At 69.8% G+C, this 55,122-nt stretch carries 50 protein-coding genes and 1 pseudogene (1 of these 51 running past the window's edge); 33 read left to right on the plus strand and 18 right to left on the minus strand.

The window, feature by feature from the left end:
* Positions 1-60 carry the 3' end of a lysophospholipid acyltransferase family protein gene (locus AC1PLR_RS01265; RefSeq protein WP_420010298.1) on the plus strand. It extends 495 nt beyond the left edge of the window, so only the last 60 of its 555 coding nucleotides appear in the window; its start codon lies off the left edge, out of view; its stop codon occupies positions 58-60.
* Positions 61-427: 367 nt separating this feature from the next.
* Here AC1PLR_RS01265 and AC1PLR_RS01270 read toward each other — a convergent pair whose 3' ends face one another.
* The 3 genes from AC1PLR_RS01270 to AC1PLR_RS01280 form a co-directional block, all read right to left on the minus strand.
* Positions 428-3,463 (minus strand): TonB-dependent receptor, encoded by a 3,036-nt coding sequence (locus AC1PLR_RS01270; RefSeq protein WP_481102400.1) that lies wholly within the window; start codon positions 3,461-3,463, stop codon positions 428-430.
* 114 nt (positions 3,464-3,577) lie between these two features.
* Positions 3,578-4,624, minus strand: a complete 1,047-nt coding sequence (locus AC1PLR_RS01275; RefSeq protein WP_481102401.1) for a FecR family protein — start codon at positions 4,622-4,624, stop codon at positions 3,578-3,580.
* Positions 4,605-5,177 carry an RNA polymerase sigma factor gene (locus tag AC1PLR_RS01280; RefSeq protein WP_209030423.1) on the minus strand — a complete coding sequence of 191 codons (573 nt, stop codon included), beginning with the start codon at positions 5,175-5,177 and terminating at the stop codon, positions 4,605-4,607. Before AC1PLR_RS01280 ends, AC1PLR_RS01275 begins: the two co-directional genes overlap by 20 nt.
* Before the next feature lie 351 nt (positions 5,178-5,528).
* Between AC1PLR_RS01280 and AC1PLR_RS01285 the strand changes: the two are divergent.
* The 6 genes and pseudogenes from AC1PLR_RS01285 to lepB all read left to right on the plus strand — a co-directional run.
* Positions 5,529-6,050 (plus strand): annotated as a pseudogene (locus AC1PLR_RS01285) (cyanophycinase); the annotation flags it as partial.
* Between the two features lie 264 nt (positions 6,051-6,314).
* Positions 6,315-7,280, plus strand: coding sequence for an isoaspartyl peptidase/L-asparaginase family protein (locus tag AC1PLR_RS01290; RefSeq protein WP_481103511.1), 966 nt, complete (start codon positions 6,315-6,317; stop codon positions 7,278-7,280).
* A 217-nt stretch (positions 7,281-7,497) separates the two neighbouring features.
* Positions 7,498-9,657: a peptidyl-dipeptidase Dcp gene (dcp, locus tag AC1PLR_RS01295; protein WP_481102402.1), complete on the plus strand. Its 2,160-nt coding sequence runs from the start codon at positions 7,498-7,500 to the stop codon at positions 9,655-9,657.
* A gap of 102 nt (positions 9,658-9,759) precedes the next feature.
* Entirely contained in the window at positions 9,760-10,269 is a 510-nt protein-coding gene (locus tag AC1PLR_RS01300; RefSeq protein ID WP_481102403.1) for a hypothetical protein, read from the plus strand.
* A 154-nt stretch (positions 10,270-10,423) separates the two neighbouring features.
* Positions 10,424-10,816 (plus strand): hypothetical protein, encoded by a 393-nt coding sequence (locus AC1PLR_RS01305; protein WP_481102404.1) that lies wholly within the window; start codon positions 10,424-10,426, stop codon positions 10,814-10,816.
* Positions 10,817-10,950: 134 nt separating this feature from the next.
* Entirely contained in the window at positions 10,951-11,580 is a 630-nt protein-coding gene (lepB, locus tag AC1PLR_RS01310; protein WP_481102405.1) for a signal peptidase I, read from the plus strand.
* A 124-nt stretch (positions 11,581-11,704) separates the two neighbouring features.
* Here the strand turns inward: lepB and AC1PLR_RS01315 are convergent, their stop codons facing one another.
* Both AC1PLR_RS01315 and AC1PLR_RS01320 read right to left on the minus strand, forming a co-directional pair.
* A complete protein-coding gene (locus AC1PLR_RS01315; protein WP_481102406.1) occupies positions 11,705-12,634 on the minus strand; it encodes an oxidoreductase in 930 nt (309 codons plus the stop codon).
* The gene (locus AC1PLR_RS01320) at positions 12,631-13,683 is read right to left on the minus strand and encodes an MBL fold metallo-hydrolase (RefSeq protein WP_481102407.1); all 1,053 of its coding nucleotides are present in this window, start codon (positions 13,681-13,683) and stop codon (positions 12,631-12,633) included. Before AC1PLR_RS01320 ends, AC1PLR_RS01315 begins: the two co-directional genes overlap by 4 nt.
* A gap of 92 nt (positions 13,684-13,775) precedes the next feature.
* On the opposite strand from AC1PLR_RS01320, the gene AC1PLR_RS01325 reads away from it, so the two are divergent.
* Entirely contained in the window at positions 13,776-14,408 is a 633-nt protein-coding gene (locus AC1PLR_RS01325; RefSeq protein WP_481102408.1) for a TetR/AcrR family transcriptional regulator, read from the plus strand.
* Positions 14,409-14,441: 33 nt separating this feature from the next.
* On the opposite strand, the gene AC1PLR_RS01330 is transcribed toward AC1PLR_RS01325, so the two are convergent.
* From AC1PLR_RS01330 to AC1PLR_RS01345, 4 genes are all read right to left on the minus strand, one after another.
* Positions 14,442-14,792 (minus strand): VOC family protein, encoded by a 351-nt coding sequence (locus tag AC1PLR_RS01330; protein WP_481099595.1) that lies wholly within the window; start codon positions 14,790-14,792, stop codon positions 14,442-14,444.
* 70 nt (positions 14,793-14,862) lie between these two features.
* Positions 14,863-15,594 (minus strand): DUF6597 domain-containing transcriptional factor, encoded by a 732-nt coding sequence (locus AC1PLR_RS01335; RefSeq protein ID WP_481102409.1) that lies wholly within the window; start codon positions 15,592-15,594, stop codon positions 14,863-14,865.
* A gap of 128 nt (positions 15,595-15,722) precedes the next feature.
* A complete protein-coding gene (locus AC1PLR_RS01340; RefSeq protein ID WP_481099597.1) occupies positions 15,723-16,985 on the minus strand; it encodes a cation:proton antiporter in 1,263 nt (420 codons plus the stop codon).
* Positions 16,986-17,177: 192 nt separating this feature from the next.
* Positions 17,178-18,146, minus strand: a complete 969-nt coding sequence (locus AC1PLR_RS01345) for a LysR family transcriptional regulator (protein WP_026144209.1) — start codon at positions 18,144-18,146, stop codon at positions 17,178-17,180.
* 108 nt (positions 18,147-18,254) lie between these two features.
* Here AC1PLR_RS01345 and aceB point away from each other — a divergent pair, with 108 nt between their 5' ends.
* The 4 genes from aceB (at position 18,255) to AC1PLR_RS01365 (ending at position 25,272) form a co-directional block, all read left to right on the plus strand.
* A complete protein-coding gene (gene aceB / locus AC1PLR_RS01350; RefSeq protein WP_481102410.1) occupies positions 18,255-19,895 on the plus strand; it encodes a malate synthase A in 1,641 nt (546 codons plus the stop codon).
* A gap of 145 nt (positions 19,896-20,040) precedes the next feature.
* Positions 20,041-21,336, plus strand: a complete 1,296-nt coding sequence (gene aceA / locus AC1PLR_RS01355; RefSeq protein WP_010343745.1) for an isocitrate lyase — start codon at positions 20,041-20,043, stop codon at positions 21,334-21,336.
* Positions 21,337-21,572: 236 nt separating this feature from the next.
* The gene (locus AC1PLR_RS01360; RefSeq protein ID WP_481102411.1) at positions 21,573-22,616 is read left to right on the plus strand and encodes a GGDEF domain-containing protein; all 1,044 of its coding nucleotides are present in this window, start codon (positions 21,573-21,575) and stop codon (positions 22,614-22,616) included.
* Positions 22,617-22,644: 28 nt separating this feature from the next.
* Complete coding sequence (locus AC1PLR_RS01365) at positions 22,645-25,272, plus strand: putative peptide modification system cyclase (RefSeq protein ID WP_481102412.1); 2,628 nt, start codon at positions 22,645-22,647, stop codon at positions 25,270-25,272.
* On the opposite strand, the gene AC1PLR_RS01370 is transcribed toward AC1PLR_RS01365, so the two are convergent.
* Positions 25,224-25,580, minus strand: a complete 357-nt coding sequence (locus AC1PLR_RS01370; RefSeq protein WP_019799789.1) for an NHLP-related RiPP peptide — start codon at positions 25,578-25,580, stop codon at positions 25,224-25,226. The two genes, AC1PLR_RS01365 and AC1PLR_RS01370, sit on opposite strands and share 49 nt — an antisense overlap.
* Before the next feature lie 140 nt (positions 25,581-25,720).
* Here AC1PLR_RS01370 and AC1PLR_RS01375 point away from each other — a divergent pair, with 140 nt between their 5' ends.
* Complete coding sequence (locus AC1PLR_RS01375; RefSeq protein WP_481102413.1) at positions 25,721-26,908, plus strand: putative peptide maturation dehydrogenase; 1,188 nt, start codon at positions 25,721-25,723, stop codon at positions 26,906-26,908.
* An 18-nt stretch (positions 26,909-26,926) separates the two neighbouring features.
* Here AC1PLR_RS01375 and AC1PLR_RS01380 read toward each other — a convergent pair whose 3' ends face one another.
* Positions 26,927-27,433: a cupin gene (locus AC1PLR_RS01380; protein WP_481102414.1), complete on the minus strand. Its 507-nt coding sequence runs from the start codon at positions 27,431-27,433 to the stop codon at positions 26,927-26,929.
* Between the two features lie 163 nt (positions 27,434-27,596).
* On the minus strand, positions 27,597-29,219 hold the full coding sequence (locus AC1PLR_RS01385) for a SulP family inorganic anion transporter (RefSeq protein ID WP_481102415.1): 1,623 nt from the start codon (positions 29,217-29,219) through the stop codon (positions 27,597-27,599).
* A 312-nt stretch (positions 29,220-29,531) separates the two neighbouring features.
* Between AC1PLR_RS01385 and AC1PLR_RS01390 the strand changes: the two genes are divergently transcribed.
* The 4 genes from AC1PLR_RS01390 to AC1PLR_RS01405 all read left to right on the plus strand — a co-directional run bounded on the left by AC1PLR_RS01390 (position 29,532) and on the right by AC1PLR_RS01405 (position 32,457).
* A complete protein-coding gene (locus AC1PLR_RS01390) occupies positions 29,532-29,963 on the plus strand; it encodes a hypothetical protein (protein WP_481102416.1) in 432 nt (143 codons plus the stop codon).
* A 241-nt stretch (positions 29,964-30,204) separates the two neighbouring features.
* Entirely contained in the window at positions 30,205-30,405 is a 201-nt protein-coding gene (locus AC1PLR_RS01395) for a hypothetical protein (RefSeq protein ID WP_481102417.1), read from the plus strand.
* A gap of 37 nt (positions 30,406-30,442) precedes the next feature.
* On the plus strand, positions 30,443-31,558 hold the full coding sequence (locus AC1PLR_RS01400) for a DUF3182 family protein (RefSeq protein ID WP_481102418.1): 1,116 nt from the start codon (positions 30,443-30,445) through the stop codon (positions 31,556-31,558).
* Between the two features lie 2 nt (positions 31,559-31,560).
* Entirely contained in the window at positions 31,561-32,457 is an 897-nt protein-coding gene (locus tag AC1PLR_RS01405) for an alpha/beta hydrolase family protein (protein WP_481102419.1), read from the plus strand.
* A 241-nt stretch (positions 32,458-32,698) separates the two neighbouring features.
* On the opposite strand, the gene AC1PLR_RS01410 is transcribed toward AC1PLR_RS01405, so the two are convergent.
* On the minus strand, positions 32,699-33,016 hold the full coding sequence (locus AC1PLR_RS01410) for a hypothetical protein (RefSeq protein ID WP_481102420.1): 318 nt from the start codon (positions 33,014-33,016) through the stop codon (positions 32,699-32,701).
* A gap of 326 nt (positions 33,017-33,342) precedes the next feature.
* On the opposite strand from AC1PLR_RS01410, the gene AC1PLR_RS01415 reads away from it, so the two are divergent.
* From AC1PLR_RS01415 to AC1PLR_RS01450, 8 genes are all read left to right on the plus strand, one after another.
* Positions 33,343-34,173: a p-hydroxycinnamoyl CoA hydratase/lyase gene (locus AC1PLR_RS01415; RefSeq protein ID WP_209245272.1), complete on the plus strand. Its 831-nt coding sequence runs from the start codon at positions 33,343-33,345 to the stop codon at positions 34,171-34,173.
* An 81-nt stretch (positions 34,174-34,254) separates the two neighbouring features.
* On the plus strand, positions 34,255-36,120 hold the full coding sequence (locus AC1PLR_RS01420; RefSeq protein ID WP_481102421.1) for a feruloyl-CoA synthase: 1,866 nt from the start codon (positions 34,255-34,257) through the stop codon (positions 36,118-36,120).
* 78 nt (positions 36,121-36,198) lie between these two features.
* On the plus strand, positions 36,199-37,605 hold the full coding sequence (locus tag AC1PLR_RS01425; protein ID WP_481102422.1) for an alginate export family protein: 1,407 nt from the start codon (positions 36,199-36,201) through the stop codon (positions 37,603-37,605).
* A 14-nt stretch (positions 37,606-37,619) separates the two neighbouring features.
* Positions 37,620-38,942, plus strand: coding sequence for a spinster family MFS transporter (locus AC1PLR_RS01430; protein WP_481102423.1), 1,323 nt, complete (start codon positions 37,620-37,622; stop codon positions 38,940-38,942).
* 138 nt (positions 38,943-39,080) lie between these two features.
* Positions 39,081-39,557, plus strand: coding sequence for a MarR family winged helix-turn-helix transcriptional regulator (locus AC1PLR_RS01435; RefSeq protein ID WP_150410378.1), 477 nt, complete (start codon positions 39,081-39,083; stop codon positions 39,555-39,557).
* 176 nt (positions 39,558-39,733) lie between these two features.
* Complete coding sequence (locus AC1PLR_RS01440; RefSeq protein WP_420010300.1) at positions 39,734-40,753, plus strand: SphA family protein; 1,020 nt, start codon at positions 39,734-39,736, stop codon at positions 40,751-40,753.
* 27 nt (positions 40,754-40,780) lie between these two features.
* Positions 40,781-41,548 carry a coniferyl-alcohol dehydrogenase gene (locus AC1PLR_RS01445; protein WP_481102424.1) on the plus strand — a complete coding sequence of 256 codons (768 nt, stop codon included), beginning with the start codon at positions 40,781-40,783 and terminating at the stop codon, positions 41,546-41,548.
* 38 nt (positions 41,549-41,586) lie between these two features.
* On the plus strand, positions 41,587-43,056 hold the full coding sequence (locus AC1PLR_RS01450; protein ID WP_420008588.1) for a benzaldehyde dehydrogenase: 1,470 nt from the start codon (positions 41,587-41,589) through the stop codon (positions 43,054-43,056).
* Between the two features lie 283 nt (positions 43,057-43,339).
* Here the strand turns inward: AC1PLR_RS01450 and AC1PLR_RS01455 are convergent, their stop codons facing one another.
* Positions 43,340-44,239: a helix-turn-helix domain-containing protein gene (locus tag AC1PLR_RS01455; protein ID WP_481102425.1), complete on the minus strand. Its 900-nt coding sequence runs from the start codon at positions 44,237-44,239 to the stop codon at positions 43,340-43,342.
* 93 nt (positions 44,240-44,332) lie between these two features.
* On the opposite strand from AC1PLR_RS01455, the gene pobA reads away from it, so the two are divergent.
* The gene (pobA, locus tag AC1PLR_RS01460; RefSeq protein ID WP_481102426.1) at positions 44,333-45,511 is read left to right on the plus strand and encodes a 4-hydroxybenzoate 3-monooxygenase; all 1,179 of its coding nucleotides are present in this window, start codon (positions 44,333-44,335) and stop codon (positions 45,509-45,511) included.
* 226 nt (positions 45,512-45,737) lie between these two features.
* Here the strand turns inward: pobA and AC1PLR_RS01465 are convergent, their stop codons facing one another.
* Positions 45,738-45,929 carry a hypothetical protein gene (locus tag AC1PLR_RS01465; protein WP_481102427.1) on the minus strand — a complete coding sequence of 64 codons (192 nt, stop codon included), beginning with the start codon at positions 45,927-45,929 and terminating at the stop codon, positions 45,738-45,740.
* 30 nt (positions 45,930-45,959) lie between these two features.
* Between AC1PLR_RS01465 and AC1PLR_RS01470 the strand changes: the two genes are divergently transcribed.
* Entirely contained in the window at positions 45,960-46,448 is a 489-nt protein-coding gene (locus AC1PLR_RS01470; RefSeq protein ID WP_420008592.1) for a nuclear transport factor 2 family protein, read from the plus strand.
* 87 nt (positions 46,449-46,535) lie between these two features.
* Here the strand turns inward: AC1PLR_RS01470 and AC1PLR_RS01475 are convergent, their stop codons facing one another.
* Genes AC1PLR_RS01475 through AC1PLR_RS01485 form a run of 3 tightly spaced genes read right to left on the minus strand, consistent with a single transcriptional unit; the run spans position 46,536 to position 49,427 of the window.
* The gene (locus AC1PLR_RS01475) at positions 46,536-47,519 is read right to left on the minus strand and encodes a PDR/VanB family oxidoreductase (protein ID WP_481102428.1); all 984 of its coding nucleotides are present in this window, start codon (positions 47,517-47,519) and stop codon (positions 46,536-46,538) included.
* 52 nt (positions 47,520-47,571) lie between these two features.
* Entirely contained in the window at positions 47,572-48,321 is a 750-nt protein-coding gene (locus tag AC1PLR_RS01480; RefSeq protein WP_420008594.1) for a GntR family transcriptional regulator, read from the minus strand.
* Positions 48,322-48,350: 29 nt separating this feature from the next.
* Positions 48,351-49,427: an aromatic ring-hydroxylating dioxygenase subunit alpha gene (locus AC1PLR_RS01485; RefSeq protein WP_481102429.1), complete on the minus strand. Its 1,077-nt coding sequence runs from the start codon at positions 49,425-49,427 to the stop codon at positions 48,351-48,353.
* 327 nt (positions 49,428-49,754) lie between these two features.
* Between AC1PLR_RS01485 and AC1PLR_RS01490 the strand changes: the two genes are divergently transcribed.
* The 6 genes from AC1PLR_RS01490 (at position 49,755) to AC1PLR_RS01515 (ending at position 55,095) form a co-directional block, all read left to right on the plus strand.
* Positions 49,755-50,444, plus strand: coding sequence for a 3-oxoacid CoA-transferase subunit A (locus AC1PLR_RS01490; RefSeq protein ID WP_481102430.1), 690 nt, complete (start codon positions 49,755-49,757; stop codon positions 50,442-50,444).
* Positions 50,432-51,103 (plus strand): 3-oxoacid CoA-transferase subunit B, encoded by a 672-nt coding sequence (locus AC1PLR_RS01495; RefSeq protein ID WP_481102431.1) that lies wholly within the window; start codon positions 50,432-50,434, stop codon positions 51,101-51,103. Before AC1PLR_RS01490 ends, AC1PLR_RS01495 begins: the two co-directional genes overlap by 13 nt.
* Complete coding sequence (gene pcaF, locus AC1PLR_RS01500) at positions 51,100-52,308, plus strand: 3-oxoadipyl-CoA thiolase (protein WP_481102432.1); 1,209 nt, start codon at positions 51,100-51,102, stop codon at positions 52,306-52,308. Before AC1PLR_RS01495 ends, pcaF begins: the two co-directional genes overlap by 4 nt.
* Before the next feature lie 86 nt (positions 52,309-52,394).
* Positions 52,395-53,114, plus strand: a complete 720-nt coding sequence (gene pcaH / locus AC1PLR_RS01505; RefSeq protein ID WP_017908147.1) for a protocatechuate 3,4-dioxygenase subunit beta — start codon at positions 52,395-52,397, stop codon at positions 53,112-53,114.
* Between the two features lie 4 nt (positions 53,115-53,118).
* Entirely contained in the window at positions 53,119-53,676 is a 558-nt protein-coding gene (gene pcaG, locus AC1PLR_RS01510) for a protocatechuate 3,4-dioxygenase subunit alpha (protein WP_481102433.1), read from the plus strand.
* Between the two features lie 66 nt (positions 53,677-53,742).
* The gene (locus AC1PLR_RS01515; RefSeq protein WP_481102434.1) at positions 53,743-55,095 is read left to right on the plus strand and encodes a 3-carboxy-cis,cis-muconate cycloisomerase; all 1,353 of its coding nucleotides are present in this window, start codon (positions 53,743-53,745) and stop codon (positions 55,093-55,095) included.
* The last annotated feature ends 27 nt before the right edge of the window (positions 55,096-55,122 follow it).

Below are 55,122 nucleotides of genomic sequence, written 5' to 3' on the forward strand. Positions count from 1 at the left end.
ATCGCCGCGATCCGCGAATGGTACCGGCCGTGGCGCGGCAAGCATCGCGATACGTTGTGACGGGCAGCGGCGGCTGACGGCGGCGCGCATCCGCCGTTTTATCCAACGGCACCAACCGATGCCGTAGGAGCGGCTTCAGCCGCGAGCGGGACATCGGGAAAGCGCCGGTCGCGGCTGAAGCCGCTCCTACGGTGCATGGGGCAGGCGCCGTTGTGGGAGGGACTTCAGTCCCGACGCAGGAACGTACCAAGTGGCTTTGAGCTTCATTCGTCGCGGCTGAAGCCGCTCCCACAAATACGGCGCAGCATCGTCGGAGGGCTGCACTGTGGGAGGGACTTCAGTCCCGACGACGGACGGTATCAGCCGACCATTCGCTTTCGCTCATCGCGGCTGAGGCCGCTCCCACCTGCACGCTTCGCTCCCGGCGCTACAACGCGCTGCCGCCGAACTTCTGCGTGTACTGCAGGTACACGCTGCGGCCCACGGTATCGAACCAGGACACGTCGTAGTACGGATACGACGTATAGGTGCGGTCGTGCGGCGGCATCGCGTCGAACAGGTTGGTCACCGTCAGCGACAGTTGCGCGTGGTCGGTGAAGCGGTACTGCAGCGAGGCGTTGTAGCGGTAGGTGGCGCCGATCCACGGGCTGTCGCCGCTCTCCGGGTCGTAGACCTGGTCGTAGGAATCGGAACTCGGCAGCCGCCCCAGGCGCTCGCCGTGCAGCGTCGCGGTCCAGGCGTTGCGCTCCCACGACACGCTGGCGCTGGCCTTGGTGCGCGGGATGTCGTAGCCGCTGTTGACCGCGAACTCGTCCACCATCGCTTCGCCGGCGTACACCTGAATATCGTGGCGGCGCACCCAGGTGTAGTTGCCGCTCAGGCGGAAGGTGCCGATGCCGGTGTCGAGGCGGTACTGCGCGCTCAGGTCGATGCCGTTGGTGCGTTCGCGGGCGATGTTGATCGGGTTGACGTAGACCCCGTACAGGCGCCCGTCGGCGCTGCGGGTGACCCGCGCCAGCGCCTGCTGGCAGGTGGTGGAGGTGGCCTGCAGCACGCCGAGCCGACAGTCGGCCTCGTCGCGCAGCACCTGGTCCACGCGCAGGTCCTGCACCTGGTCGCGCATGTCGATGTCGAAGTAGTCCAGCGACAGGTCCAGGTCCGCCAGCGGCGACCACACCAGGCCGGCGGTCCACGAGGTGCTGTTCTCCGGGTTCAGCGCGCGGTTGCCGCTGCGGCCGCGGATCAGCGCTTCCTCGTTGTAGCTGCAGTCCTGGATCGCCACGCCCGGTTCCTCGCTGGCGCAGCGGTAGTAGTCCACGCCAGTGGTCTCGTCGTTGCCCGGGCCGGCATACACGTAGTGCAGGTCGGGCGCGCGGAACGCGGTGCCGTAGGAACCGCGCACCAGCAGCGACTGCACCGGCCGCCACTCCAGGCCGCCGCTGTAGGTGAACTTGCCCAGCGAGCGCCCGGCGAAGCGGTACTGGTCGTAGCGCCCGGCCAGGCTCAGCGACACCGTCGACAGCACGGGCAGGCGCAGTTCGCTGGCCAGCGCCCAGCGGTTGCGGCTGCCGTGGCCGTCGGAGTCCTTCCAGCTGTAGTAGTAGTACTGCGTGGCCAGCGGATCCGGGCGCAGGTTGTAGCTCTGGTTGCCGAACTCGGCGGTCGCGGACATGCCGGCATCGCCGCCGGGCAGGGAGAACAGTGCGGTGTTGGTGGCGGTGAAGGCGAGGGTGTCGGTGCGCGAGCGCGGCTGGTACACGGTGCGCTGGGCGATGCTGTCGTATTCGGCGCGGCTCAGTGGCGTGTACAGGCGCTGCGGGTCGGCGTCGAAGATCGGCAGCCCCGAGTCGTCGTCCACGCCCAACTGCGGGCCGAGGAACAGCGCGTTGGCGCGCGCGGCGGCGATCTGCGGCCAGCTGATGGTGGCCTGGTATTGCGAGTGGCTGAGGCTGGTCTCGTAGTCCCAGTCCGCGCCGAGGTGGCCCTTGAACCCGGTGGTGACGCTGAAGGTCTTCTGCCGGGTGCGGATGGTGCCGGCATTCAGTCCGCCCATCTCCTCCGGGCTGAACTGGCGGCCCCAGGCTTCCACCTGGCCGGTGGCCTGGTTGTAGAAATAGCCTTCCTCGTTGCCGTCCGGGGCGATGTAGCCCCACTGGGTCACGTCGCGGAACAGCGACAGCTCGTGGTAGCCCATCTGCACGTCGGCGAACCATTCGGTGCCGTTGTCGAAGGCGTAACGCAGCGAAGCGTAGCCGTTGAGGCCGCGGCGCCTGTTGGTGATGGTGCCGTAGCCGATCGAGGCGCTGCTGCCGCAGAACGCGCCGTAGCCCGGGCGCGTGGCATAGGTGGTGCTGCCGCCGTTGAGCGCGGATACCGCCGCGCAGGTGTCCGCGCCCGGGTCGAGATAGTTGTCGTCATAGTCGGTGCGCAGGAAGGTGCGCCGCGGCACCTGCGAACGTGCGGTGGGGCCGTCCAGGGTGCTGTCCTGGCGGCTGCGCTGGTAGGCCCACAGCGGCGTCTGCGACACCAGTTCGGCGCCGAACACCGCATCGAAGTTGCCGCGCGACCAGCCGCTGCTGAGGCTGAGGTTGAAGCTCTCGCCGCCGCCGCGGGTGGTGTCGCCGAAACGGTAGTCCAGCGTGGTGCCGTCGGCGTGCTTCTTGAGGATGAAGTTGACCACGCCGGAGATCGCGTCCGAGCCGTAGATCGCCGAAGCGCTGCCGGTCAGGATCTCGATGCGGTCGATCATGCCCAGCGGGATGTTGGAGATGTCGGTGAAGTTGCTGCGGCCCTTGAACGGCATCGGGAAGTCGGCGATGCGGCGGCCGTTGACCAGCACCAGGGTGTGGTTCGGGCCGAGTCCGCGCAGGTCCACCTGCTGCGCGCCGGGCGAGAAGTCCGCACCGCTGGCCGACTGCGGGCTCTGTGTCTCGCCGCCGTTCTGGGTCATCGCGCGCAGCACGTCCGGCACCGAGGTGAAGCCGTTGGCCTTGATCTGCTCGGCGCTGATCACGCTGATCGGCGCCGGGCCTTCCACCTGCGTGCGCGGGATGCGCGAGCCGGTGACGCGCAGGGTCTCCAGTTGCGCCACCGGGGCGTCGGCCGTCGCGGCCGGCGCTGGCGCGGCGGCGCGGGCCGGCTGCGCGCGCGCCGGTGCCGGTTCCTGGCGCCGCACCAGCCATGCGCCGGAGGGGTCGCGCTGGGCGACGAAGCCGCTGCCGCGCAGCACCTGCTGCAGCGCCTGCGCCGTGTCCAACTGGCCATGCGCGCCGCCGCTGCGGGCCTGGCCAAGCTGGTCGGCGCGATAGATCAGTTGCACGCCCGATTGCCGCGCCAGGGTGTCCAGCGCCGCGCGCAGCGGGCCGGCGGGGATGTCCACCGTGCCGGTGGCGGCCACGGCAGCGGGTTGCGCCTGCGCCGCACAGGCGCTCGCACAGGCCATGCTCAGCAGCAGGGCACGCATCGGATACCGCATCGAGTTTTCTCCCCAAACGGGCGCGGAGCGCGCCTCCGTAGCTCCAGGACGAACGAGACCGGCAAATCCCCCCGCCATCGCGCCTGGCCGGCGCGCGGCGGCTCACCGGCTGTGCAACAGCACCGTGTCGCCGCGGCGTTCGGCGCGGATCGGGAACCCCTGTTCGAGCAGGCGCACGAAGGCGTCGACATTGGACCAGCGCACGTTGCCGCCGACCCGCAACGCCGCGGCGCCGGCATCGGCGACCTGCAGCTTGACCGTGTTGTAGCGGTTGAACTCGGCCACCGCCGCCTGCAGCGGGGTGTCGTCGAAACTCAGATAGCCGCTGCGCCAGTCCAGCACGCGCTCGGCCTCGGCCAGCGCCACCCGCCGCACCAACACCCCGTGCGGGCCGGCCTGGGCGATGCTGCCGGCGTGCAGCAGCAGCGGCGGCGCCTGCGGTGCGCCGGCCGATTCCAGCCGCACCGTGCCTTCGGTGACCACCACGCGCAGCGCATCGGCCTCGCGGCGCACCGCGAAGCGCGTGCCCACCGCCACCACCCGGCGCGCGCCGCTGTCGACCACGAACGGCCGGGCCGGATCCTTGCTCACCGCGAAGAACGCTTCGCCGCGCTGCAGGTCGATGCGCCGCTGCGCGCGCGACAACGCCACCGCGATGCGGCTGTCGCTGCTCAGCGTCGCCTGCGAACCATCGGCCAGGGCCACCGGGCGCAGTTGGCCGGTGACGCTGGCATAGGCGGTGGGGACCGGTTCGACGGCATGGCGCCAGAGCAGGGACAGCACCGCGACTCCCAGCACTGCCGCGGCCAGCGCGACCGGCCAGCGCCGTCGCGGCCGTGCGCGCGGGCGTGGGGCGAAGCGCAGGCCGCGCAGGTCCGGTGCGGTCGAGGTCGCCGGCGCGACCACGCGGCCGCCCAGGCCCTGCCAGCGGCCGCGTTCGGGCACCTGCCCATCGCGTTGGCCTGCACCCAGCGCCTGCAAACGCCCGCTCTCCTGCCAGGCGGCCTGCAGGCGCAGGAATGCGACCCTGTGCGCGGTGGCCGCGGCCAGCCACGCATCCAGGCGCGCCTGCCGTGCGTCGGTCCAGTCGCCGCGGTCGCGCCGCGCCAGCCAGGCCGCCGCACGCGCCTCAATCCACCTGCTGTCCATCGCGTGCCCGCGCCTGCAACGGCCTCGCCGGCGCCGCCGCGCCCTCGTCGCCATGGAAATGATCGGCCAGCAGGCGCATGCCGCGGGCCACCTGCTTCTCCACGCTCTTCTCGCTGATTCCCAGGCGCACGGCCACCTCCTTCTGCGGCAGTTCCTCGACCCGCCGCAGCCAGACCACGCTGCGGCAGCGGTCCGGCAACCGGTCGAAGGCCGCCGCCAGCCGACCCAGCACCTGCCGTCCGCCGCACCAGCGTTCCGGCGACAGCTCGTCTATCAGGACGTGCATCGACTCCAGATCCCCCACCGCCTCGATCGACACCACCCGGTTGCGGCGCAGGCGGTCGGTCATCAGGTGCCGCGCGGTGGCGAACAGGAACGACTTGGGCAGGCTCGGCCGCGCCTTGCCGGCGGCCTCGTAGACGCGCACGTAGATCTCCTGGCGCAGGTCGTGCCATTCCTCGCGGTGCGGCCAGCAGCGCCGCAGGTAGCCGCTGAGCGCCTGCTCGTGGACCAGGATTTCTTGGACGAACCAATCGTCGAGGGAAGCGGACATGGATCCCACATTAGCCGATCGCCGGCAGCTGCGGGCAAGTGCCGCGCGCGCCGACGTGGGAGGGTAAGACGGCGGGGGGAAACCGTGCCGCCGTTCGTCCCCTCTCAGCAACGAGCCGCACGCTCGCCTGCCCGCCCCGTTCCTGAGGAGATCCGCATGACCCGTTCCGTCGGCCTGTTCCGGCCCTGGCTCTCGCTGCTGCTGGGCCTGTGCCTGGCCACGCCCGCCGTCGCGCGCGATTACCGCCAGTATCTGGTCGGCGATCCGGCCGCGCCCACACCCGGCCCGGTGTCGCCCGGCCTGCTGCTGATGGGGGGTGGCGACCGCAACTACGACGCGCTGCGCTGGTTCATGGCCAAGGCCGGGCATGGCCACGTGGTGGTGCTGCGCGCCTCGCAGGCCGGCGAGGTGGGCGAGGAGTTCTACCGCAAGGTCGGCGGCGTGGCCTCGGTGGAGACCTTCGTGTTCAGCGGCCGCGGCGCCTCCAGCGATCCGGCGCTGCTGCGCGCGCTGGCCCGCGCCGACGGCATCTTCATCGCCGGCGGCGACCAGTCGCGCTACGTGCGCTACTGGAAGAACACCCCAGTGGCCGACGCGCTGGACGCGCACGTGCGCGCCGGCAAGCCGCTGGGCGGCACCAGCGCCGGCCTGGCGATGCTGGGCGAGTACCTGTACGGCTCGATGGACGGCGGCAGCATCACCAGCTCGGCGGCGTTGGCCGACCCGCTGGGGCCGGCGGTCACCATCGAGACCGACTTCCTGCATCTGGACCTGCTCAAGCGGGTCATCACCGACACCCATTTCCGCGAGCGCGACCGCCTCGGTCGCCTGTTCGCGTTCCGCGCCAAGGCCGCCACGCTGGCGCCGAAGGGGGAACCGCTGATCGGCCTGGGCGTGGACGAGAGCGCCGCGGTGGCGGTGGAAGGCGACGGCACCGCGCGCGTCTATGCCACCGATCCGCAGGCCGTGGCCACCGTGGTCGCCGGGCCGTTGCAACCGCCCACCCCGGCCGGGCAGCCGCTGCAGGCCGCGCGCATCGAGACCGTCGGCGTCGGCCCCGGCTCCACCCTGCATCTGCCCGACGGCCGCGTCGAGGCGCCGGTGTTCCACCGCTACTACGCGGTGCAGGACGGGCGCATGCGCGAGATTCCCGCCACCACGCTGGTGATTCATGGCGGCGCCGGCGTCGAGCGCGCCAGCAGCAGCGCCGCCGACCTGGCCGAGGCGCGCGCAGCGATGGAAAAGGCGCTGCGCACCGGGCAGGCGCTGCTGGCGCAGGGCAAGCCGGCGGTGGATGCGGTCGCCGCCGCGATCGCCGTGCTGGAGGACTCGCCACAGTTCAACGCCGGCAAGGGCGCGGTGTTCACCCACGACGGCCGCAACGAACTGGACGCGGCGATCATGGACGGGCGCACCGGCAAGGCCGGCGCGGTGGCCGGCGTGCACCGGGTCAAGAACCCGATCGAACTGGCGCGCGCGGTGATGGACCAGTCCGAGCACGTGATGCTGGTCGGCGATGGCGCCGAGGTCTTCGCAAAGCAGCATGGCATCGCCCTGGTCGACCCGTCCTACTTCCGCACCGAGAAGCGCTGGCAGCAACTGCAGCAGGCGCTGAAGGAAGAGGCCAACAAACAGGCGCACGCCGATCTGGAAACCGCCAAGCACTTCGGCACGGTCGGCGCGCTGGCGCTGGACCTGCAGGGCAACCTGGCCGCCGGCACCTCCACCGGCGGCATGACCAACAAGCGCTACGGCCGCGTCGGCGACTCGCCGATCATCGGCGCCGGCACCTTCGCCGACAGCCGTTGCGCGGTGTCCGGCACCGGCTGGGGCGAGTTCTACATCCGCGCGGTGGCCGCCTACGACATCTGTGCGCGGGTGAAGTACGCCGGGCAGAGCCTGACCCAGGCCGCCGACGCGGTGATCGACCAGCAGATCCCCAAGGCCGGCGGCGACGGCGGCGCCATCGCGCTGGGCACCGACGGCAGCGTGGCCTTCCCGTTCAACACCGAGGGCATGTACCGCGGCTGGATCGGCGCCGACGGCGTGCCGCACGTGGCCATCTTCAAGGACGAGGCGCTGCCGCTGCCCGGCGGGCAGTGAGCCTTGCACGCCGGCGTGCCTGCGCGGTGCGCCGGCCGGCCTGGGAATCGCGCTGCGGGCCGCGTGCTGGTGGCGCCGGCGCCATGCCCGCGCCCGGCCGTCTGTACGCCGGCTGGCTGCCGCGCCGGGCCGAGCCAATGGCACATGCCGCTGCCATGCAAACCCGGTAACGTGGGCGGCTGTCTTGACCCCAAGGTCCTCCCAGGAGTTCCACCTCATGTCGCGTAACGTCGTTCTGGCCGCCGCCATCAGCCTGGCGCTGGCCGCCTGTTCCGGTAAGGAGTCCACCCCCGTGCCCGCCGCCCCCGCTGCCCCGGCCGCCGCGCAGCCCGCCGCCGCCACCAACCCGCTGCTGACCCCGAGCACGCTGCCGTTCCAGGCGCCGCCGTTCGACAAGATCAAGGACAGCGACTACCTGCCGGCGTTCGAAGAAGGCATGAAGCAGCACCTGGCCGAGATCCGCAAGATCGCCGACAACCCGGAGCCGGCCACCTTCGCCAACACCCTGGAGGCGATGGAGCGCAGCGGCGAGACCCTGACCCGCGTCTCGCGCATCTTCTTCGGCCTGGTCCAGGCCGACACCAACGATGCCCGCCAGAAGATCCAGGAAGAGATCGCGCCCAAGCTGGCCGCGCACCAGGACGAGATCAGCCTGGACCCGAAGCTGTTCGCGCGCATCAAGAGCCTGTACGACCAGCGCGACACGCTGACCCTGGACCCGGAGCAGAAGCGCCTGGTCGAGTACGAATACCAGGAGTTCGTGCGCGCCGGCGCGCAGCTGTCCGACGCCGACAAGGCCACCCTGCGCAAGCTCAACGTGGAAGAGACCACCCTGGCCACGCAGTTCCACACCAAGCTGGTCGCGGCCACCGCCGCCGGTGCGGTGGTGGTGGACGACAAGGCCAAGCTCGACGGCCTGTCCGACGGCGACATCGCCTCGGCCGCGCAGGACGCCACCGCGCGCAAGCTCGACGGCAAGTACCTGCTGGCCCTGCAGAACACCACCCAGCAGCCGGTGCTGGCCTCGCTGAAGGACCGCGACCTGCGTCAGCAGGTGATGGCCGCCTCGCAGTCGCGCGCCGAGAAGGGCGATGCCAACGACACCCGCCAGACCGTGCAGCGCCTGGCGCAGTTGCGCGCGCAGAAGGCCAAGCTGCTCGGCTTCGACAGCTACGCCGCCTACAGCCTCAGCGACCAGATGGCCAAGACCCCGGCCGCGGCGCTGAAACTGCTCACCGACACCGTGCCTGCCGCCACCGCCAAGGCGCGCAGCGAAGCGGCCGAGATGCAGAAGGTGATCGACGCCCAGAAGGGCGGCTTCAAGCTCACCGCCGCCGACTGGGACTTCTACGCCGAGCAGGTGCGCAAGGCCAAGTACGACCTCGACGAAGCGCAGATCAAGCCGTACTTCGAACTGGACAACGTGCTGCAGAACGGCGTCTTCTACGCCGCCAACCAGCTCTACGGCCTCACCTTCAAGGAACGCACCGACATCCCCACCTACCACGACGGGATGAAGGTCTATGAAGTGTTCGACAAGGACGGCAAGTCGCTGGCGCTGTTCTACACCGACTACTTCAAGCGCGACAGCAAGTCCGGCGGCGCCTGGATGGACGAGTTCGTCGGCCAGAACGGCCTGACCGGTACCAAGCCGGTGGTCTACAACGTCTGCAACTTCACCAAGCCCGCCCCGGGCCAGCCGGCGCTGCTGAGCTTCGACGACGTCACCACCATGTTCCACGAGTTCGGCCATGCGCTGCACGGCATGTTCTCCAACGTGAAGTACCCGACCCTGGCCGGCACCTCCACCTCGCGCGACTTCGTCGAATTCCCCTCCCAGTTCAACGAGCACTGGGCGTCGGATCCGAAGGTGTTCGCGCACTACGCCAAGCACTACCAGACCGGCGAGGCGATGCCGGCCGACCTGGTGGAGAAGATCAAGAAGTCGCGCACCTTCAACCAGGGCTACGCCACCACCGAGTACCTGTCGGCGGCGCTGCTCGACCTGTCCTGGCACACCCTGCCGGCCGACGCGCCGCTGCAGGACGTGGACAAGTACGAGGCCGACTCGCTGAAGAAGTACAAGGTGGACCTGGCCGAAGTGCCGCCGCGCTACCGCACCACCTATTTCGACCACATCTGGGGCGGCGGCTACTCGGCCGGCTACTACGCCTACTTCTGGTCGGAAGTGCTCGACGACGACGCGTTCCAGTGGTTCAAGGAGCACGGCGGCCTGACCCGCGCCAACGGCGACATCTTCCGCGACAAGATCCTCTCGCGCGGCAACACCGTCGACCTGGCCACCCTGTACCGCGACTTCCGCGGCAAGGACCCCAGCGTCGAGCCGCTGCTGGAAAACCGCGGCCTGAAGAACTGATCGGCGCTGCGCCGATCGGGTGTGTGGAGAACGGGATGGTCTTGCGGCCATCCCGTTTTTGTTGGAGTGTCCGGATACTCCATTCACCACAAGGAGATGGTCATGAAGGGAAGCTGGATTGTCGGTATGGCGCTGCTGGGCGCCTGTTTTGCGGCGTCTGCCGCAGGGCGATTGGATATCCAACTGGAACACACGCAAGCAGCCAGTGAGAGCACGGGCACAGCGGTCATTACGATCACTCTGGCCAACGCGGGCGATCAGCCGATCGCGGTGCCGGATGCCTATATCCCCGAGGTGAACCGCGACGGGCAACTGCAAGCGAATGTGTTCCGAGTGCTGCAGGAGGACGGAAGTCCTGTGGCCTACCGTGGCATCTACGTGAGCCAGCTACCGGGTTCGAGGCCCGACGTGATCCTGCGTCCGGGCGAGTCGAAATCCGCGACGGTGGATCTGTCCCGGAACTACCGGATCGTGCCTGGACGCCGCTACTCGGTGGCTGTGCAGCCGTTGTTGCGGTACCGCGAATTGCCGGCGGCGACAGCGGCGAACGCTCCTGATCGCGTCGGCTCACTGAAGGCTGCCACGTCCAACCGCATCGAGGTCACACCATAGGTAGCTGCCGAGGGCGTGACCGCCGTGCTTTTGCTCGCACGCTGGCGCGCGCTGTGGTCTGGGAAAGTACGCTCGAACCGCCCAGGTGGCGTGTCTCGACAGATACGGCATCATTGCGGTTGATTCATCCACCCGATGCATGGGGGTTCGAAACATGATGGTGGGTCTGGCGCTTCTGATGAGCGTGGCAGCGGGTTCGGCGCATTTCCACGAATCGCGACCGGAGAGCTTTTCCAATGTCTGCTGGTCCGAGGCTGGCGGGGATTTGCTGGGGACGACGATCTGGATCCTGCCCGCCGTCGATGGCACTCGGCTGTTGATCCAGCGCTACGAGGGCGGTCCGTTGACCCCGTCCTTGTTCTCGACGCATGCCGAAGACGAAACGCTCGTGGTGTACTCGGACCGGAACGAACCGCTCTACGCGGTGCGTCGCGACGGGAAAGGCGCGCGGATCACCTATCTCGATGGCGAACAAGGGAGGGATGGCGGACACGAGGAACGTCTGCCTCCGGTCGTCAAAGTGGGTGAGTTTCCGGACTGCAAGTAGTTGCCGTCTGCATGGTGTCGGCATGCGTCTGTGCCGGGCGGCGCCATGCCTTTCGTCACTGGTCCCCCGAGCCGCCGAGCGCGCACTGTCGCGATGACACATCCCGTGCCGCCCTCGCTCATCCCAGGTACCCCATGACCCACGCCGATCCACATGCCACCCGCCTGCAGCGCGCCGCGCGCTGGACCCGCAAGGAACTGCTGCCGATGGTGGTGATGCTGTTGCTGCTCACCGCCGCGCGGTCGTCCTTCGCCAATCACTACGTGGTGCCCTCCGGCTCGATGCAGCCGACGCTGCAGCCCGGCGATCGCGTTGCCGTGGACATGAGCGCCTACGGGCTGCGCGTGCCGTTCACCGAGTACCGCGTGCTCGAACGCGACCGACCGCAGCGCGGTGACGTGGCGGTGTTCGATTCGCCGCACGACGGCACCCGCCTGATCAAGCGCGTGGTGGCGGTGGCGGGCGATCGTGTAGACGTGCGCGATGGCCATCTCTCCATCAACGGCCAGCCGCTGCAGGTGGACGCCGCAGGCGATCAGGAGCGGTTCGGCGCGCGCATCGCCCAACTCGACCTGAACGCGGGTGGCGGCCCGGACCTGCACGATGTGCGGGTGCCGCCCGGCAAGCTGCTGGTCATGGGCGACCATCGCGGCGACAGTTTCGATGGCCGCTATTTCGGCTTCGTCGATGCCGACAGCGTCTATGGCAAGGCGCTGGCGGTGTTCTATCGTCGCGGCGAGGGATTCGAGTGGGTGCGGCTGTAGGGCGCGGCTAACGACGAGGGAACATGCTCCGTAGGAGCGGCTTCAGCCGCGACGGGCATTCCCGGTAACGCCTGTCGCGGCTGAAGCCGCTCCTACGGAGGCAACCTGCGGTGCCGCGGTGCAGTCAGACCGCCACGCCCGCCAGCGTGCACGCCATCTCCCACAACCGCGCGGCCGCCTGCGGATCGCGTGCCTGCCGGGCGATCCTGGCCGGGGCCGGGTCGCCTTTCAGCTCGAACAGGCCGTCGGGCCCGTAGTACCCGCCGGGCTGGGCGTTTGGCGAGGTGGCGGCGTAGAGCGTGGGCAGCGCACCGGCGGCGGCGGAATGGGTGATCCATGCGCCCAGCCACTGGGTCGCCGCGCCGATCGCGGTGCGGCGACCGTCGACCGCCGGGCCATTGGCGATCAGCGCCGTCTGCGCGAAGCCGGGATGCGCGGCCAGCGCGCGCACGCCCCAGCCCTGCGCGTCGCTGCGCCGCTGCAATTCCAGCGAGAACATCAGCATCGCCAGCTTGGATTGCCCATAGGCCTTCCACGGCCGGTAGGGACGTTCGCACTGCAGGTCGTCGAAGTCGATGCGGCCTTGGCGGTGCGCCAGGCTCGACAGGTTCACCACGCGTGCGGCCGGCGCAGCGCGCAGCAGCGGCAGCAGCCGCGCGGTCAGCGCGAAGTGGCCGATGTAGTTGCTGCCGAACTGCAGTTCCAGGCCGTCGGCCGTGGTCTGCCGCTGCGGCGGCGCCATCACGCCGGCGTTGTTGATCAGCACATCCAGCCGCGGGAAGCGCGCCGCGATGCGCTCGGCGAAGGCGGCCACCGACGCGAGCTGCGCCAGGTCCAGCGCCTCCACGCGCACGTCGGCCGCCGGATGCGCGGCGAGGATGGCCTGCCGCGCGCTCTCGCCCTTGCCCGCGTTGCGCGCGGCGAGCACCACGCTGGCGCCCGCGCCGGCCAGGGCCAGCGCGGTCTCGTAGCCTAGGCCGCCAGGGCTGGCACCGGTGACGATGGCGATCTTGTCGCGCTGCGACGGCAGGTCGGACAGTGTCCAGCGGCTCACAGCGACACCCCCTGCGCCAGTGCGCGCCACCAGCGCTCGCCGTGCGCAGGCTGCGCCAGGTCGACACGCTCGCCCATGCGCGGCGTGGCCAGCGCCACGCCGGCGGCGTCGGCCAGTGCCGCGAGGCGTTCGAAGGGTTCGTGCCAGGCGTGCATGGCCAGGTCGAAGGTGCCGTTGTGGATCGGCAGCAGCGTGCGTCCACCGATGTCCAGATGCGCCTGCAGGGTCTGCTCCGGCTGCATGTGCACGTGCGGCCAATCGACATCGTAGGCGCCGTTTTCGATCAGGCTCACATCGAACGGGCCCAGCCGCTCGCCGATCGCCTTGAAGCCGTCGGAGTAGCCGCCGTCGCCGCTGAAGAACAGCTTCAGGTCGGGCGTCTCAATCGCCCACGAGCACCACAGCCGGCGCCCGCGGTCGAACATGCCGCGGCCGGAGAAATGCTGCGCCGGCGTCGCGGTCAGCGTCACCCCGTCCACCGTGGTCGACTGCCACCAGTCCAGTTGCCGCACCTTGTCCGCAGCCACGCCCCAACGCCGCAGCAGGTCGCCCACGCCCAGCGGGGTCACGAACATCCCGACGCGCTCGGCCAGGCGGCGGATGCTGGCGCGGTCCAGGTGGTCGTAGTGATCGTGCGAGAGGATCACCCCGGCGATCGGCGGCAACGCGTCCAGCGCGATCGGCGGTGCGTGGAAGCGCCGCGGGCCGGCGAACGGAAACGGCGAGGCGCGTTCGGAGAACACCGGGTCGGTCAGCCACAAACGCTCGCGCAGCTTGAGCAGCACGGTGGAATGGCCAAGCCGGTACAGGCTGCGGTCTGGCGCCGCCAGCAACTGCGCGGCGGTCAACGGCAGCACCGGCAGCGGCTGCGCGGGCACCGCCTCGGCCGACTTGCGGGTCAGCAGATGCCACAGGATCCGCAGGGTCCCGGCCAGGCCGGGCGCGCCGCTGGTGCCCGGGGTGGCGTTGCGGAAGCGGCCGTGGCGGTACTGCGGCGACGCCAGATGCGCAGGCGGAACAGGGGACAGCGAGGAAGCGGACGCGGACATGGCAGCAATCCTTGGAAGACGAGCGCGAGAATTACACTGCACAGTGTAGTTTCCTTTTCGTGAAAGTAAACCGGTCGGTGTAACATCCGCCCATGGCTTCTCCTTCCACGCCCGTTCCGGTACGGCTGACCGAGCGCAAGCGCCAGGCGATCCTGGAGGCGGCGATCGCCGAGTTCCATGGCCATGGCTTCGAGGCCACCAGCATGGACCGCATCGCGGCCAGCGCCGGCGTGTCCAAGCGCACCGTCTACAACCATTTCCCCAGCAAGGACGCGCTGTTCGACGAGATCCTGGTGCAGCTCTGGCAACGCAGCCTGGATACGGTCGGCGTGCCCTACGACCCGCAGCAGCCGCTGCGCGCGCAACTGCTGCAGTTGCTGCAGCAGAAGCTGCAGATGTTCGACGACTCCGCCTTCCTGGGCCTGTCGCGGATGGCGATGGTCGAGGGCCTGCGCGCGCCCGAGCGTGCGCGCGACCTGGTCGCGCGCCTGGGCAGCAAGGAGGAGGGCACCCTGGTGTGGTTGCGCGCGGCCCTGGCCGATGGGCGGCTCAAGCCGCTGCAGCCCGAGTTCGCCGCGCAGCAGTTGCATGCGCTGATCAAGGGCTTCGCGTTCTGGCCACAGCTGAGCATGGGCCAGCCGCCGCTCAGCCCAGCGCAACAGGCCGAGGTCGCCGCGTCGGCGGCCGACATGTTCCTCGGGCATTACGCGCGCGATCCGGACTAGCGCGGCCGCATCGTCGCGCGTGCGCAGCGGCCATCAGCCCTCGCACCACACCGCCAGTTCGTAGCCGTCGCGGTCGGCGAAGTGGAAGCGGCGTCCGCCAGGGAAGGCGAACACCGGGCGCACGATGCGGCCGCCGGCGGCCTCGATGCGCGCCTGGGTGGCGGCGAGATCGTGGGAGTACAGCACCACCAGCGCGCCGCCGGGCTGCGGCGTACCGTGGAAGAAGCCGCCGCTCAGGCGGCCGTCGCGGAACTCGCAGTAGTCCGGGCCGTAGTCCTGGAAGCTCCAGTCGAAGGCCTGGCCATAGAAGGCCTTGGCCGCATCGATCGAGGCGACGGCGAATTCCAGGTAGTCGATGCGGTGATGCTGTTCGGCGCGGGACATGGGCGGCTCCTGTGGACGAGTCGCCAGTATCCCGCGCCGCGGCGGCGCCGGCTTGGCGAAAACGGCCAACTCAGCGCGCGTGCCGCTGCACCAGCTCGCGCGGGCTGACCCCGGTCAGTTGCCGGCTGTCGCGCACCAGGTGCGGCGCGTCGCCGTAGCCGGCCTCGAGGGCGGCCGCGGTCAGGTTGGGATGCTGGCGGACCAGGCCCAGGAAGCGTTGCAGGCGCAGGATGCGCTCCAGGGTCTTGGAGCCATAGCCGAACGCGTCGTGGCTGCGTCGCCGCAGCGTGCGCTCGCTGATGCCCAGCGCGGCGGTCAATGCGGCCAGTCGCGGCGGTGTGCTGCCGGCGAGTTGCGCGAACAGCCAGGCCATCGCGCGGTCGGGCTGCAGCGGCCGGCTGGCGCACAGCGCGTGCAAGGCCGCCAGCGGATCGGCGGCATCCTCCAGCCGCGCCTGCCAGTCGCGGCCGCGCATGCCCCACAGCGCGTCCAGCGGCACGCGCTGGTCGGCGACGGCATGCAGCGGCACGCCGAGCAGGCTGGCGCCGGCCCCGGCCGCCAGCCGTATGCCGGTCAACACGCTGCCCGGCGCCAACGTGGCGTCGCTGGCGCGGCGGTCCGGCCCGGCCACGAACAGCGCGCGGCCGTCCCAGATCAGGTCGACGCAGCCGTCGGGCAGCACCTGCGTCGCAGCGGTGTCGGCCTCGCCCTGGCGGAACCGCCAACTGCAGCGCAGGCGGTCGCGCAGTGCCGGTGGCGGGCCAACTTCGACGTAGTGCGATGGCGTCTGCGCCGCGCTCATCGCGCAACGCCGCGGCGCGCATGTGCCGGGGCGCCGAGGCATGTGGCGCGTCGCATCGCTGCGCAGCGTGCACATGCGGTCCAGGGAAACGTGTTCGCCATCGCCATCGCCATCGCCATCGCCATCACTCAGCGCCTGCGACCCGCGGCGTGCAGCCGTTCGGTCGTCGAGGCGGCGGAAGGGCGCTGGAACCAGGCCACCATGGGAGAGGCCATCAGCGTGGTCAACAGGGTCATGCCGAACAACAGCGTGAACAGGTCGGGGCCGATGAGGCCGCTGTCCAGGCCGATCTTGATCACCACCAGTTCCATCAACCCACGCGCGTTCATCAACGAGCCGACGGTCAGGCTGTCGCGCCAATCGTGGCCGCTCAAGCGCGCGCCCAGGGTGCAGCCGACCAGCTTGCCGGTCACGGCCACGCCGACAACCACGGCGAAGCCGACGAAGCCGGCGCCGGCGAAGGCGGTGGGGCTGGTGGCCTGGCCTGCCACTGCGAACAGCACCGGCATCAGCAATGCGATGGCCAACGGTTCGATGCGCTCGCCCAGATGCTCGAGGAGGCGGTCGTCGCGGGGCAGGCACACGCCGAACAGGAACGCGCCGAAGATCGCGTGCAGACCGATCCATTCGGCAGCCGCCGCACAGCCGAGCAGACCGATCAGTACCCAGGCCAGTGCCGTCGGCGCGTAGCGCCCGTCATGCGCACGCGGTCGCAGCAGGCGCGCGTAGACTGGGCGCAGCACGCCGAAGGTGATCGCGATCAGCGCCAATGCACCCAGGACGGTCGCACCGACGCCGCCATGCACATTGCCGCCGGTCAGTGTGAGCACCACGGCCAGGAAGATCCACACGGTCGCGTCGTCGATCACCGCCGCACCCAACGCCAGGCGTCCGGCCGGAGTGCGGGTCATGTTGCGGTCCTTGAGGATGCGCGCCAACACCGGGAAGGCGGTGACCGACATCGCCGCCGCAATGAAAAGCGAGAACGGCCAGAAGCCGATGCCCGGCGGGGCGAACTGCGGAAACAGCCAGGCGCCGGCCGCCAGCCCCAACAGCAGCGGCAGCACGATGCCGGACACGCCGACCGCCAACGACGCCCGGACCTGCGCCTTGGTGCCTTCCGGTGCGCGCAGCTCCACACCCACCACGAACATGAACAGCGCGACGCCGACGTTCGCCAGCCCCGACAGGGGCGGCAGGCTTGCCGGCGCGAACACCAGGCCGTGCCAATGAGGCAGCCACACACCGAAGGCGATCGGGCCAAGCAGCAGGCCGGCCGCCATCTCGCCGATCACCGGCGGCTGGCCGACCCGTTGCAGCAGCATTCCGCACAGGCGGGCGGCGCCGAGGATCAGCGCCAACTGGATCAGCAACAGCGTCGTGGGGTTCATTGCGCTTCCTTCCTGGGGTCGGAGCGGATGCCGAGGGCGCCATGCGCCCGGTGGTCCCCAGCGAGCGCAACGTGCCGCCAGTGTATGTCAGTGTGAGAGCGGCATCTGCCGGGGGAGGCGATCGGGGGCTGCCGCATTGGGGGGGCGGAGCGCGACGCGCCATGGCCGGGAACGCGCCTGCTGCCACGACGCTCACCGCTCCGACGGCCCGCTCTCGTCGTAGCCGCGCGGGGTGAACAGGTCCGGCTGGATGAGTTCGATGAAGGCGCGCGCCTGCGGCGACAGGTACTTGCCCTTGCGCACCACCACGCCGTAGCTGCGCGCCGGGAAGTAGTCGCCCAGCGCGCGGGTGGCCAGGCGCGCGCGGTCGGCGTCGGTGAGGCAGATCGAACTGACGATGGACACGCCCATGCCCATCGCCACGTACTGCTTGATCACTTCCCAGCCGCCGACCTCCAGCGCCACGGTGTAGGGCACGCGCGCCTGCTGGAACACCAGGTCGACCAGGCGGTAGGTGACCTGGCGCCGCGGCGGCAGGATCAGCGGGTAGGGCGACAGGTCCTCCAGGGTCAGCTTCGGCTTGCGTGCCAGCGGATGGTCGTGCGGGGCGATCAGCAACTGTTCGAAGCGGTACACCGGGGCATAGCTGAGGTCGGCGGGGACGTCGAGCATGGAGCCGACCGCCAGGTCCACCGCGTCCTCGCGCAGCAGGTCGGTGCCGTCGGCGCTGATCGCGTTGTGCAGCGTCAGCCGCACCTGCGGGTGGCGGGCGCGGAAGGCCTCCACGATCTTCGGCAGCAGGTAGAGGATGGTGGAACTGTTGGCGGCCACGTTGAGCTCGCCGGCGTCCAGCCCGCGTGCCTTCTCGCGGAAGTCGGCCTCCAGCCGGTCCAGGCTCTCCACCAGCGGCTGCGCCATCTCGTACAGCAACTGGCCCTCGCGGCTGGGCACCAGGCGCCGGCCGCTGCGCTCGAACAGCACCACCCCCAGTTCCCGTTCCAGCGCCTGCAACTGCAGCGTCACCGCCGGCTGGCTGACGAACAAGGCCTCCGCGGCCCGCGACACCGCCCCCAGGCGCACCGTCTGGCAGAACGCACGCAACGGTTTGAGCCGGTCGGATTTGTAAGGAAATCGAGGGGTTGCAGCGCTTCCCGTGGCCATGACGTGATGGATATAAGGATAACTTATATAAAGCATTGACAAAACTGCTTTGTCAAATATATGCCCTGGCAGCACGGTGGAGCCCCGGAAACATCGAGGAATCCCCACATGTCCGCCCCCGCTTTCGCTGTCGCTCCAGACCCCACGCGTTCCACGCCGGGCATCGCCCTGACCACCTCGCTGGCCGGCCAGGACGCCCTGCTGCCGCCGCCGCTGCTGGCCCTGCTGGTGTCGCTGCACCGGGCGATCGAGCCGGAGCGGCAGGCGCGGCTGGCGGCGCGCCGCGAGCGCCAGGCGTTCTTCGACGCCGGCGGCTTGCCGGACTTCCGTGACGACACCCGTGCGATCCGCGAGGGCGACTGGCAGGTGGCGCCGCTGCCCGAGGCGCTGCAGGACCGCCGGGTCGAGATCACCGGCCCGACCGATCCGAAGATGGTCATCAATGCGCTGAACTCCGGCGCCAAGGTGTACATGGCCGACTTCGAGGACTCGACCGCGCCGACCTGGCGCAACCTGGTCGCCGGCCAGCGCGCGCTGGCCGAGGCGGTGGCCGGGACCCTGACCTTCACCGCGCCGGCCGCGCGCGACGGCAGCCCGGGCAAGCGCTATGCGCTGCGACCCTATGAGGAACAGGCCGTGCTGATCGTGCGCCCGCGCGGCTGGCACCTGGACGAGAAGCACGTGCTGGTCGATGGCCAACCGCTGGCCGGCGGCCTGTTCGATGCGGCGCTGTTCGCCTTCCACAACGGCCGCGCACTGCAGGCCAAGGACCGCGGCCCGTACCTGTACCTGCCCAAGCTGCAGTCGATGGAGGAAGCGGCGCTGTGGGAAACCGCGCTGGCCCACATCGAGGACATGCTCGGCCTGCCGCAGGGCCAGATCAAGGTCACCGTGCTGATCGAGACGCTGCCGGCGGTGTTCGAGATGGACGAGATCCTGCACGCGCTGCGCGGGCGCATCGTCGGCCTGAACTGCGGCCGCTGGGACTACATCTTTTCCTACCTGAAGACCTTCCGCCGGCATCCGGACCGGGTGCTGCCCGAGCGCGGCCAGGTGACCATGACCCAGCCGTTCCTGAAGGCCTATTCGGAACTGCTGATCCGCACCTGTCACCGCCGTGGCGCGCATGCGATGGGCGGCATGGCCGCGCAGATCCCGATCAGCCACGACGAGGCGGCCAACGAACAGGCGATGGCGAGGGTGCGCGCGGACAAGCTGCGCGAGGTCACCGCCGGCCACGACGGCACCTGGGTGGCGCACCCGGCGCTGATCCCGATCGCCCGTGCGGTGTTCGACGAGCACATGCGCACGCCGAACCAGCATGCGGTGCGCCGCGAGGACGTGCAGGCCGACCGCGACACGCTGATCGCCCCGTCCCCCGGCACCATCACCCGCGCCGGCTTCGAGGGCAACATCGAAGTGTGCGTGCGCTACCTGGCGGCGTGGCTGGACGGCAACGGCTGCGTGCCGATCCACCATCTGATGGAGGACGCCGCCACCGCCGAGATCAGCCGCAGCCAGCTGTGGCAGTGGCTGCACGTGGGCGGCCTGCACCTGGACGACGGCACCGCCATCGACTTCGCCCTGTTCGACGCCTGCCTGCGGCAGCTGCCGGCACGGCTGGGCGAGCGCGCGCTGCTGCCGGGCGGGGCGCGGGTGGACGAGGCCATCGCGTTGCTGGATCGGCTGACGCGAGACGAAGAACTGGCCGATTTCCTGACCTTGCCGGCCTATCAGTTGATCGATTGATTGGAAGCCGGGAGTGGGGAGTCGGGAATGGGGAATCGTGAAAGCGATGTTCCCGCGTCGGACCCCTTACATGCCGGCCAAGCCTTCAATCCAGCCACACCCCCACCGTTTCATCGCTGCATCCATTTTTCGAGGAGAACGCCAGATGAGCACCACGTTGCAGACCGCCGAACAGATCCAGCGCGACTGGGACACCGATCCGCGCTGGGCCGGGATCACCCGCAACTACACCGCCGCCGACGTGGTGCGCCTGCGCGGCACGGTGCACGTGGAGCATTCGCTGGCCCGGCTCGGTGCCGAGAAGCTGTGGAAGTACCTGCACGAGAAGGACTTCGTCAACGCGCTGGGCGCGCTGACCGGCAACCAGGCGATGCAGCAGGTCAAGGCCGGGCTCAACGCCATCTACCTGTCCGGCTGGCAGGTCGCTGCCGACGCCAACCTGGCCGGGCAGATGTACCCGGACCAGTCGCTGTACCCGGCCGACTCGGTGCCGGCGGTGGTCAAGCGCATCAACAACACCCTGCTGCGTGCGGACCAGTTGCACCACGCCGAAGGCAAGGACGAGATCGACTTCCTGCAGCCGATCGTGGCCGACGCCGAGGCCGGCTTCGGCGGCGTGCTCAACGCCTTCGAACTGATGAAGGCGATGATCGAGGCCGGCGCGGCCGGCGTGCACTTCGAGGACCAGCTGGCCTCGGTGAAGAAGTGCGGGCACATGGGCGGCAAGGTGCTGGTGCCGACCCGCGAGGCGATCGAGAAGTTGAACGCCGCGCGCCTGGCCGCCGACGTGATGGGCGTGCCGACCCTGCTGGTGGCGCGCACCGATGCCGAGGCCGCCGACCTGGTGACCAGCGACATCGACCCCAACGACCGCCCGTTCACCACCGGCGAGCGCACCGTCGAAGGCTTCTTCCGCACCCGCAAGGGCCTGGACCAGGCGATCAGCCGCGGCCTGGCCTACGCGCCCTACGCCGACCTGATCTGGTGCGAGACCGGCAAGCCGGACCTGGAGTTCGCGCGCAAGTTCGCCGAGGCCATCCACGCCAAGTTCCCCGGCAAGTTGCTGGCCTACAACTGCTCGCCCAGCTTCAACTGGAAGAAGAACCTGGACGACGCCACCATCGCCAAGTTCCAGCGCGAGATCGCCAGCTACGGCTACAAGTTCCAGTTCATTACCCTGGCCGGCTTCCACGCGCTGAACTACTCGATGTTCAACCTGGCGCACGGTTACGCGCGCCGGCAGATGAGCGCCTTCGTCGAACTGCAGGAGGCCGAGTTCGCCGCCGCCGACCGCGGCTTCACCGCGGTCAAGCACCAGCGCGAGGTCGGCACCGGCTACTTCGATGCGGTGACCCAGGCGATCCAGCAGGGCCAGTCCTCGACCACCGCGCTGACCGGCTCGACCGAGGAAGAGCAGTTCCATGGCGAGAAGGCGGCCTGACCTGCAGCCAGGTGCCGATCGATCGCCCCTCCCTGGCAGGAGGTGGGAAGCCCGGGTTCGCCCGGGCTTTTTTTACGCGCGGGCGCCGATGGCGCGGCGACGATGTCTACCGCGTGCGACAGCTTGCTGCAGCGTCTCCTGGTGGGGCGAGATTGGCTGTGAAATGTATCGTGAGCGCCATGTGTAGGTGATATGCTCACCGGACAGGGGCCAGCGACGTCAGATTAGGGGGCCGGATGAGCTGCGACAGCGCCGCATCCACCGCACGCGGCACAATTTCCACTGCTGCGGTCGCTCCGAAGCCGAACGAGCTGGCGGTGCTGACCGCCGCGGAATTGCGCCTGTTTTCCGAATTCGGCCGCGCCCGCACGGTGCGCGCCGGCGACGTGCTGTTCCGCCGCGGCGATGGCGGCAGCGCCATGTTCGTGATCACCAGCGGCGTGATCGATCTGGATTTCGGCGAGGACCTGGTGGTGAAGCATCTCGGCCATGGCGAATTCTTCGGCGAACTGGGCCTGTTGATCGGCAACCACATGCGCAGCGCCGACGCCATCGCCGCCAGCGACGGCGCGCTGGTGGAACTGGATCACGACGACTTCCAGCGCCTGGTCGAGCGCGACCCGGGCGTGGTCGCCTACTTCCTCCGCCGCACCATCGTGCGCGTGGTGATGAACGAGCAGACCCTGATCCGCCAGCTGCGCCGGCGCAACCGCGACCTGGAAGCGGCGCTGGACAACCTCTACGCCACCACCCACCAACTCACCCAGACCGAAGAGCTGGTGCGTACCGACGAACTCACCGGCCTGCACAACCGCCGCGGGCTGATCCTGCGCCTGCAGGAGTGCCGCCGCGACGGCCGCTCGCCCGGTCCGGGCCTGCTGCTGATCGACTGCGACCGCTTCAAGCACATCAACGACGCCCACGGCCACCTGGTCGGCGACCGCGTGCTGCAGAACGTCGCCAACATCCTGCGCTCGGTGGCCGGGCCGGACGATATCGCCTGCCGCCTGGGCGGCGACGAGTTCTGCCTGCTGGTGGCCGCCGGCAACGTCGAGGATCTGCGCCGGATCGGCGAGTTCGTGCTCGCCACCGTGCAGAACCTGCTGGGCGTGCCGCACCCGGCGCCACACATCTGCCCGGTCAGCATCGGCATCAGCCGGGTCGACCCGCATTCGGACTGGAACGACTGGTACGCCAACGCCGATGCGGCGTTGTACGAGGCCAAACGCCAGGGCGGCAACCGGCTGTACTGGCACGACCTCGCCTCCGCCAACTGCTGAGCCACCGCGCCCCCGCCGAGCCGCCGCCATGACCGACGCCATCGCACCGCCGCCCGAGGTCCCGCAGCTGCGCACCCTGCTGCTGACCGACCTGTGCGACTCGGTGGCGCTGGTGGAAAAACTCGGTGACGCCAACGCGGCCGAGCTGTTCAAGCGGCACGACTCGCTGGTGCTGGAGCTGCAGCAGCGCTGGCGCGGGCGCCTGATCGACCGTTCCGACGGCCTGCTGCTGTTGTTCGAACGGCCGATCGACGGCCTCGGCTTCGCCCTGGACTACAGCCGCGGCCTGCGCGAGCTGGGCACGCAGCGCAAGCTCGACCTGAAGGTGCGCGCCGGCCTGCACGTGGGCGAAGTGCTGACCTGGCGCAACAGCGATGCCGCCGTGCAGGTGGGCGCCAAGCCGCTGGAGGTGGAAGGCCTGGCCAAGCCGACCGCGGCGCGACTGATGACCCTGGCGCGGCCCGGGCAGATCCTGCTGTCGGCGGTGGCCGAGTCGCTGACCCACCGCGCCGCCCGCGAGCTGGGCGAGCGCGGCGAGCGCCTGCTGTGGAAATCGCACGGTCGCTGGCGCTTCAAGGGCGTGCCGACCCCGCTGGAGATCTACGAAGTCGGCGAGATCGGCCACACCCCGCTGCGCGCGCCCAAGCCCACGCCCAAGGCCTGGCGCGACATCCCGCTGTGGCGCCGGCCGGCGGCGCTGGCGGCGGAGGCGGCGCTGATCGCCGCATTCGCGGTCGGCATCTGGTTCGTCACCCGCCCGCAGCCGGCCATCGCCTTCGCCGAACGCGACTGGGTGGTGGTGGGGGATTTGCGGAATTTGACGGGCGATGTGGCGTTGGACGATTCGCTGCAGCAGGCCTTTCGCATCAGCCTGGAGCAGTCGCGCTACGTCAATGTGCTCAGTGATCTGAAGGTGCGCGATACGCTCACGCGGATGCGCCGCGATCCGGAGCACACGCCACTTGATCGTGCCACGGCCTCGGAGATCGCGCAGCGCGACGGCGCGCGCGCCGTGCTGCTCGCCACGGTGTCGGAGGTCGGCGGGCGGGTGCGGGTGAGCGCGGAGGTGGTCGATCCGCGTACGCAGGCGACCGTCTATGCCGAGTCCCGCGACGGCCGCGGCGCTGGCTCGGTGCTGGCATCCATCGACGCGGTGACCGCTTCGCTGCGCGAGCAGTTGGGCGAAGGCGAGGAGGTCATCAGGAAGAATTCGCCTCCGCTGCCCAGCGTCACCACCAGCAGCCTGGACGCTTTGAAGGCCTATGCGATCGCGATGAAGTACTTCACTCGGCGTGATTTCCGATCCGCCGATCAGTACTTCGTCAAGGCGGCGGAGATCGACAAGGACTTCGCGTTGGCCTACATGGGATCGATGCGGGTCGAGATCTCCACCGCCAACAATCGCGCGGCGTTGCAGTACCTGGCCAAGGCCATGGCACTGCGCGACCATCTGTCCGAGCGCGATGCGCTATACCTGGATGCGTGGGCGAGCGAACTGGGGCCGCACCCGTGGCGGCAGGCCAAGCAGAAGTGGAAGATGCTGTCGGAACTGTATCCGGACTACTACGCCGGCGCGGCGCAGTTCGCCTGGGACGAGTTCACCGAGGGCAATTACGCTTCCGCCGAGCATAGCGTGCAGAAGTTCGCGGTGCCGCAGAATCCGCTGCGCGACGTGGCGGTGGAATTGCAGGGTCGCATCTACCTGGCGCAGGGCCGTTACGGCGACGCGCTGAACGCCTTCAAACAGGCCGAGGAACTTGGTGGCTATCCCGCAACCCGACGCCACGCCGCTGCGTTCGCTGCGATGAAGGACTATCCGGCAGCTGGCAGGATCATGGCGGCACTGGCGGCGTCAGGAGCAGCGCTGACCGACCACTTCGAACAGATTTCCATTCCCTTGGACCAGGGGCGCTTGGGCGATGCCGCCGCCGCCGCGCAGGCGGCGGTGGCTGCGTCGGCGGATGCCGAGCCGGTGATCCGCTATCCCCTGCAGATCGCGCAGCAGGCGGTCGCCTTCGTCACCGATCCGCGGACGGTGGATCGGGCGATGCTGGCGCGGATCGCTGACGAAGCGCTGGAGCGTGCGGTCCACGGCGACGCTGGCGATCGCGACGATCTTGTGATCGTGGCGATGTCGGCGATCCGCCTGGCCCAGCGCAGCGGCGACCACACGCTGTACGACGTCCACGCTGCGCAGCTCGCTTCGCTGGTCACGCAGTCTGGCTTCCCGCCGATGATCAAGCTGCTGTCCCTGCTGCGGGCGCAGCAGTTCGTCGATAGCGGCAATCCCGAGCGCGCGGTCGCCTTGTTGCGTGAACAGATCGATGGCCGGGAGCCGTATCAACTCCACGTCAGCCTGCGCGACGCGTTGCTCGCGGCCGGCGAGAAGAAGCAGGCCCTGGCCGAAAACGACTGGTTGGTCGCGCGCCGCGGCCTGGCGTACATCGAACCGATCGGTGGATTGGCCCTCCAATCGATGAATGTCGCCGATGCGAACCTGGCAGTGGTAAGTACCACGGAAATCCTGGCCAGCCTGGGCCAGACCGACCAGGCGCGGCAGAAGGCGGAAACCTTCCGTCGCGCCTGGGCGGGGCAAGCGCTACCGACCTATTTGGCGGTCAGGCTGGCGACAACGGAACCTGCTTCGAAGCAGTGAACGACCGTATGCGTGCCCTCGGCGGTGAGGTAGGCCAGCAGCAGTTCCAGGGCTTCCTGGATTTCTTCCTTGCTCGCCAGGTCCGACGTGCACAGGCAGGTCGGCTCCTCAACCGCGGCGGCGGCGCGTTGATCGGACAAGCCGAGGCTACGCAGCGCCGCGCCCGGATCCTGCGCGAACAGCGCGCGGAAGTCGTCGTCGGTGGACAGAAGCGTGAGCAATTGCTGGGCGGTGGCGAGATCGAAGGGCGGATGCCCCTGCGGCTGATCGGTCATGGTGTAGTCCCCTGTTTCGATATTGGTGGACATGCGATGTACGCATGGCGGCGGTGCGGTTGCCTCGGGCGCTGCCAGCAGCGATCGGGTCCGCGACGGTATCCTAGCAGTCCAGCATCTCTCCAATGTGGCCAATCGATGCAGCACTTACGCAGGGCGGAAACGAGGGATGCATGCGCGTAAGACGCTGCTCCGTGCTGTTTGTCGAGGCGCGGGAACATGTGGCGTTCGACATGACCAGCCTGCTTCGTGGTGGTGCCGGATTGCGTCGCCGGCTGGCCTGGGTCGCCCTGGCGCCGCATCTGGATAGTGAGCTCGAACTCAACGCGGTCGACCTGCCGCTGCTCGGTCAGGTCAGTCCCACGGAATGGGTCGAGCGCGCGCAGTTGACCGATCATGCGGACGACGCGATCGAGCGGGCGCTCGAACGCGGTCTGCTGATCGGCGACGACGCGCGCTATGTCGCGTTTCGCGAGCGCGACGAGGCATTGCGGTCCGCCTATTGGTGGCCAGTTGCCGCCGTGGCGCACTGGGCAAGCCGTTGGCAGGGTATCGACGGAGTGACTGCGATGGAACGCAACGGCATGGTGTCCGCCCCGGACCTGCGCCGCAAGCTGGGCGCGCCGCCGCCGGAGGTGCAGGAGGTCGGGTCCGGCCTTGCCAGGATTCCATTGCCGCGGCTGGACGATGGCGCCTTTGAGGCCATGCTTGCGCGTCGCGTTACCTGTCGCAACTACGACGATGCCCGCCCGCTGCCGCACGCGCTGTTCCTGCGAATGTTGCAGCGGGTGCTGATGGCGCGGGCGACGCTGAAGGTCCAGGACGACACGGTGTTCCTGAAGAAGAACGTGCCGTCCGCCGGCGGGCTGCACCCGACCGAAGCCTACCTGCTGATACGCCGGGTGGAAGGAATCGAACCCGGCCTGTACCACTACCACCCTGTGGATCACGCGTTAATCCAGCTGCCGTGCCCGGAACCGGACATCGATACCTTCGCGAGGGTGGCGCTGGCCGGGCAGCATTGGTTCGCCGACGCTCACGTGCTGGTCCTGCTGGCGCCGCGATTCAACCGGACGTTCTGGAAGTATCGCCAGCATGCCAAGGCCTATCGCGCGCTGACTCTGGACGTCGGCCACATCTCACAGGCGCTGTACTTCTCTGCCACCGATCTGGGGTTGGGCGCGTTCGTCACCTCTGCCATCAATGATGTCGATCTCGGCAAGGCACTGGACCTGGATCCGATGCGCCAGAGCGTCATGGCGATCTGTGGCTTCGGTTGGCGGTCCGAGCACGCAGCGACGACCGAGTTCGATCCGGCTTGCGATGTCTGGGCGGCGGGGCCAATTTCGCGGCAAGCATGATCCCGTGCGACGACGCGGTCAGTCGACGTCGACAGGTCTCTTCCAATGCTTCAGCAACGGCCCCTCCGCCCCTAGCAATGGATCGCTGCTTGGAAACGGCACGTTGGCGATCCGTTGCAGCATCTCGGCCGTAGGCGCCTCCCGGCAGATATCCCAGTCCTGCCCGTCGGGATAGGCGCCGACGACCATGAAGTCGGCGCTGGCCGCCAGCCGGCAATGGCCTGTCCCGGCCGGCAACAGCAACGCATCGCCGGCCGCGAGCGCGACCTCGATGCCGCCCGGGCCACCGAGCAGCACGCGGGCGCTGCCGCGGGCGACGCCTAGCATTTCGTGCGCGGTGGAATGATAGTGGTGATAGTCGTAGATGCCGTCGCGCCATTGCGGCGGCCAGCCGTGCGCGGCGAAGCGCCGTTCGAAGCCGTCGGCGTCGATGGCGCCCACGCACTGCCGGTAGTGCAGCACCGGCAGGAACGGGTGGTTGGGTACCCAGTCGTGCGGCGGCAGTTGCCAGTGGTCCAGCGGCATCGCGGGTCTCCTGCGCAGTCGGTCGGCAGGCCGATGCTAATCGTGTGACGTCGTCGCCATGTCAGTGCATGAGAGGAACGCGATGATTGTCGCGCGGCGCCCACCAGATGACGTGTTTGCCGCACCGCGCGTCCTCTCGCCGCGGTGTGGATGCTCGGCGGCTTCAATGCAAGGGAATGCGCTCCGCGTCCTCACGATGGTGCGTCCCCAGCCGCCCGACCATCGCTGCACTGTCCGGGTTCAGTCCCAACACGTGGACCTGGGCGCCGTGGCGGCGAAACTTCATCACCACCTGGTCCAGCGCGCCGATGGCGCTGATGTCCCAGACATGCGCGTGGCTCAGGTCCAGGGTGACCCGCGCCGGCGCATGGGCGAAGTCGAAGGCGCCGGCGAAGCTGCCGGCCGAGGCGAAGAACAGTTGGCCGCGGATGCGGTAGGTGTGGCCACCGTCCGCGCCCTCGCTGCGCTCGATCCGCAGCATGCGCCCGACCTTGCGCGCGAAGAACAGCGCCGACAGCAGCACGCCGGTGAGCACGCCGCGCGCCAGGTCGTGGGTGGCCACGGTCACCGCGACGGTGCCGAGCATCACCACGCTGGAGCTGGTCGGGTGGGTGCGCAATTGCGCCAGCGAGCGCCAGCTGAACGTGCCCACCGAGACCATGATCATCACCGCCACCAGCGCGGCCATCGGGATCTGCCGCACCCAGGCGCCGGCAAACACCACCAGCAGCAACAGCACGCTGCCGGCGACCAGCGCGGACAGGCGCCCACGCCCGCCGGACTTCACGTTGATCACCGACTGCCCGATCATCGCGCAGCCGGCCATGCCGCCGAACAGGCCGCTGACGATGTTGGCCACGCCCTGGCCCACGCACTCGCGGTTCTTGTCGCTGGGCGTGTCGGTCATGTCGTCGACGATCTGCGCGGTCATCATCGACTCGAGCAGGCCGACCACCGCCATCGTCGCCGATACCGGGAACACGATCCGCAGCGTCTCCAGCGTCCACGGCACCGCCGGCAGCAGCAGGCTGGGCAGGCGATCGGGCAGCTGCCCCTTGTCGCCGACGGTGGGCACGTGGATGCCGAAGTACAGCGCCAGCCCGGTTAGCAGCACGATCGCCACCAACGGTGGCGGTACCGCCAGGCCGCGCGTCCAGCGGTGCCCGAGCACCAACGCCACCGCGCCACCCACGGCTACCGGCAGCAGCGTCCATGGCGCCATGCTGCCCGCGGTCAAGGCTGCACCCAGCACCAGCAGCCACAGGCCGATGCCGGGAAAGCTGCGCCGCGACAGCCAGGGCAGGCCGTAGATCAGCAGCAGGCCCAGTGCCACCAGCGGATATACCGGCACCGGCACGCCGATCAGCTCGGGCAGTTGTGCCATGAAGATCAGGATCGCCAGCGCATTGACGAAGCCGGTGATCACCGAGCGCGAGACGAAGCGCATCAGCGCGCCGAGCTTGAACAGCCCGGCCAGGATCTGCAGCACGCCGGTCAGCAGCGTGGCCGCCAGCAGATAGGGCACGCCGTGCTCTTTGACCAGGCCGATCATCAGCAGCGCCATCGCGCCGGTGGCGGCGGAGATCATGCCGGGGCGCCCGCCGGCGAAGGCGATGGTCACGCAGATGCAGAAGGCGGCATAGAGGCCGATCTTGGGGTCGACCCCGGCGATGATCGAGAACGCGATCGCCTCGGGAATCAGCGCCAATGCGACGACCAGGCCGGCGAGCACGTCGCCACGGAGATTGCCGCACCAGGACTGGCGCAGGGAAGAAGAAAACTTCAAGGTAAACGCTCCTGACACCGCCCTGCAGGGCAGTGCTCGCTAGATGCAAGGGAAAACCAGCAACCTTCGGCCGGCCGTCGAGGGCGGGCCGATGCGTGTCGCGGGTGTCAGGGTGGCGTCATGGAAGAGCGTGGTGAGCGGGCGCGCGCCAGCCGGGCGCGGTGCGCAAGTATACGCGATGCCCGTGCCTGGACGCAGCCGCGCCGCGCGCCGTGTGACTGCACGCACGTCGCTGCCGCCGCACGACTCACGTTGCGCTCACTTTCGCCGCGCAGAATGTGCGGATCGCAACGCCGTATCGTGGAGTCGGCCATGCAGGATCTTCGCATCGATCATGTGGATGGCGCCTTGTCCGCCCTGGACCAGGCCGACCCGCAGTACAAGGCCGCGCTGTGGCAATGGGCGTGCCTGGAAATGCTGCACGAAACGCTTAGCGCCATGCACCAGCTCTCGCACCGCGCCGGCGTGGCCGAACTGGTCGCCGACGCCTGGCTGGCCCCGGTCGACGTCATCGCGCCGGAGCAGCCGTTCCTGGAGCGCGCCGCGCTGGCCGATCCCCGCGTGCAGGCATTCGCGCTGGCGCTGAATGCGGCGGCGTCGCGGCAGTCACGCGCGGAGCTGTGGCGCAGCGGCTATGCCAGTGCGGTGCAGGCCACCTTGCAGGGCATGCAGGCGCTGGCCGGCAAGCACCGGATCGATGCGCGATTGCCCGCGCACCACGCCGCGGCGACGGCTGCCGCCTGAGCGCGACGCCGGGCGCGGCTTGCGCCCGCTGCCGCGCGTTCTGGCGATCCTGATGGCGCGGCCCGTTTCCTGTTCGCACTGACGTGCTGCGCGCGCTGGGTCGGCTTCGTCGCAAACGCCAGGCGCATCGCCGGCCGGCGATGCGGTTGTCCGGGTGCAGCCGATGCTTGTACTCCCGCGATGACACACGCACCACATCGCGTTCACCCGCGTGCGACAGCCCGCGCGACAGCCTTGGCCAATGCGCCACGACGACCGCCAGTCTGCGGCTTCCCCTCCAGCGTCCGCGCCGCCGCCGCGCGCCCGGGATGCCAGCGGCACGCCCGAGGCCTCGGCCTGGTGGAAGCAACTGTGCGCCAGCCGCTGGCTGCGCGTGGTCGTGTCGCTCGTGGTGATCGCCCTTGCCGTGGCAGCGCTGCTGCGCTGGTGCGGCCATGGCTGAAACGCCGCGTCTTCCCCATGCGCACGGAGCGCCCGCTATGGCCCGGTTCGCTGCGCATGCCAATGTCCGCGCCTACCGCGTATGCGATACGGCGTCCGGAGGCCACGAGGCCGCCACGCATGCCTGGGTGGTCGCCGAGATCGCGCGATTGATGCGCCTGCCGTTGCACGACGCGCGTCTTGCCGCCGGGTCGGATGCGCTAGCGCCGGGTGCGTTCTACGTGCCCGACGAAACCCTGACGCAAGCGCAGGCTGCGCAACTCGGCGTGCACGGCGCCGCCGATCTGCTGGGCGGCGTGGTGCCGCATGCCTTCGTCGCCACCAAGGCGATCAGCCATCCGCTGGTCCAAGGCGGTGCGCAGGCGCCGGAAGGATGGCAGCCTGGCCTCGGCGCGGCCCTGGTGGCCGCGACGCTGCCGGGCTACACCGCCTTCGGCGCCGCGGATGCCCGGCGCGCGTTCGCGCGCCTGTGCGACGGGGGCCAGGTGCGGCTGAAGCCGTGCCACGGCGTGGGCGGGCTGGGCCAGGTTCTGCTGCACGATGCGGCGGCGCTGGACGCGGCGCTGTCGGCCTTGCCGGGGCACGAGTTGCAGCGGCATGGCGTGGTGCTGGAACGGCACCTGCACCAGCCGACCACCTTCAGCGTCGGCGAAACGCACTGCGCCGGCATCACCATCGCCTACTGCGGCACGCAGTCGGTCACCCGCGACGGCAGCGGCCGCGAGGCCTATGGCGGCTCGGAGCTGCACGTGATCCGCGGCACCCTCGACACGCTGCTGGCGCAGCCGTTGCCGCCGCGCCAGCGCACCGCCGTGCTGAAGGCGCGCGACTACGACCGGCTGGTGGCCGCGGCCTATCCGGGCTTCTATGCGTCGCGGCGCAACTACGATGTGATCGAAGGCCTGCTTCCCGACGGCAGTGTCGCCTGCGGCGTGCTCGAGCAGTCCTGGCGTGTCGGCGGCGCCACGCCGGCGGAACTGGCCGCGGTCGCCGCGTTCCAGCAGTCGCCGACGCTGCAGCGCGTGATCGCCGCCACCGTCGAGCGCTACGGCGCGCATCCGCCGCCGCCGCCCGGGGCGCAGGTCTACTACGTCGGCGAGGAGCCACGCACCGGCCTGCTGACCAAGTACCGCTACATGCGCAGCGTGACCTGACCATGGAAGCCGAACTGTCCAGCATCGCCATCGCCATCGCGGTCGACGGCGCGGCGCTCAGCGGCACCTTGCTGACGCCGACCAGCCGCCTGCCCGGCGTGCTGTTCGTGCACGGCTGGGGCGGCAACCAGCACCACAACCTGGTGCGCGCGCGCGAGGCGGCGGGTCTGGGTTGCGTGTGCCTGACCTTCGACCTGCGCGGCCACGAGGGCTTGGCGGCGATGCGCGAGACGGTGACGCGCGCGCAGAACCTGGACGACATCAAGGCCGCCTACGATCGCCTGGCGGCGTCGCCGCAGGTGGATCCGGAGGCGATCGCGGTGGTGGGGCTCAGCTACGGCGGTTACCTGGCCGCGTTGCTGACGCTGGAACGGCCGGTGGAGTGGCTGGCCCTGCGCTCGCCGGCGCTGTACAAGGACGCGCACTGGGACGGACCGAAAGTCGCCCTGAACCGCGATCCGGACCTGATGCCGTACCGCAACCGCGTGGTGACGCCGGCGGACAACCGCGCTCTGGCGGCCTGCCAGCGCTATCGTGGCGATGTGCTGCTGGTGGAGGCCGAGCGCGACGTGATCGTGCCCGGGCAGGTGCTGCGCAACTACGCGGCAGCGTTCTCCAACGCGCGTTCGCTGACCACGCGCACGATCGCCGGCGCCGATCATGCGCTGACCGAAAAGGCGCACCAGGCCGCGTACACGCGCTACCTGATCGACTGGCTGACCGACATGGTGATCGGGCGTCGCGTGGCCCTGGCCAGCAACGTGGTCGAACAGCGCAAGCAGCGGCTCAAGCGCAGCGAAGGCGAATCGGCGACGGCGCCGGGCAAGGGATCGAACGCGTTCCATGGGCGCCTGGAGGCGAAGGAGCGCAGCGCGTCGCCGCCCACGTCGTCGCGTTGAGCCGCATGCAGCGTGGGAGCGCGCGCGATAGCAAACCGGCGGCGCATGACGCGGTGTGCCATGCACGCGATGGTGTGCTGTCCTGTTGTCGCCGCTACGCCGGTACGCGGCGCCTTGTGGGCGCCTTCTGTAACGACCGAAGCCTCGTCGTAGGAGCGGTTTCAGCCGCGACAGGCATTCTCGGTAAGGCCCGTCGCGGCTGAAGCCGCTCCTACGCGTACAACGACGAGATGCCCGCTCCTCAGTGACAACGCCCCGAATGCGCCAGGTGTTGCCACGCATGCCGCACCAGCCAGCGCGCCTCGTCCCACGGCACCGACAGCATCGGCGCGCACTGGTGATAGGCGTCCTGCAGCACCCGATACAGTTGCGCCTCGCTGGCGCGCGGGTAGGCCATGTATACGTTGTAGCCGATCTTCAGCAGCTGCGCATAGTCGGCGAAACCCTGGCGGCCGAGACGGCCCTCGGCATGGGCCTGCTGCCAGTACGCCATTTCGGCGTCCAGATCGATGCTGACGCGAGCGTGGGTCGATTGGTCAAGCGCGGAGACGGTGTGCATCACATCACCCCGGTGTCGACGGAACCCCTGTGGCCTGGATGCTAACCCGGGACTGAACGTCCCCCGTGAGCGTTGCGTTCGCTGGGCGTGAAGCCTCGCGGCGATGCGTCGGCGGATCTAACGTCCTGGGATGGCCTGCTCCCTTCATGACGCCCACGAAACCCGGTATCGCGATTGCTGTCGCGCCGCCCATGGGCGTGCTGCCGACTTCCCAGCACCGCACGGCGCCATGCTGCAGTGCAGCTTGCGCCGAAATAATGATGATCTATAACTATTATCAGTCCTAAGTGATCCGCTCCTTCCCCCCTCCCCATGCAGGCCTATCCATGAGCAGCTACCAAGACCGCTGGCAGACCGTCCAGGTCGAGATCGACGCAGGCATCGCCTGGGTCACCCTGAACCGCCCGGACAAGCGCAACGCGATGAGTCCCACCCTCAATCGCGAGATGATCGACGTGCTGGAGACGCTGGAGCTGGACAGCAGCGCCGAGGTGCTGGTGCTGACCGGCGCGGGCGAATCCTGGTCGGCCGGCATGGACCTGAAGGAGTACTTCCGCGAGACCGACGGCAAGGAAGAGATCGTGCAGGAGCGCATGCGCCGCGACTGCTCGCAGTGGCAGTGGCGCCTGCTGCGCTTCTACAGCAAGCCGACCATCGCCGCGGTCAACGGCTGGTGCTTCGGCGGCGCGTTCTCGCCGCTGGTGGCCTGCGACCTGGCCATCGCCGCCGACGAGGCGGTGTTCGGGCTGTCGGAGATCAACTGGGGCATCCCCCCGGGCAACCTGGTCAGCAAGGCGGTCGCCGACACCATGGGCCACCGCAACGCCATGCTGTACATCATGACCGGGCGCACCTTCACCGGCACCGAGGCGGCGCAGATGGGCCTGGTCAACGCCAGCGTGCCGCGCGCGCAGCTGCGCGCCGAAGTGACCAAGCTGGCGCAGGAACTGCAGCAGAAGAACCCGGTGGTGCTGCGCTTCGCCAAGCACGGCTTCAAGCGCTGTCGCGAGCTGACCTGGGAGCAGAACGAGGACTACCTGTACGCCAAGGTCGACCAGTCCAATCACCGCGATCCCGAGAAGGGCCGGCAACAGGGCCTGAAGCAGTTCCTGGACGACAAAACCATCAAGCCCGGTCTGCAGACCTACAAGCGCTGACCCGTCGCGTCGCCTGCGGCTCCGCAGGGCCGCGGCGGCGCTGCCGCACGCCGTGCCGTCTCTCTCCTCCGGATGGTTCCGATGAATGCCGCTGAGTCCGTTGCCACCGCCGTGCGCTACCGTCCTGTCGGACTGAGCCACGCCGATACCGAGGTCCACCGCGATGCCGACGGCGTGCTGCGCCTGCGCGCGCGCGAACCGCTGGCGCCGCTGCCCAGGCACCTGCTGCAGCGCCTGCAGCACTGGGCGCTGCACACCCCCGATGCGACCTTCGTGGCGCAGCGCGACGAAGATGGGCAGTGGCGGCGGCTGAGCTACGCGCAGATGCTCGAGCGCACCCGCCGCATCGCTGCGCACCTGCTGGACATGGGCCTGTCGGCGCAACGGCCGCTGGCGATCCTGTCGGGCAACGATCTGGAACACCTGCAGCTCGCGTTCGCGGCGATGTATGCCGGCATCCCGTATTGCCCGGTGTCGCCGGGCTATGCGCTGCTGTCGCGCGATTACGCCAAGCTGCGGCATGTGGCAGAAGTGCTGCGCCCGGGACTGCTGTTCGCCAGCGACGGCGAGGCGTTCGCCCCGGCGATCGCTGCCGTGTTCCCCACCGATGTACCGGCCGTGTGCGTGCGCGGTACCCTGCGCGATCGCGCCTGCCTGCGCTTCGAGGAACTGCTGGCGCCGCGTGCGCTGGACGCCGCCGATGCCGCCTTCGCCGCCTGCGGCCCGGACAGCATCGCCAAGTTCCTGTTCACCTCCGGCTCCACCCTGCTGCCCAAGGCGGTGATCACCACCCAGCGCATGCTGTGCGCGAACCAGCAGATGCTGCTGCAGACCTTTCCGGTGCTTGGCGAGACTCCGGTGCTGGTCGACTGGCTGCCGTGGAACCACACCTTCGGCGGCAGCCACAACATCGGCATCGCCCTGTACAACGGCGGCAGCTTCTATCTGGACGACGGCAAGCCGACCCCGGCGCTGTTCCAGCAGACCCTGCGCAACCTGCGCGAGATCGCGCCCACCGTGTACCTGAGCGTGCCGCGCGGCTGGGAACAGCTGGCGCAGGCGCTGGAACAGGATGCGGCGCTGCGCGAGACCTTCCTGTCGCGCATGCGCATGTTCTTCTTCGCCGCCGCGGCGTTGTCGCAGGAAGTCTGGGACCGGCTGGAGCGCATCGCCGAGGCGCACTGCGGCGAGCGCATCCGCATGCTCGCCGGCCTGGGCATGACCGAGTGCGCGCCGTCGTGCACCTTCACCCACGGCACCAGCAACACGCCTGGCGACGTCGGCGTGCCGGCGCCGGGTTGCGAGGTCAAGCTGGTGCCGGTCGGCGACAAGCTGGAAGCGCGTTTCCGCGGGCCGCACGTGATGCCCGGTTACTGGAACGCACCGCAGCAGACGGCCGAGGCCTTCGATGAGGAAGGGTTCTACCGCTCGGGCGATGCGCTCAAGCCGATCGACCCGCAGCATCCCGAGCGCGGCCTGTTGTTCGACGGGCGCCTGGCCGAGGACTTCAAGCTGTCCTCCGGCGTGTTCGTCAGCGTCGGCCCGCTGCGCACGCGTGTGCTGATGGAAGGCGCCGCCTACGTGCAGGACGTGGTGGTGACCGGCGCCGACCGCGATGCCATCGGCCTGCTGCTGTTCCCGCGGCTGGACGCGCTGCAGGCGTTGTCGGGGCTGCCGGCGCAGGCCGAGGCGGCGCAGGTGCTGCAGGCGCCGCACGTCCGCGACTGGCTGCAGCGCTTGCTCGACACGCTCAACCGCGGCGCCACCGGCAGCGCCAGCCATGTCGCGTGCGCGGCCTGGCTGGAACAGCCGCCGAGCCTGGAGGCCGGCGAAATCACCGACAAGGGTTCGATCAACCAGCGCAACGTGCTGCGCGCGCGGGCGGCGCTGGTCGAACAGCTGTACGCCGGCACCGCACCGGGCGCGGTGCCGGCGCCGCCGTCATGACCGCACCGCTCGGCCGCGCGACCGGATAGCGAATCGCGCTCCTTCGCACCACTGGCTTCGAGACTTGGGAGGGAATCGATGACTGTGCCTCATGCGCGCGCACGCCGTGCGCCCCGTACCGTGTGCCTGGCAATGTTGTGCAGCGTCGGCTGCGCCCAGGCCGATGCCGAAAACAGCGGCCCGCAGGGCAAGCTGCTGGCCGATCAGGAAGACTATTCGGCGCTGGCGGCGCGTCCGCGCCAGGGCTGGGAGAAATGGAAGTACATCCCCGTCGGCGATGGCTGGCTCAGCCTCGGCGGCGAGAGCCGCACGCTGTACGACTATCGCGAGCACGCCGGCTTCGGCCGCTTCGCCACCGATCCGCACGGCTATGCGCAGCAGCGCCTGCGCTTGTGGGCCGACTACCGGCCCTCGGCGTACCTGCGCCTGTTCGGCGAACTCGCCGACAGCCGTGTCGCCGGCCTGCAGACGCGGCCGGTGCAGGCCACCGACCGCAATCCGCTGGACCTGGCGCAGGGCTTCGTCGAACTGTCCGACGGGCAGAAGGAGCCGGCCTGGCGCCTGCGCGCCGGCCGCCAGCAGATCGCCTACGCCTGGCAGCGCCTGCTCGATCCGCGCGACCCGGCCAATTCGCGCATGCCGTTCGATGCGGTGCGCCTGCTGACCCGGCAGCCGCGCTGGAGCGGCGGCCTGCTGTGGGGGCGCCCGGTGCTGACCCGCACCGGTAGCTTCGACGACCGTGCCAACCGCGACCAGCGCCTGTGGGGGGCGCACGCCGAAGTGCCGCTGTCGCCCAGCCAGCCGAAGGCGGCGCTGCTGGAGACGCTGTACCTGGACACTGTGCAGGACGGGCGCCGCTATGGCGGCGTGATCGGCGAGGAGCATCGGCACACGCTGTCCACGCGTCTGAGCGGCGCGGTGCAGGGCTGGGACTACGACCTGGAACTGATCGGCCAGCGCGGCCATTTCGCCGGCCAGCGCGTGCGCGCCTGGCAGGGCACGCTGTTCGGCGGCTACACCTTCGCCAGGACCGCGTGGACGCCGCGGCTGGGCTGGCGCATGGAAGCGTCCTCCGGCGACCGCGATCCGCGCGATGGCGAACTGAACACCTTCAATGGCCTGTACGCGCGCGCCTCGGTGTTCGACGGCAGCATGATCAGCAGCAACGTGCGCGCCATCGGCCCGGAGCTGGTGCTGCGTCCCAGCGAACGGCTGTGGATCGACATGTACGTGCTCAAGCTGCAGCGGCAGAGCCTGCACGACGGCGTGTACGCGGCCGGCTGGCGGGTGCTGCAGCCGGGCGATGCCAACGATGCGCGCGACATCGGCACGCGCTCGGTGCTGTGGGTGAAGTACCGCTTCAACGCCTTCGCCAGCCTGGACGTGTACGCCCACTACACCCAGGCCGGGCCGTTCCTGCGCGAGGGACCGGTCCGCGGCCGCGACTACTTCTACATCGCCCCCTTCCTGACCCTGCGCTTCTGAGCCGGAGCCTTCCCATGCGCGATCCGCTGCCATCGTCTGCGCCGTACCGCCCGCTGTATGCGTGGTACGTCACCATCGTGCTGTTGCTGGCCTACACGCTGTCCTTCGTCGACCGGCAGATCCTCGGTCTGCTGGTGCAGCCGATCAAACGCGACCTGCAGCTGTCCGACTCGGCCTTCAGCCTGGTCCACGGCTTCGCCTTCGCGGTGTTCTACACGTTGATCGGGGTGATGCTGGGCCGCGTCGCCGACCGCCGCAATCGCCGCAACCTGATCGTGCTCGGCGTGGTGGTGTGGATCGCGGCGACCGCGGCCGGCGCCTACGTCACCAGCTTCTTCACCCTGTTCCTGGCGCGGGTGTTCGTCGGCGTCGGCGAGGCCTCGCTGTCGCCGGCGGCGTACTCGATGCTGGCCGACTACTTCCCGCCGGAAAAGCGTGCGCGGGCGATGAGCGTGTACACCTCCGGCGTCTACATCGGCTCGGCGGCGGCGTTCATCGTCGGCGGCCTGGTGATCGCGGCCACCAGCAAGGAGAGCACGGTGGTGTTGCCGCTGCTGGGCAGCTTCCGGCCCTGGCAGGCGGCCTTCATCCTGGTCGCGCTGCCCGGCCTGGCCGTGATCGCGCTGATGGCCACGGTGCGCGAGCCGGCGCGGCGCGAGCAGGCCGCGGCGGTGCCGAGTGTGCGCCCGGACCTGAGCCACCTGCGCGACAACGCGCGGGTGTACGTGGCGCTGTTCCTGGCAAACGGCGTGATCGCGATGATCACCTTCGGCATCACCGCCTGGCTGCCGGCCACCTTCATCCGCCGCTGGCAGTGGACACCGGGCGAGATCGGCCCGGCCTACGGCATCATCATCCTCACCTTCGGCATCGCCGGCATGCTGTTCAGCGGCTTCCTCGCCGACCGCCTGGCCGCGCGCGGCAGCCGCGATGCGGCGCTGAAGATCTCGCTGGTCGGGGCGGTGCTGCTGGTGGTCAGCAACGCGTTGTTCGCGATCGCGCCGGGGCCGTGGCTGGCGCTGGCAGCAGTCGCGCTGACCACGTTCGTGCTGGGCATGCCGGTGGCGCTGGCGCCGGCGATCCTGCAAGCGGTCACGCCGAACCGGCTGCGCGGCCAGGTCACCTCGATCTACCTGCTGCTGGTCAACCTGATCGGACTGGGCCTGGGGCCGTACCTGGTGGCGCTGGGTACCGACCACGTGCTCGCCGACGAGCGCCAGGTCGGGCTGTCGCTGGGCGTGGTGTGCATGGGCGCGGCGCTGCTCGGCGCGCTGTGCCTGTGGACCGCCGCCGCGCCGTACCGGGCGCTGCTGCGGCGCGTGGACGCGGCGTTGTGACCATGCGCGGCCATGCCCCTACAATGCAATGGCGACGGCACCGCCGGCCGGCGCCGACGGATGCGTGCGCAGCCGCCGTGACCTGGCCGCAGGACGCCCCATGCAGGAAGCGCAGTGAGTTCGAAACCGAGTCCCGAGATGTCCAACAGCGCGTTGCCCGCCGATCCGCACACGGCGGACAGCGTGGACCAGCGGCGCCTGACCAGCCTGATCGGCTACCGCATCACCCGCACCGAACTGCAGGTGCGGCGGCTGTTCCAGGATTGCGTACGCGCCTTCGAGTTGAAGCCGGTGGAGTATTCGCTGCTGGTGCTGGTGGACGCCAATCCGGGCATCAACCAGCGCCAGTTGGGCGAGGTGCTGAGCGTGTCGCCGCCGAACCTGGCGATCGTGGTCGCGCGCCTGGTCAAGCGCAAACTGCTGCGGCAGGTGCGCGGGCGCCAGGATCGGCGCATGCAGCATCTGCATCTGACCGCGCCCGGCACGGCACTGCTGGCGCAGGCCGAAGCCGAAGTGGTGCGCATGGAGCAGCAGCTCGGCACCGCGCTCGGCGCGACCTCGGCACGCGCGCTGCTGCAGGCGCTGGACCGGCTGGACGCGCTCGACCGCCTGTAGCCCTGTGCGTGGGCGCGGCCGGCCTGCGCCGCGCGCCCATCCTCCCCGTTGATGTCCGACCCGCCGCCAGCGTCCCGCTGACGCTGCGCGCCGCCGTGCGGCCGCGCCCTGCGCGGCGGCGCCTGTTCGCGTTTCTCTTCCCCCGCACCCCGCCGTTCCCCTTTCGCTTGGAGTGCCTGCCCGTGACCCGTGTCTGCCGCCGTGTTCCATCGCCGCCGCGTCCCCGCCCGCGCGTGTCCCTGCTCGCCTTGCTGACCATCGCCTGCGCCGCCCCAGCGGCCGCGCAATCGGTGCCGCAGAGTGCCACCCTGCCGACCGGCATCAACACCGGCGGGACCAGTTTCTTCGACGGTTTCAGCAAACCCAACCCGGGCTGGACCGCGATCCAGTACCTGCGCCGCTACGACTTCGATGCGATCAAGGACGCGCACGGCGACGACGTGCCGGTGTTCCGCGATCCGCACATCGGCTCCTCGGTGTGGGTGACCCAGGTCGCCTACCTCAGCGACTACAAGCTGTTCGGCGGCTCGCTCGGCATCACCGCGCTGGCCGCGCTGGTCGACCTGGACACGTCGTTCGCTTACGACAGCCCGGTGCGGCTGCGCGACAACGGCGTCGGCCTGGGCGACCTGACCATCGGCCCGTACCTGCAGATGGCGCCGGTGATCCGCGATGGCCGGCCGGTGTTCTCGCAGCGCTTCGAACTCGATGCGCTGGCGCCGATCGGCAAGTTCGACCGCAACCGCGACGTCAACCAGGGCGCGGGCTACTGGTCGGTGCTGCCGAGCTGGGCCTTCAGCATCCTGCCGACGCCGCGCTGGGAGATCAGCGGGCGGCTGAACTACATCTACAACTTCCGCGCCGACAAGGCCTCCAACGTGCCGCAGGGCGATGGCTTCGTGTTCCGCAACGGCCAGGCCGGCGACGCCGCCTGGCTCAACTTCGCCAGCTCGCTGGAAGTGGTCAAGGACCTGCACCTGGGCATCAACGGTTACTACCTCAAGCAGTTGCGCGACAACCGCACCAATGGCGAGCGCGTGGCCGACAGCAAGCAGACCCTGTTCTATCTCGGCCCCGGCCTGTCGTGGCGGATCGACCAGAAGAACATCTTCAACGCCAATTTCTACATGCCGGTGGAGGTCAAGAACGCGCCGTCCGGCCACAACGTCAACGTCCAATACATCCACGTCTTCTGATCAACTCCGCAACGGACACGCGCTGCCATGAACCTGCACAACAAGACCCTCCTCGTCACCGGCGTGGCCTCCGGCATCGGCGCCGAGGTCGCGCGCCTGGCGCGCTTCCACGGCGCCACGGTGATCGGCATCGACCGCCAGCCGGTCAACATGACCCTGCACGGCTTCCACCAGGCCGATCTCGGCGACCCGGCCTCGATCGATGCGCTGGTGGCGCAGTTGCCCGAGCGCATCGATGCGCTGGCCAACATCGCCGGCGTGCCCGGCACCGCGCCGGTGGACCTGGTGGCGAAGGTCAACTACCTGGGCCTGCGCCATCTCAGCCAGGCGCTGCTGCCGCGCATCGTGCCCGGCGGCAGCATCATCAACATCGCCTCCATCCTCGGCGCCGAGTGGCCGCAGCGGCTGGACCTGCACAAGCAACTGGCCGCCACCGACAGCTATGCCGCCGGCAGCGACTGGCTGGCGACGCATCCGGTGCCGCAGGACACCTGCTACCAGTACTTCAAGGAAGCGCTGATCGTGTGGACGCTGCTGCGTTCGCGCGACTGGTTCGCCGACCATTCGGTGCGCGTCAACAGCGTCGCGCCCGGCCCGGTGTTCACGCCGATCCTGGGCGATTTCGTCACCATGCTCGGGCCCGAGCGGGTCCAGGCCGACGCCGGCAAGATGAAGCGTCCGGCCTATGCCGACGAAGTGGCCGAAGCGGTGGTGTTCCTGGCCTCCGATGCGGCGCGCTGGATCAACGGCGTCAATCTGCCGGTGGACGGCGGACTGGCCGCCACGTCGATCTGAGCACGCCCCTGCCCATCCTTTCCACGAGAGTAGACATCATGCACAGCACCGAACCCCTGGCCGCCGCGTCCACCTGGAGCGAGCGCATCTTCAATGGCGAGTGGATCGCCGCCCAGGGCGGCGTCCTGGAGGTGATCGAACCCGGCAGCGGCAAGGCGCTGCACCGCGTCGGCCAGGCCAATGCGGCCGACGTGGCCACGGCGGTGGCGCAGGCCCGCGACGCGCAACGCGCCTGGGCGGCCACGCCGCCGCGCGAGCGCGCGGCGGTGTTCCATCGCGCCGCGCAAGTGCTGCAGCAGCATGCAGCCGTGGCCGCGGCGCTGATCGCGCGCGAGACCGGCGGCATCCTGCCCAAGGGCGAGCACGAAGTGCGCGAGGCGATCGTGCTGCTGCAGCAGGCCGCGGCGATGCCGCTGCAGGCGCAGGGCCAGGTGCTGCCGACCGCGCCGGGCCGGCTGAGCCTGGCGCGGCGCCTGCCGCTGGGCGTGGTCGGGGTGATCTCGCCGTTCAATTTCCCGCTGGTGCTGTCGCTGCGTTCGGTGGCGCCGGCGCTGGCGGTGGGCAATGCGGTGGTGCTCAAGCCCGATCCGCGCACCCCGTACGCCGGCGGTTTCGTCATCGCCGAAGTGCTGCAGCAGGCGGGCCTGCCGAAGGGCCTGCTGCACGTGCTGCCGGGCGGCGCCGACGCCGGCCAGGCCCTGGTCGAGGCGCCGGGCGTGCCGATGATCGCGTTCACCGGTTCTACCGCCGCCGGCCGCCGCATCGGCGAGCTGGCCGGCAAGCACCTCAAGAAGACCGCGCTGGAGCTGGGCGGCAAGAATTCGCTGATCGTGCTGGACGATGCCGACCTGGACAAGGCGGTGTCGGCGATCGCCTTCGGCGCGTACTTCCACCAGGGCCAGATCTGCATGGCCACCGGCCGCGTGCTGGTCCAGCGCAGCATCGCCGCCGAACTGACCCGGCGCCTGGCCGAGAAGGCGCGGCATCTGCCGGTCGGCGACCCGGCCACCGCGCACGTGGCGCTTGGCCCCATCATCGACCAGCGCCAGTTGCAGCACGTCAAGGACGTGGTGGATGCCTCGGTGGCGGCCGGCGCCGTGGTCGAGGCCGGCGGTACGCACGAGGGCCTGTTCTACGCGCCCACCGTGCTGTCGAACGTGCGGCCGGGCATGCCGGCGTTCGAGGAAGAAGTGTTCGGCCCGGTCGCCAATGTCATCGCCTTCGACAGCGACGACGAGGCGGTGGCGCTGGCCAACCAGACCGAATACGGCCTGTCGGCCGGCATCCTGTCGGCCTCGGTCGGCCGCGCGATGGCACTGGGCGAACGCCTGCACACCGGCCTGCTGCACATCAACGACCAGACCGTGGCCGACGAAGTCACCAATCCCTTCGGCGGCACCGGCGCCTCTGGCAACGGCACCAGCATGGGCGGCCCCGCCGACTGGGGCCAGTACACGCACTGGCAGTGGGTGACGATCCAGGACAGCGCACCGCAGTATCCGTTCTGATTGTTGTGAGTCGCCGGGCGTCGCATCGGCGCCTGGTGATGCGTGATGGATGCAGTGCTCGCAGGAGCGATGTCTGCTCCGTTGCCTGCGAGTTGAGCTACGCGCGGTCAATACGGCGTGTGGGAGGGACTTCAGTCCCGACGCCTCTGCGGCGACTCGCCATTGCCGCTGCGTTCGTCGCGGCTGAAGCCGCTCCTACACCGGACGACGCCGGTATCTCCCTGTAAGTCCTTGTAGGAGCGGCTTCAGCCGCGACCGGGCCGTCCCGACGAACCCCACGCGTTCACCCCTGCGCCCGCTGCCGGAACTGCATCGGCGAACATCCGGCGTGCCGGCGGAAGCAGCGGCTGAAATACGCCGCATCCGCATAGCCCAGCACTTCGGCGAGTTGTTGCACGGTCAAGGTGGTGTAGACCAGGCTGCGCCGCGCTTCGAGCATGATCCGGCGTTGCAGCAGTTCCAGTGCCGAGGCGCCGGCCAGGCGCCGGCACAGCGCGTTGAGATGGCTGCGGCTCAGTCCGAGCCGGTCGGCATAGCGGGCCAGCGGCCAGTGTTCGCGGTAATGCGCGTCGATCAACGCCGTGTAGGCACGCACATGGCGCGCGCCGCGGTCGGCGTCGTGCGGATCGGCGTGGGCCTGCGCCAGTGCGCCGCGCGCCGCCCACAGCAGGGCCTGCGTCGCCAGCGCCTGCAGCATCGGCTCGCGGCCGGGGCGGCGCTGCGCGTGCTCGACGGCGATGGCGGTGAAGCAGGCGTCGAGCATCGGTTGCTGGTCGCCGGCGGGCAGGCACACCGGCTGCGCCAGCGCCTCGTCCAGGCTCGGCCATTGCGCCGCCAGGCGCTGCCGCAGCGGCGCCGACACGGTCACGATGTGGCCGCGCACGTTGCGCTGGAAGCGAAAGCCGTGCACGCACAGCGGCGGCAACAGCAGCAGGCATGGTCCGCGCAGGCGCTGCTGCGTTCCGTCCAAGTGCAGGCCGGCGCTGCCGCGCTGCAGATACAGCAGTTGCAGCAGATCGTCGTGGCGGTGCGGGCGGATGTGCCAGTCGTGCAGGCGGCTGCGCGCGGCGATGGATTCCCAGTGCAACAGGTCTGGTGTCTCGCGGTCGCCGGTCTCGCCGTACAGGCGGAAGGCCGGGACCGTGACGGGCGAAGTGGCGGCAGCTGAAGCGGTACGGGGCATCGGCGAAAAGTACCGGAATCGGTCGCAATGATCCATGTCCTCGGCGCGCCGCAGCCGGAACACTGTGCGTCGGTCCCATCCTGCGGAGGACGCATGCGTACCCAGGTCGCCATCGTCGGTGCCGGCCCGGCCGGACTGCTGCTCGGGCAGTTGCTGCACGGCCACGGCATCGACACCGTCATCGTCGAGCGGCAGACGCCCGAGCACGTGCTGTCGCGCATCCGCGCCGGTGTGCTGGAGCAGGGCACCGCCGACCTGCTGTGCGCCGCCGGTGCCGGCGCGCGCATGCAGCGCGAAGGCATCGTCCACCATGGCTTCGAGCTGGCGCTGGAGCAGCGGCGCGAACGCATCGAGCTGAGCGCGGCGACCGGTGGCCGTGCGGTCACCGTCTACGGCCAGACCGAAGTGACCCGCGACCTGATGGACGCACGCCGTGCCGCCGGGGCCACCACGCTCTATTCCGTCGAGGACGTGCAGCTGCACGACATCGACGGGCCGCAGCCTTGGCTGAGTTTCGTGCAGGAGGGCGCCACGCAGCGCCTGGATTGCGACTACGTGGTCGGCTGCGATGGTTTCCACGGGGTCAGCCGCCGCGCGATCCCGGCCGAGGTGCTGCGCGTGTACGAGCGGGTCTATCCGTTCGGCTGGCTGGGCGTGCTGGCCGACACCCCGCCGGTGGCAGACGAACTGATCTATGCGCGCAACGCACGCGGCTTCGCCCTGTGCAGCATGCGCTCGCCCACCCGCACCCGTTACTACGTGCAGGTGGCGGCGGAAGAGCGGGTGGAGGACTGGTCGGACGATCGCTTCTGGGACGAATTGCGCCGGCGCCTGCCCGACGACGTGGCGCAGGCGCTGGTCACCGGCCCGTCGCTGGAGAAGAGCATCGCGCCGCTGCGCAGCTACGTCGCCGAGCCCATGCAGTACGGCCGCCTGTTCCTGGCCGGCGATGCCGCGCACATCGTGCCGCCGACCGGCGCCAAGGGGTTGAACTTGGCGGCCGGCGATGTCGGCCTGCTCGCGCACCTGTTCGCGCAGGCGCAGCAGGAGCGCAGCGAGGCGCCGCTGCAGCGCTATTCGGAACTGGCGCTGCAACGCGTGTGGAAGGCCGAGCGCTTCTCCTGGTGGATGACCACGATGCTGCATCGCTTCCCGGACGAGGACGCGTTCAGCCGCCGCCTGCACGATGCGGAGTTGGACTACCTGCTTGGCAGCGCCGCCGGTCGCGCGACCATTGCCGAGAATTACGCGGGGCTGCCGTTGGCGGTTTAGAGCGGGGATTGGTGAGTCGGGATTAGGGATTGGCAAAGCCGCGCCCCAAGGTCCCCTGCGCACGTCGATCGTGTCCTTCTCCGCATTCTTCCAATCCCGAATTCCGAATCCCCACCTAGACAGGAGAGTCGTCGATCATTGTGATCGATGACGGCGATCAAGCGCGCCGATGGATGAGGGTGCAGAGCGCCAACACATCGCGGCGCCATGCACTGCACGCGAACCTTCAGGTGCGTGTTACCGCGCCATTTCTGATATCGAGGTAACTGTGGCGATTCTCCCAGACCAGGAAAAAAGCCGGTAAATCCGCCGATTTTTCGCGGTTTTCTGGATTGCGCAAGGGCTGCACGTTGCTACGCTGCAGCCGCGCCGGTGCGCTCGTTGCCGCGCATCGCGGCAGCGCGGCGTCATCGCGCATTCCCCCTGTTCCCCCATCGGAGCGTCTTCCATGAAGATCCGTTTTCAGGCCTGTCTGCTGGCGCTGCTGCTTGCGCTTCCCGCCGCGTCCGCGTTCGCGCAGACCGCGGTCACCGCCAATCCCAACCACGAACAGCTGCTGCATGGCGAGGACTGGCGCACCACCGCCAACAAGCGCCTGGTCTACGACTTCTGGCGCATCGTGTTCGAAGCCGGGCACACCGAATATGCGCCGATGTACATGGCCAAGGACTACATCCAGCACAACCCCAACGTGGCCAATGGCCGCGATGCGTTCCTGGCGTTCCTGACCTCCTTCGTCAAGCCGACGCCGATCCAGCCGCGCGTCCAGTTGCCCCTGGTCGCGATCCTGGCCGAGGGCGACTACGTGACCCTGGTGTCGGTGCGCACGCTGCCCGATCCCAAGGACGCCAGCAAGACCTACACCACCACCTGGTTCGACATGTTCCGCATCCAGAACGGCAAGATCCAGGAGCATTGGGACGCGGCGACCAAGTGAGGTCGCGTCGCGCGCGTTGATCGCCGGCAGGCGTCGTCCACCCGGGTGGACGGCGCCTGCGCGCTGAGAGGGGGATGCGCGCAGGCGTCAGAACGCGTCGGCGCGGTAGCCCGTGTCGATGCTGACGCTGCCGCCGAGCGCACGCGAGACGCAGGCGCACAGCTTGCGGTTGCTGTGGCGCTGTTCGTCGCTGAGGAACACGTCGCGGTGGTCCAGCGGGGCGGCCGCATCCAGCACTTCGACCACGCACAGGCCGCATTCGCCGCGGCGACAGTCGGCCATGACTTCCACGCCGGCCGCGCTCAGCGCGTCCAGCAGCGATTCGTTCTCGGCCACCTGCACGGTCTTGCCCAGCGCCGGCACCTGCACCACGAACGGCTGCGCCGGCGCGTTGCCGCTGTTGCCGAAGGTCTCGAAGTGCAGGCGCGCGCGGGCGCGGCCGTCGTCGCGCCAGCGTTGCCGCAGTTCGTCCAGCAGCGGCAGCGGCCCGCAGGCGTAGACGTCGGCGTTGCGCGGCCATTGCGCGATGTGCGCCGCCAGCTCGAGCTGGCCGAGATGCTCCGGGCAGAACAGCTGCAGGCGCTCGCCGAGCAGGTCCTGCAAATGCTCCAGATAGGCCATGCTCGCACGGCTGCGGCCGGCGTAGAGCACCTGGAACGGGATGCGCCCGCGTGCCAGCCGCTGCGCCATGCCCAGGATCGGGGTGATGCCGATGCCGCCGGCGACCAGCACGATGTGCTCGGCGGTCTCGTCCAGCGCGAAGTGGTTGTTGGGCGAGGAAACTTCCAATTGATCACCCGGCGCCAGCGCCCACATCGCACGCGAACCGCCGCGGCTGTCCGGCACTGCGCGCACCGCGATGCGGTAGTGGCCGTCGGCGGCCGGCTCGCCGACCAGCGAGTAGGAGCGCTCGTGCCAGGCGTCACCGATGCGCACGCGCACGTCGAGATGGCTGCCCACGGTGAACGGGCGGCTGGCGGGGCCCGGATCGAGCACGATCTCGCGCACGTCCTGGCACGGCGTGGCGACGGCGACGATGCGGGCGGTGGTCCACTGGGTGTCTTTGCGCATGGCGGGATCCGGCAGGCGGGAAGGGGAGGCGGGAAGGCGGCGTACGCCGCAATCAGGCGGGCGGACGGCGCCGCAGCAGGCGGCTGCCGGGAATCTGTCCCAGTGCGTTCTGGTCGTGCAGGGCGTGGTGCGCGTTGCGCTGCGCCAGCCGCGCGTGTTCGCGCATCAAGGCTTCGGCGCGTGCGCCTTCGCGGCGCACGATCGCATCCAGCACCTGGCGGTGCTGGTCCTGCGCGATCGACAGCACGGTGGCGGCCTGGCCGCGCTCGAGCACGAAGCTGCTGGGCGAGGCGAACGGCAGTTGCGCGACGCGCGCGAACTCGCGCGAGAGCAGCGCACTGCCGGCCATCTCGAACAGCAAGGCGTGCCACTGCGCATTGCAGTCCACATAGCGGGCAAAGGCATCCTCGCTCAGCGGTCGCGTCGCCAGGACGGCGTCGATCTGCGCCAGCAACGCCTGCGCCCGCGCCAGCAAGGCCGGCTCGGCGCCGCGCTCGGCGGCGCGGCGCGCGGCCAGGCCTTCCAGGGTGCCGCGCAGTTCGATGGCGTCGTCCACGTCCGCTTCGTCGAACGCCTGCACCGCGTAGCCGCCGCCACGCAGCGGCTGCACCAGGCCTTCCTCGGCCAGTCGCTGCAGGGCGGCGCGCACCGGCGTGCGCGAGACGCCCAGCCGCTCCACCAGGGCGACCTCGGACAGGCGTTCGCCGGCGGGCAGGGCGCCGGCCAGGATCAGCTCGCGCACTTCCAGCAGGGCGCGGGTGGTCTGCGCGGCACTGGAGCGGAACGGATGCGCGGCGGACATGGCGATGGCTCCTGGATCCTGGCGGCGGTTCATCCGACCATGCGCAGCTGCAGGTCCTGGCTGCGCTGCTCGGCGGCGACCATGCGTTCGATCAGCCGCCGCGCCCACATGCCGCCGGCATCGACGTTGAGGTTGTAGAACACATGGTCCGGATGCGCGTCGATGGCGCGTTGTTGCGCTTCCAGCACCAGTTCGTCCTCGCCGAACACGCCGGTGACGCCGTCGCGCAGGCGCGTGGTGATCGATTGCTCGTGCAGCGAGTGGTTGCGCACGAACGCCCAGAAGTAGTGGCAGGTACGGTCGGTTTCCGGGGTGATGGTGTTGAGCACGTAGCCGTTGACCCCGCGCGAGCGATCGCCCTGCGGCGCGCCGCTGCCGGCCACCGCCACGCCGACGTCGATGGCGATGGTGCAGGGCGCCTCGAAGCGAATGATCTGCCAGCGGTCGACCTTGCCGCGGTAGCCGTGCGCGTGTTCGATCTGCCAGGCCCAGAACGGCGGCGGGTCGATGTCCAGCATCCAGCGCGACACCACCGTGCTGCGTTCGCCGTGGACCACGTCGAACGGCGCCTCGGCGACCTCGTCCTGGCCGATGCTGGAGCCGTGCACGAAGGTCTCGTGGGTCAGGTCCATCAGGTTGTCCAGCACCAGCCGGTAGTCGCACTTGACGTGGATGGTGCGGCCGTCGCCGGCCCAGGCCGGGTCGTCGTTCCAGTGCAGGTCCGGCACCAGTGCGGGATCGGCCAGCGCCGCATCGCCCGGCCATACCCAGACGTAGCGGTGCCGTTCCACGGTAGGGAAGCGGCGCACGCAGGCGGACGGATTGATCGTGTCCTGCGAGGGCATGTGCACGCAGCGCCCGTTCGCGTCGTAGACCAGGCCGTGGTAGCCGCAGACCACGTCGTCGCCGCGCAGCCGGCCCATCGACAGCGGCACCAGGCGGTGCCAGCAGGCGTCCTCGAGCGCGGCGACGCGGCCGCTGCTGGTGCGGTACAGCACGAGGTCCAGATTGCACACCTTGCGCGGCAGCAGCGCGTGCTTGACCTCGTGATCCCAGGCGATGGCGTACCAGGCATTGAGCGGAAATGCCGGAGCGGACGACTGCATGGCGGCGACCTCGATTGTGTATACAACAGGCTGGGGAAGATCCTTGCGTGTTGCGGGCCGATGGCGAATGCGCAATGCCATCGCGCCGTCGCCCGATGCGGGGCGACGGCGGAATGTATACAACAGAGCAGGACCGGCGCGCCGTTGCCATGGCGTTAAATTGTTCGTTTATCGAACTATGCATCCGATAATCGGATTGACCGCCCGCCGGAGCGGGCCTAACGTGGCCTCCCGAAGCGACCTGGAGGAGGATGTCGTGGCAGACCCCGTAATGCGCCTGCGCCCCTGTGCGCTGCGCCCCTGGCCGGCGACGGCGGAGCGGCGCCGATGATCGACAAGACCCTGGACTCGTGCGCTGCGGCGGTGGTCGACATCCACGATGGCGCCACGGTGATGATCGGCGGCTTCGGCACCGCGGGCATGCCCGATGCGCTGATCGATGCGCTGATCGCGCAGGGCGCGCGCGAACTCACCATCGTCAACAACAACGCCGGCAACGGCGAGACCGGGCTGGCTGCGCTGATCAAGCACAAGCGCGTGCGCAAGATCGTGTGCTCGTTCCCGCGGCAGAGCGACTCGCAGCACTTCGACGCGGCCTACCGCGCCGGCGAGCTGGAACTGGAACTGGTGCCGCAGGGCAACCTGGCCGCGCGCATCCATGCGGCCGGCAATGGCCTGGGCGCGATCTTCACCCCGACCGGCTACGGCACCGAGCTGGCCGCCGGCAAGGAGACCCGCGAGATCGACGGCCGCCACTACGTGCTGGAGTATCCGATCCGCGCCGACTTCGCGCTGATCAAGGCGCATCACGGCGACCGCTGGGGCAACCTGGTGTACCGCAAGACCGCGCGCAACTTCGGCCCGCTGATGGCGATGGCCGCGACCTGCGCGATCGTGCAGGTAGAGCAAGTGGTGGAACTCGGCGCGCTGGACCCGGAAGCGGTGGTGACGCCGGGCATCTTCGTGCAACGCGTGGTGGCGGTGGCCACCGCACAGGAGGGCGCATGCACGCATTGACCGGGCGCGGCATCGACCGCAACGCGCTGGCCGCACGGGTGGCGCGCGACATCCCCGAGGGCGCCTACGTCAACCTGGGCATCGGCCTGCCGACCGCGGTGGCCAACTTCCTGCCGGCGGACAAGGAGATCTTCCTGCACAGCGAGAACGGCCTGCTCGGCATGGGGCCGGCGCCGCCGCCGGGGCAGGAGGACCTGGACCTGATCAACGCCGGCAAGCAGCCGGTGACGCTGCTGACCGGCGGCTGCTATTTCCACCACGCCGACTCGTTCGCGATGATGCGCAGCGGGCGCCTGGACGTGTGCGTGCTCGGCGCGTTCCAGGTGTCGGTGCACGGCGACCTGGCCAACTGGAGCACCGGCGCGGCCGATGCGATCCCCGCGGTCGGCGGTGCGATGGATCTGGCGATCGGCGCCAAGCAGGTCTACGTGATGATGGAACTGCTGACCAAGCGCGGCGAACCCAAGCTGGTCGACGCGTGCAGCTATCCGTTGACCGGGCTGCGCTGCGTGTCGCGGGTGTACACCGACCTGGGCGTGTTCGCGCTGGGGCCGGACGGCGCGCGCGTGCTCGAACTGGTCCCGGGCGTGAGCCTGGACGACCTGCGCCAGGCCACCGGGCTGGCGCTGACCCTGGCCGATTCCACGGAGGCGGCATGAGCGAGGCCTACATCATCGACGGCATTCGCACGCCGATCGGCCGCTACGGCGGCGCCCTGGCCGGGGTACGCGCGGACGACCTCGGCGCCGTGCCGCTACAGACGCTGCTGGCGCGGCAGCCGCAGCTGGATCCGGCGCAACTCGACGACGTCTACCTGGGCTGCGCCAACCAGGCCGGCGAGGACAACCGCAACGTCGCGCGCATGAGCCTGCTGTTGGCGGGCCTGCCGTTCAGCGTGCCGGGCAGCACGGTCAACCGCCTGTGCGGTTCCGGCCTTGATGCGATCGGCACCGTCGCGCGCGGCATCCGCGCCGGCGAGCTGGGCCTGGCCATCGCCGGCGGCGTCGAGTCGATGTCGCGCGCGCCGTGGGTGATGGGCAAGGCCGACAGCGCCTTCGCCCGAAACCAGCAGCTCGAAGACACCACCATGGGCTGGCGCTTCGTCAATCCGAAGCTGCAGCAACTGTATGGCGTGGAGCTGATGGGCGAGACCGCCGAGAACGTGGCCGCACGCTACGGCATCTCGCGCGAGGACCAGGACGCCTTCGCCCTGCGCAGCCAGCATCGCACCGCCGCCGCGCAGGCCGCCGGCTTCTTCGACGGCGAGATCGTGCCGGTGACCGCCCCGGGAAGGAAGCGCGGCGAGACCGTCGAGGTCCGCATCGACGAGCATCCGCGCGCCGACACCACACTCGAGGCGCTGGCCAGGCTCAAGCCGATCTTCCGCCAGCCTGGCACGGTCACTGCCGGCAATGCCTCGGGCATCAACGATGGTGCCGCCGCGCTGCTGCTGGCCAGCGACGCGCAGGTGCAGGCGCTGGGCCTGACGCCGCGCGCACGCGTGCTGGGCTTCGCCAGCGCCGGCGTGGAGCCGGCCTACATGGGCATCGGCCCGGTGCCGGCCACGCGCAAGCTGCTGGCGCGGCTGGGGCTGTCCATCGGCGACTTCGATGCGATCGAACTCAACGAAGCCTTCGCCGCGCAGGGCCTGGCCTGCCTGCGCGAACTCGGCGTCGCCGACGATGCCGCGCACGTCAACGCCAACGGCGGCGCGATCGCGCTCGGCCATCCGCTGGGCATGAGCGGTGCGCGCCTCGCCCTGACCCTGCTGCGCCAGCTCGAGGCCAGCGGTGGCCGCCGCGGCCTGGCGACCATGTGCATCGGCGTCGGCCAGGGCGTGGCGCTGGCGATCGAGCGGCTGTAGCCGCTCGCCCCATCGACGCTGCGCCCCGCACGCCTGCATCATCCTTCCAGCCAACCGGCTCCGCGTGGAGCCAGCGAGACCGCACGATGCGCGACGACACCCCCATCGATCCCCTGCTCGGCTATCGGCGCCCGTACCCCGGGACGCAGCCGGCCTATTTGCACCCGCCCTACGCCTCCACCGGCGCACGCGGCCCGACCCGCGACCCGATCGCGATCCCGCTGACCCTGTCCGAAGCCACCGGCCCGACCCTGGACCGCACCACCCTCGGCGAACACGCCGCCGATCTCACCGCCGGTTTCCCCGGTGCGCCGCTGGGCGAGCGCATCATCGTCAGCGGGCGCCTGCTCGACGAGAACGGCAAGCCGGTGCGCAACAGCGTGGTCGAGGTGTGGCAGTGCAACGCCGCCGGCCGCTACCTGCACGCCGGCGACCAGCACGATGCGCCGCTGGATCCCAACTTCACCGGTACCGGTCAGGTGCTGACCGACGACCACGGCCGCTACCGCTTCACCACCATCAAGCCCGGCGCCTATCCGTGGCGCAACCACTACAACGCCTGGCGCCCGGCGCACATCCATTTCTCGCTGCACGGCGACGGCATCGGCCAGCGCCTGGTCACGCAGATGTATTTCCCTGGCGACCCGCTGCTGGCGTTCGACCCGATCTTCAACTGCGTGGAGGACCCCAAGGCGCGCGAGCGCATGGTCTCCGCGTTCGACTGGGAGACCACCGCCAACGAGTTCGCGCTGGGATACCGTTTCGACATCGTCCTGCGCGGACGCAAGCAGACCCCTTGGGAGTGAGGCGATGAGTTTCCAGGCAACCCCTTCGCAGACGGTCGGCCCCTACTACCGCATTGGGCTGGAGCCGCTGTACCGCACCGAGATCGCGCCGGCGCAGGCGCAGGGCACCCACGTGGAGATCGTCGGCAGCGTCTTCGACGGCAACGGCGTGCCGGTCGGCGATGCGCTGCTGGAGATCTGGCAGGCCGATGCCGCCGGCATCTACGACCATGCCGCCGATCCGCGCCGCGGCGAACACGATCCGGCCTTCCACGGCTGGGGCCGGGTACCGACCGACGCGCAGGGCCGCTTCGCGTTTCGCACGATCAAGCCCGGGCGCGTCGCCGGGCCCAAGGGCCTGCAGGCGCCGCACCTGGTGGTGCTGGTGTTCATGCGCGGCCTGCTGCGCGCCGCGCCGACACGGCTGTACTTCGGCGACGACGACCTGGACGGCGACGCGATCCTGGCGCAGGTGCCGGCCGAGCGCCGCGCCACCCTGGTCGCGCAACCGCTGGCGGCGCATCGCTACCAGTGGGACGTGCGCATGCAGGGCGAGCACGAGACCGTGTTCTTTCGCTACTGAGCGCGGCGACATCCCGCACAGGCCGCAGCGGTTACGCTGCATGATCCCTCCACCGCCTACGAACCGATGAGCGTCTCCGAGTCCCTGTTGCGTCCGCTGTTCGGCGATCCGGCCGTCGATGCGCTGTTCGACGACCGCGCCCGCCTGCAGGCCATGCTCGACGTGGAAGCGGCGCTGGCGCGCGCGCAGGCACGCTGCGGCGTGATCCCGGCCGACGCGGTGGCGCCGATCGCCGCCGCCTGCGATGCCGCGCGCTACGACCTGCCGGCGCTGGCCGCCGCCACCGCGTTGGCCGGCAATCCGGCGATCCCGCTGGTCAAGGCGCTCACCGCGCAGGTCGCCGCCGCCGATGAAGACGCCGCGCGCTGGGTGCACTGGGGCGCGACCAGCCAGGACATCATCGACAGCGGCGCGGTGCTGCAGCTGCGTGCCGCGCTCGACCATGTGGAAGCGCAACTGGACGCGCTGTGCACGGCGTTGGCGGCACTGGCGCAGCGCGAGCGCGACACCGGCCTGCCCGGGCGCACCCTGTTGCAGCAGGCGGTGCCGGTGACCTTCGGACTGAAGGCTGCCGGCTGGCTGGACGCGCTGCAGCGCAGCCGCCGGCGCCTGCAGGCGCTGCGCGAGGACGCCCTGGTGCTGCAGTTTGGCGGCGCCGCCGGCACGCTGGCCGCGCTGCAGTCGCAGGGCCTGGCGGTCGCCGAGGCGCTGGCGGCGGAGTTGCGCCTGCCGTTGCCGGCGCTGCCCTGGCACGCGGCGCGCGACCGGATCGGCGAGATCGGCGCGGCGTTCGCGCTGCTCGCCGGCAGCCTCGGCAAGATCGGTCGCGACGTCGCCCTGCTGATGCAGTCGGAAGTGGCCGAGGCGTTCGAGCCGGCGGCGGCGGGCAAGGGCGGCTCCTCGGCGATGCCGCACAAGCGCAATCCGGTCGGCTGCGTGGTCGCGATCGCCGCGGCCACGCGCGCGCCCGGCCTGCTCGCGACCCTGTTCGCGGCGTTGCCGCAGGAACACGAGCGCGCGGTCGGCGGCTGGCATGCCGAATGGGAGACTCTGCCGGAACTGGTGCGTCTGAGCGCCGGCAGCCTGGCGCAGGTGCGGGTGCTGGCCGAGGGCCTGGAACTGGACCGCGCGCGCATGGCCGCGCATCTGGACAGCCACGGCGGCCTGCTCTACGCCGAGGCGGTGGCGGTGACCCTGGCCGCGCACCTGGGCAAGGCCGCCGCGCATGCGCTGGTGGAAACGGCGGTGCGTCGTGCGCTGGCCACGCAGCAGCATTTGCGCGCGGTGCTGGCCGAGGAGCCGCAGGTGACCGCGGTGCTGGCGCCGGCGCAACTGGATGCGCTGTTCGCCAGCGACAGCTGGCGCGGCATGGCCGCGGTGTGGATCGAGCGCGTGCTCGCCGCGCAGTCGCGCGGGTGAGGCGCCGCGCCGTGCCTGTCTGCCGCA

It is taken from the genome of Xanthomonas sp. NCPPB 3570 (genome assembly GCF_056725115.1).

What these genes read in the sequence shown, in the direction of transcription:
- AC1PLR_RS01515 (WP_481102434.1), top strand. Translation starts at nt 53,743, where the DNA reads ATGAGCGTCTCCGAGTCCCTGTTGCGTCCGCTGTTCGGCGATCCGGCC.
- AC1PLR_RS01365 (WP_481102412.1), top strand. Translation starts at nt 22,645, where the DNA reads ATGACCGACGCCATCGCACCGCCGCCCGAGGTCCCGCAGCTGCGCACC.
- AC1PLR_RS01330 (WP_481099595.1), bottom strand. Translation starts at nt 14,792, where the DNA reads ATGTCCCGCGCCGAACAGCATCACCGCATCGACTACCTGGAATTCGCC.
- AC1PLR_RS01370 (WP_019799789.1), bottom strand. Translation starts at nt 25,580, where the DNA reads ATGTCCACCAATATCGAAACAGGGGACTACACCATGACCGATCAGCCG.
- AC1PLR_RS01485 (WP_481102429.1), bottom strand. Translation starts at nt 49,427, where the DNA reads ATGCAGTCGTCCGCTCCGGCATTTCCGCTCAATGCCTGGTACGCCATC.
- AC1PLR_RS01430 (WP_481102423.1), top strand. Translation starts at nt 37,620, where the DNA reads ATGCGCGATCCGCTGCCATCGTCTGCGCCGTACCGCCCGCTGTATGCG.
- lepB (WP_481102405.1), top strand. Translation starts at nt 10,951, where the DNA reads ATGACCCACGCCGATCCACATGCCACCCGCCTGCAGCGCGCCGCGCGC.
- AC1PLR_RS01335 (WP_481102409.1), bottom strand. Translation starts at nt 15,594, where the DNA reads ATGAGCGCGGCGCAGACGCCATCGCACTACGTCGAAGTTGGCCCGCCA.
- pcaH (WP_017908147.1), top strand. Translation starts at nt 52,395, where the DNA reads ATGCGCGACGACACCCCCATCGATCCCCTGCTCGGCTATCGGCGCCCG.
- AC1PLR_RS01450 (WP_420008588.1), top strand. Translation starts at nt 41,587, where the DNA reads ATGCACAGCACCGAACCCCTGGCCGCCGCGTCCACCTGGAGCGAGCGC.
- AC1PLR_RS01420 (WP_481102421.1), top strand. Translation starts at nt 34,255, where the DNA reads ATGAATGCCGCTGAGTCCGTTGCCACCGCCGTGCGCTACCGTCCTGTC.
- AC1PLR_RS01345 (WP_026144209.1), bottom strand. Translation starts at nt 18,146, where the DNA reads ATGGCCACGGGAAGCGCTGCAACCCCTCGATTTCCTTACAAATCCGAC.
- AC1PLR_RS01290 (WP_481103511.1), top strand. Translation starts at nt 6,315, where the DNA reads ATGCGCGAGATTCCCGCCACCACGCTGGTGATTCATGGCGGCGCCGGC.
- AC1PLR_RS01470 (WP_420008592.1), top strand. Translation starts at nt 45,960, where the DNA reads ATGAAGATCCGTTTTCAGGCCTGTCTGCTGGCGCTGCTGCTTGCGCTT.
- pcaF (WP_481102432.1), top strand. Translation starts at nt 51,100, where the DNA reads ATGAGCGAGGCCTACATCATCGACGGCATTCGCACGCCGATCGGCCGC.
- AC1PLR_RS01400 (WP_481102418.1), top strand. Translation starts at nt 30,443, where the DNA reads ATGGCCCGGTTCGCTGCGCATGCCAATGTCCGCGCCTACCGCGTATGC.
- AC1PLR_RS01320 (WP_481102407.1), bottom strand. Translation starts at nt 13,683, where the DNA reads ATGTCCGCGTCCGCTTCCTCGCTGTCCCCTGTTCCGCCTGCGCATCTG.
- AC1PLR_RS01300 (WP_481102403.1), top strand. Translation starts at nt 9,760, where the DNA reads ATGAAGGGAAGCTGGATTGTCGGTATGGCGCTGCTGGGCGCCTGTTTT.
- AC1PLR_RS01445 (WP_481102424.1), top strand. Translation starts at nt 40,781, where the DNA reads ATGAACCTGCACAACAAGACCCTCCTCGTCACCGGCGTGGCCTCCGGC.
- AC1PLR_RS01405 (WP_481102419.1), top strand. Translation starts at nt 31,561, where the DNA reads ATGGAAGCCGAACTGTCCAGCATCGCCATCGCCATCGCGGTCGACGGC.
- AC1PLR_RS01465 (WP_481102427.1), bottom strand. Translation starts at nt 45,929, where the DNA reads ATGCGCGATGACGCCGCGCTGCCGCGATGCGCGGCAACGAGCGCACCG.
- dcp (WP_481102402.1), top strand. Translation starts at nt 7,498, where the DNA reads ATGTCGCGTAACGTCGTTCTGGCCGCCGCCATCAGCCTGGCGCTGGCC.
- AC1PLR_RS01270 (WP_481102400.1), bottom strand. Translation starts at nt 3,463, where the DNA reads ATGCGTGCCCTGCTGCTGAGCATGGCCTGTGCGAGCGCCTGTGCGGCG.
- AC1PLR_RS01435 (WP_150410378.1), top strand. Translation starts at nt 39,081, where the DNA reads ATGTCCAACAGCGCGTTGCCCGCCGATCCGCACACGGCGGACAGCGTG.
- AC1PLR_RS01425 (WP_481102422.1), top strand. Translation starts at nt 36,199, where the DNA reads ATGACTGTGCCTCATGCGCGCGCACGCCGTGCGCCCCGTACCGTGTGC.
- AC1PLR_RS01360 (WP_481102411.1), top strand. Translation starts at nt 21,573, where the DNA reads ATGAGCTGCGACAGCGCCGCATCCACCGCACGCGGCACAATTTCCACT.
- AC1PLR_RS01415 (WP_209245272.1), top strand. Translation starts at nt 33,343, where the DNA reads ATGAGCAGCTACCAAGACCGCTGGCAGACCGTCCAGGTCGAGATCGAC.
- aceA (WP_010343745.1), top strand. Translation starts at nt 20,041, where the DNA reads ATGAGCACCACGTTGCAGACCGCCGAACAGATCCAGCGCGACTGGGAC.
- pcaG (WP_481102433.1), top strand. Translation starts at nt 53,119, where the DNA reads ATGAGTTTCCAGGCAACCCCTTCGCAGACGGTCGGCCCCTACTACCGC.
- AC1PLR_RS01280 (WP_209030423.1), bottom strand. Translation starts at nt 5,177, where the DNA reads ATGTCCGCTTCCCTCGACGATTGGTTCGTCCAAGAAATCCTGGTCCAC.
- pobA (WP_481102426.1), top strand. Translation starts at nt 44,333, where the DNA reads ATGCGTACCCAGGTCGCCATCGTCGGTGCCGGCCCGGCCGGACTGCTG.
- AC1PLR_RS01495 (WP_481102431.1), top strand. Translation starts at nt 50,432, where the DNA reads ATGCACGCATTGACCGGGCGCGGCATCGACCGCAACGCGCTGGCCGCA.
- AC1PLR_RS01410 (WP_481102420.1), bottom strand. Translation starts at nt 33,016, where the DNA reads ATGCACACCGTCTCCGCGCTTGACCAATCGACCCACGCTCGCGTCAGC.
- AC1PLR_RS01305 (WP_481102404.1), top strand. Translation starts at nt 10,424, where the DNA reads ATGATGGTGGGTCTGGCGCTTCTGATGAGCGTGGCAGCGGGTTCGGCG.
- AC1PLR_RS01475 (WP_481102428.1), bottom strand. Translation starts at nt 47,519, where the DNA reads ATGCGCAAAGACACCCAGTGGACCACCGCCCGCATCGTCGCCGTCGCC.
- AC1PLR_RS01340 (WP_481099597.1), bottom strand. Translation starts at nt 16,985, where the DNA reads ATGAACCCCACGACGCTGTTGCTGATCCAGTTGGCGCTGATCCTCGGC.
- AC1PLR_RS01375 (WP_481102413.1), top strand. Translation starts at nt 25,721, where the DNA reads ATGCGCGTAAGACGCTGCTCCGTGCTGTTTGTCGAGGCGCGGGAACAT.
- AC1PLR_RS01275 (WP_481102401.1), bottom strand. Translation starts at nt 4,624, where the DNA reads ATGGACAGCAGGTGGATTGAGGCGCGTGCGGCGGCCTGGCTGGCGCGG.
- aceB (WP_481102410.1), top strand. Translation starts at nt 18,255, where the DNA reads ATGTCCGCCCCCGCTTTCGCTGTCGCTCCAGACCCCACGCGTTCCACG.
- AC1PLR_RS01455 (WP_481102425.1), bottom strand. Translation starts at nt 44,239, where the DNA reads ATGCCCCGTACCGCTTCAGCTGCCGCCACTTCGCCCGTCACGGTCCCG.
- AC1PLR_RS01325 (WP_481102408.1), top strand. Translation starts at nt 13,776, where the DNA reads ATGGCTTCTCCTTCCACGCCCGTTCCGGTACGGCTGACCGAGCGCAAG.
- AC1PLR_RS01390 (WP_481102416.1), top strand. Translation starts at nt 29,532, where the DNA reads ATGCAGGATCTTCGCATCGATCATGTGGATGGCGCCTTGTCCGCCCTG.
- AC1PLR_RS01380 (WP_481102414.1), bottom strand. Translation starts at nt 27,433, where the DNA reads ATGCCGCTGGACCACTGGCAACTGCCGCCGCACGACTGGGTACCCAAC.
- AC1PLR_RS01490 (WP_481102430.1), top strand. Translation starts at nt 49,755, where the DNA reads ATGATCGACAAGACCCTGGACTCGTGCGCTGCGGCGGTGGTCGACATC.
- AC1PLR_RS01395 (WP_481102417.1), top strand. Translation starts at nt 30,205, where the DNA reads ATGCGCCACGACGACCGCCAGTCTGCGGCTTCCCCTCCAGCGTCCGCG.
- AC1PLR_RS01480 (WP_420008594.1), bottom strand. Translation starts at nt 48,321, where the DNA reads ATGTCCGCCGCGCATCCGTTCCGCTCCAGTGCCGCGCAGACCACCCGC.